General features: G+C 61.4%; 53 protein-coding genes and 2 tRNA genes (2 of these 55 only partly in view). 38 read left to right on the top strand and 17 right to left on the bottom strand.

The features are described 5' to 3' along the window. Together uvrA and G4223_RS06820 are read right to left on the bottom strand one after the other, a co-directional pair. On the bottom strand, positions 1 to 2259 hold the 5' portion of the coding sequence (uvrA, locus tag G4223_RS06815) for an excinuclease ABC subunit UvrA (RefSeq protein WP_163676914.1). Its footprint begins 585 nt before the window's first position; only the first 2259 of its 2844 coding nucleotides appear in the window; its start codon is at positions 2257 to 2259; the stop codon falls past the left edge of the window. Positions 2260 to 2486: 227 nt separating this feature from the next. Further along, a complete protein-coding gene (locus G4223_RS06820) occupies positions 2487 to 4100 on the bottom strand; it encodes an FAD-dependent oxidoreductase (protein ID WP_163676917.1) in 1614 nt (537 codons plus the stop codon). A 253-nt stretch (positions 4101 to 4353) separates the two neighbouring features. On the opposite strand from G4223_RS06820, the gene G4223_RS06825 reads away from it, so the two are divergent. Then, a complete protein-coding gene (locus G4223_RS06825) occupies positions 4354 to 5136 on the top strand; it encodes a DeoR/GlpR family DNA-binding transcription regulator (protein WP_163676920.1) in 783 nt (260 codons plus the stop codon). Between the two features lie 29 nt (positions 5137 to 5165). Here the strand turns inward: G4223_RS06825 and G4223_RS06830 are convergent, their stop codons facing one another. Further along, entirely contained in the window at positions 5166 to 5666 is a 501-nt protein-coding gene (locus G4223_RS06830) for a rubrerythrin family protein (RefSeq protein WP_163676923.1), read from the bottom strand. A gap of 105 nt (positions 5667 to 5771) precedes the next feature. After that, positions 5772 to 6329, bottom strand: a complete 558-nt coding sequence (ssb, locus tag G4223_RS06835) for a single-stranded DNA-binding protein (RefSeq protein WP_163676926.1) — start codon at positions 6327 to 6329, stop codon at positions 5772 to 5774. A gap of 194 nt (positions 6330 to 6523) precedes the next feature. Between ssb and gyrA the strand changes: the two genes are divergently transcribed. The 5 genes from gyrA to G4223_RS06860 all read left to right on the top strand — a co-directional run bounded on the left by gyrA (position 6524) and on the right by G4223_RS06860 (position 10946). Next, entirely contained in the window at positions 6524 to 9223 is a 2700-nt protein-coding gene (gene gyrA / locus G4223_RS06840) for a DNA gyrase subunit A (protein WP_163676928.1), read from the top strand. Continuing rightward, positions 9207 to 9719 (top strand): pantetheine-phosphate adenylyltransferase, encoded by a 513-nt coding sequence (coaD, locus tag G4223_RS06845; RefSeq protein ID WP_163676929.1) that lies wholly within the window; start codon positions 9207 to 9209, stop codon positions 9717 to 9719. Before gyrA ends, coaD begins: the two co-directional genes overlap by 17 nt. Positions 9720 to 9758: 39 nt before the next feature. Continuing rightward, positions 9759 to 10238: a peptidylprolyl isomerase gene (locus G4223_RS06850; RefSeq protein ID WP_163676931.1), complete on the top strand. Its 480-nt coding sequence runs from the start codon at positions 9759 to 9761 to the stop codon at positions 10236 to 10238. 44 nt (positions 10239 to 10282) lie between these two features. After that, the gene (locus G4223_RS06855) at positions 10283 to 10807 is read left to right on the top strand and encodes a peptidylprolyl isomerase (RefSeq protein WP_241004020.1); all 525 of its coding nucleotides are present in this window, start codon (positions 10283 to 10285) and stop codon (positions 10805 to 10807) included. Positions 10808 to 10870: 63 nt separating this feature from the next. Then, positions 10871 to 10946: transfer RNA gene (locus tag G4223_RS06860), tRNA-Lys, on the top strand. 63 nt (positions 10947 to 11009) lie between these two features. On the opposite strand, the gene G4223_RS06865 is transcribed toward G4223_RS06860, so the two are convergent. From G4223_RS06865 to G4223_RS06875, 3 genes are all read right to left on the bottom strand, one after another. Next, positions 11010 to 11288, bottom strand: a complete 279-nt coding sequence (locus G4223_RS06865) for a hypothetical protein (RefSeq protein ID WP_163676935.1) — start codon at positions 11286 to 11288, stop codon at positions 11010 to 11012. 331 nt (positions 11289 to 11619) lie between these two features. After that, positions 11620 to 11913 (bottom strand): HNH endonuclease, encoded by a 294-nt coding sequence (locus G4223_RS06870; RefSeq protein ID WP_241003995.1) that lies wholly within the window; start codon positions 11911 to 11913, stop codon positions 11620 to 11622. A gap of 92 nt (positions 11914 to 12005) precedes the next feature. After that, entirely contained in the window at positions 12006 to 12401 is a 396-nt protein-coding gene (locus G4223_RS06875; RefSeq protein WP_163676938.1) for a YbaN family protein, read from the bottom strand. 97 nt (positions 12402 to 12498) lie between these two features. Between G4223_RS06875 and G4223_RS06880 the strand changes: the two genes are divergently transcribed. Beyond that, positions 12499 to 13479, top strand: coding sequence for a helix-turn-helix domain-containing protein (locus G4223_RS06880; protein WP_163676940.1), 981 nt, complete (start codon positions 12499 to 12501; stop codon positions 13477 to 13479). Here the strand turns inward: G4223_RS06880 and G4223_RS06885 are convergent. Continuing rightward, complete coding sequence (locus tag G4223_RS06885) at positions 13444 to 13779, bottom strand: hypothetical protein (RefSeq protein ID WP_163676943.1); 336 nt, start codon at positions 13777 to 13779, stop codon at positions 13444 to 13446. The two genes, G4223_RS06880 and G4223_RS06885, sit on opposite strands and share 36 nt — an antisense overlap. A 115-nt stretch (positions 13780 to 13894) precedes the next feature. On the opposite strand from G4223_RS06885, the gene G4223_RS06890 reads away from it, so the two are divergent. Next, the gene (locus G4223_RS06890; protein WP_163676946.1) at positions 13895 to 14479 is read left to right on the top strand and encodes a BON domain-containing protein; all 585 of its coding nucleotides are present in this window, start codon (positions 13895 to 13897) and stop codon (positions 14477 to 14479) included. 164 nt (positions 14480 to 14643) lie between these two features. Here the strand turns inward: G4223_RS06890 and argE are convergent, their stop codons facing one another. Then, complete coding sequence (gene argE, locus G4223_RS06895; RefSeq protein ID WP_163676949.1) at positions 14644 to 15819, bottom strand: acetylornithine deacetylase; 1176 nt, start codon at positions 15817 to 15819, stop codon at positions 14644 to 14646. Positions 15820 to 15936: 117 nt separating this feature from the next. Between argE and G4223_RS06900 the strand changes: the two genes are divergently transcribed. From G4223_RS06900 to G4223_RS06915, 4 genes are all read left to right on the top strand, one after another. After that, the gene (locus G4223_RS06900; RefSeq protein ID WP_163676952.1) at positions 15937 to 17667 is read left to right on the top strand and encodes a peptidase domain-containing ABC transporter; all 1731 of its coding nucleotides are present in this window, start codon (positions 15937 to 15939) and stop codon (positions 17665 to 17667) included. Next, positions 17664 to 19832 (top strand): peptidase domain-containing ABC transporter, encoded by a 2169-nt coding sequence (locus tag G4223_RS06905; RefSeq protein WP_338086835.1) that lies wholly within the window; start codon positions 17664 to 17666, stop codon positions 19830 to 19832. The genes G4223_RS06900 and G4223_RS06905 overlap by 4 nt, the downstream gene beginning before the upstream one ends. 20 nt (positions 19833 to 19852) lie before the next feature. Further along, complete coding sequence (locus G4223_RS06910; protein WP_163676955.1) at positions 19853 to 21238, top strand: HlyD family type I secretion periplasmic adaptor subunit; 1386 nt, start codon at positions 19853 to 19855, stop codon at positions 21236 to 21238. A 101-nt stretch (positions 21239 to 21339) separates the two neighbouring features. After that, on the top strand, positions 21340 to 22035 hold the full coding sequence (locus G4223_RS06915; RefSeq protein ID WP_163676959.1) for a DUF502 domain-containing protein: 696 nt from the start codon (positions 21340 to 21342) through the stop codon (positions 22033 to 22035). On the opposite strand, the gene recG is transcribed toward G4223_RS06915, so the two are convergent. After that, on the bottom strand, positions 22013 to 24094 hold the full coding sequence (gene recG, locus G4223_RS06920; RefSeq protein ID WP_163676964.1) for an ATP-dependent DNA helicase RecG: 2082 nt from the start codon (positions 24092 to 24094) through the stop codon (positions 22013 to 22015). The two genes, G4223_RS06915 and recG, sit on opposite strands and share 23 nt — an antisense overlap. A gap of 82 nt (positions 24095 to 24176) precedes the next feature. Here recG and G4223_RS06925 point away from each other — a divergent pair, with 82 nt between their 5' ends. Genes G4223_RS06925 through G4223_RS06935 form a run of 3 tightly spaced genes read left to right on the top strand, consistent with a single transcriptional unit; the run spans position 24177 to position 28527 of the window. Next, positions 24177 to 24440, top strand: a complete 264-nt coding sequence (locus tag G4223_RS06925; RefSeq protein ID WP_241003996.1) for an FAD assembly factor SdhE — start codon at positions 24177 to 24179, stop codon at positions 24438 to 24440. Then, positions 24437 to 27913, top strand: coding sequence for a transcription-repair coupling factor (mfd, locus tag G4223_RS06930; protein ID WP_420844436.1), 3477 nt, complete (start codon positions 24437 to 24439; stop codon positions 27911 to 27913). The genes G4223_RS06925 and mfd overlap by 4 nt, the downstream gene beginning before the upstream one ends. An 11-nt stretch (positions 27914 to 27924) precedes the next feature. Next, positions 27925 to 28527 carry an SAM-dependent methyltransferase gene (locus G4223_RS06935; RefSeq protein ID WP_163676967.1) on the top strand — a complete coding sequence of 201 codons (603 nt, stop codon included), beginning with the start codon at positions 27925 to 27927 and terminating at the stop codon, positions 28525 to 28527. 19 nt (positions 28528 to 28546) lie between these two features. Here G4223_RS06935 and G4223_RS06940 read toward each other — a convergent pair whose 3' ends face one another. From G4223_RS06940 to ada, 3 genes are all read right to left on the bottom strand, one after another. After that, entirely contained in the window at positions 28547 to 29194 is a 648-nt protein-coding gene (locus tag G4223_RS06940; protein WP_163676970.1) for a DsbA family protein, read from the bottom strand. 36 nt (positions 29195 to 29230) lie between these two features. Beyond that, positions 29231 to 30535 (bottom strand): diguanylate cyclase domain-containing protein, encoded by a 1305-nt coding sequence (locus G4223_RS06945; RefSeq protein ID WP_163676973.1) that lies wholly within the window; start codon positions 30533 to 30535, stop codon positions 29231 to 29233. Between the two features lie 105 nt (positions 30536 to 30640). After that, positions 30641 to 31699 (bottom strand): bifunctional DNA-binding transcriptional regulator/O6-methylguanine-DNA methyltransferase Ada, encoded by a 1059-nt coding sequence (ada, locus tag G4223_RS06950; RefSeq protein ID WP_338086836.1) that lies wholly within the window; start codon positions 31697 to 31699, stop codon positions 30641 to 30643. A gap of 309 nt (positions 31700 to 32008) precedes the next feature. Here ada and G4223_RS06955 point away from each other — a divergent pair, with 309 nt between their 5' ends. The 10 genes from G4223_RS06955 (at position 32009) to G4223_RS07000 (ending at position 40030) form a co-directional block, all read left to right on the top strand. Further along, on the top strand, positions 32009 to 33295 hold the full coding sequence (locus G4223_RS06955; RefSeq protein ID WP_163676976.1) for a tyrosine-type recombinase/integrase: 1287 nt from the start codon (positions 32009 to 32011) through the stop codon (positions 33293 to 33295). 374 nt (positions 33296 to 33669) lie between these two features. Continuing rightward, on the top strand, positions 33670 to 33930 hold the full coding sequence (locus G4223_RS06960) for a helix-turn-helix transcriptional regulator (RefSeq protein ID WP_163676979.1): 261 nt from the start codon (positions 33670 to 33672) through the stop codon (positions 33928 to 33930). An 81-nt stretch (positions 33931 to 34011) separates the two neighbouring features. Then, positions 34012 to 35358 (top strand): AAA family ATPase, encoded by a 1347-nt coding sequence (locus G4223_RS06965; protein ID WP_163676982.1) that lies wholly within the window; start codon positions 34012 to 34014, stop codon positions 35356 to 35358. Between the two features lie 271 nt (positions 35359 to 35629). Beyond that, positions 35630 to 36340: a hypothetical protein gene (locus G4223_RS06970; protein WP_163676986.1), complete on the top strand. Its 711-nt coding sequence runs from the start codon at positions 35630 to 35632 to the stop codon at positions 36338 to 36340. Between the two features lie 43 nt (positions 36341 to 36383). Beyond that, complete coding sequence (locus tag G4223_RS06975; RefSeq protein ID WP_205762415.1) at positions 36384 to 36869, top strand: hypothetical protein; 486 nt, start codon at positions 36384 to 36386, stop codon at positions 36867 to 36869. Continuing rightward, positions 36869 to 37150, top strand: coding sequence for a hypothetical protein (locus tag G4223_RS06980; protein WP_163676989.1), 282 nt, complete (start codon positions 36869 to 36871; stop codon positions 37148 to 37150). The genes G4223_RS06975 and G4223_RS06980 overlap by 1 nt, the downstream gene beginning before the upstream one ends. Next, positions 37147 to 37329, top strand: a complete 183-nt coding sequence (locus G4223_RS06985; protein WP_163676992.1) for a hypothetical protein — start codon at positions 37147 to 37149, stop codon at positions 37327 to 37329. The genes G4223_RS06980 and G4223_RS06985 overlap by 4 nt, the downstream gene beginning before the upstream one ends. A gap of 466 nt (positions 37330 to 37795) precedes the next feature. Next, complete coding sequence (locus G4223_RS06990) at positions 37796 to 38212, top strand: hypothetical protein (protein ID WP_163676995.1); 417 nt, start codon at positions 37796 to 37798, stop codon at positions 38210 to 38212. A gap of 94 nt (positions 38213 to 38306) precedes the next feature. Beyond that, entirely contained in the window at positions 38307 to 38981 is a 675-nt protein-coding gene (locus G4223_RS06995) for a hypothetical protein (protein WP_163676998.1), read from the top strand. A gap of 251 nt (positions 38982 to 39232) precedes the next feature. After that, complete coding sequence (locus tag G4223_RS07000) at positions 39233 to 40030, top strand: PmeII family type II restriction endonuclease (protein ID WP_163677001.1); 798 nt, start codon at positions 39233 to 39235, stop codon at positions 40028 to 40030. Between the two features lie 9 nt (positions 40031 to 40039). On the opposite strand, the gene G4223_RS07005 is transcribed toward G4223_RS07000, so the two are convergent. From G4223_RS07005 to G4223_RS07015, 3 genes are all read right to left on the bottom strand, one after another. Further along, positions 40040 to 41164, bottom strand: coding sequence for a DNA cytosine methyltransferase (locus G4223_RS07005; protein ID WP_338086837.1), 1125 nt, complete (start codon positions 41162 to 41164; stop codon positions 40040 to 40042). Between the two features lie 89 nt (positions 41165 to 41253). Further along, positions 41254 to 41343 (bottom strand) — tRNA-Ser (locus G4223_RS07010). A gap of 196 nt (positions 41344 to 41539) precedes the next feature. Beyond that, on the bottom strand, positions 41540 to 42271 hold the full coding sequence (locus tag G4223_RS07015; RefSeq protein WP_163677008.1) for an OmpA family protein: 732 nt from the start codon (positions 42269 to 42271) through the stop codon (positions 41540 to 41542). 286 nt (positions 42272 to 42557) lie between these two features. Between G4223_RS07015 and G4223_RS07020 the strand changes: the two genes are divergently transcribed. Beyond that, positions 42558 to 43112: a hypothetical protein gene (locus G4223_RS07020; protein WP_241003997.1), complete on the top strand. Its 555-nt coding sequence runs from the start codon at positions 42558 to 42560 to the stop codon at positions 43110 to 43112. A gap of 31 nt (positions 43113 to 43143) precedes the next feature. On the opposite strand, the gene G4223_RS07025 is transcribed toward G4223_RS07020, so the two are convergent. Then, positions 43144 to 43773 carry a carbonic anhydrase gene (locus tag G4223_RS07025; RefSeq protein WP_163677011.1) on the bottom strand — a complete coding sequence of 210 codons (630 nt, stop codon included), beginning with the start codon at positions 43771 to 43773 and terminating at the stop codon, positions 43144 to 43146. Positions 43774 to 43884: 111 nt separating this feature from the next. Here G4223_RS07025 and G4223_RS07030 point away from each other — a divergent pair, with 111 nt between their 5' ends. The 12 genes from G4223_RS07030 to G4223_RS07085 all read left to right on the top strand — a co-directional run. After that, the gene (locus tag G4223_RS07030) at positions 43885 to 44673 is read left to right on the top strand and encodes a YdcF family protein (RefSeq protein ID WP_163677014.1); all 789 of its coding nucleotides are present in this window, start codon (positions 43885 to 43887) and stop codon (positions 44671 to 44673) included. Between the two features lie 35 nt (positions 44674 to 44708). Beyond that, the gene (locus tag G4223_RS07035) at positions 44709 to 45758 is read left to right on the top strand and encodes a lytic murein transglycosylase (protein WP_241003998.1); all 1050 of its coding nucleotides are present in this window, start codon (positions 44709 to 44711) and stop codon (positions 45756 to 45758) included. A gap of 39 nt (positions 45759 to 45797) precedes the next feature. After that, complete coding sequence (locus G4223_RS07040; RefSeq protein ID WP_241003999.1) at positions 45798 to 46769, top strand: septal ring lytic transglycosylase RlpA family protein; 972 nt, start codon at positions 45798 to 45800, stop codon at positions 46767 to 46769. Positions 46770 to 46866: 97 nt separating this feature from the next. Beyond that, positions 46867 to 48030 carry a D-alanyl-D-alanine carboxypeptidase family protein gene (locus tag G4223_RS07045; RefSeq protein WP_163677015.1) on the top strand — a complete coding sequence of 388 codons (1164 nt, stop codon included), beginning with the start codon at positions 46867 to 46869 and terminating at the stop codon, positions 48028 to 48030. 1 nt (position 48031) lies between these two features. Then, positions 48032 to 48676 carry a dTMP kinase gene (tmk, locus tag G4223_RS07050; protein WP_163677018.1) on the top strand — a complete coding sequence of 215 codons (645 nt, stop codon included), beginning with the start codon at positions 48032 to 48034 and terminating at the stop codon, positions 48674 to 48676. Beyond that, the gene (locus G4223_RS07055; protein WP_163677021.1) at positions 48673 to 49758 is read left to right on the top strand and encodes a DNA polymerase III subunit delta'; all 1086 of its coding nucleotides are present in this window, start codon (positions 48673 to 48675) and stop codon (positions 49756 to 49758) included. The genes tmk and G4223_RS07055 overlap by 4 nt, the downstream gene beginning before the upstream one ends. Positions 49759 to 49821: 63 nt before the next feature. Continuing rightward, positions 49822 to 51381 carry a methionine--tRNA ligase gene (metG, locus tag G4223_RS07060; protein WP_163677022.1) on the top strand — a complete coding sequence of 520 codons (1560 nt, stop codon included), beginning with the start codon at positions 49822 to 49824 and terminating at the stop codon, positions 51379 to 51381. After that, entirely contained in the window at positions 51381 to 52157 is a 777-nt protein-coding gene (locus G4223_RS07065; RefSeq protein ID WP_163677024.1) for a TatD family hydrolase, read from the top strand. The genes metG and G4223_RS07065 overlap by 1 nt, the downstream gene beginning before the upstream one ends. After that, the gene (locus G4223_RS07070) at positions 52154 to 52918 is read left to right on the top strand and encodes an MBL fold metallo-hydrolase (RefSeq protein WP_163677026.1); all 765 of its coding nucleotides are present in this window, start codon (positions 52154 to 52156) and stop codon (positions 52916 to 52918) included. Before G4223_RS07065 ends, G4223_RS07070 begins: the two co-directional genes overlap by 4 nt. Before the next feature lie 84 nt (positions 52919 to 53002). Beyond that, positions 53003 to 54508 carry a hybrid sensor histidine kinase/response regulator gene (locus tag G4223_RS07075; protein ID WP_163677028.1) on the top strand — a complete coding sequence of 502 codons (1506 nt, stop codon included), beginning with the start codon at positions 53003 to 53005 and terminating at the stop codon, positions 54506 to 54508. 354 nt (positions 54509 to 54862) lie between these two features. Continuing rightward, on the top strand, positions 54863 to 56110 hold the full coding sequence (locus G4223_RS07080) for a site-specific integrase (protein WP_163677030.1): 1248 nt from the start codon (positions 54863 to 54865) through the stop codon (positions 56108 to 56110). Continuing rightward, positions 56107 to 57487, top strand: partial view of a site-specific integrase gene (locus G4223_RS07085; RefSeq protein WP_163677032.1) — the 5' portion only. 167 nt of this gene lie beyond the right edge of the window; only the first 1381 of its 1548 coding nucleotides appear in the window; its start codon is at positions 56107 to 56109; its stop codon lies off the right edge, out of view. The genes G4223_RS07080 and G4223_RS07085 overlap by 4 nt, the downstream gene beginning before the upstream one ends.

The following is a 57487-nucleotide window of genomic DNA, read 5'->3' on the forward strand; positions in this document are numbered from 1 at the left end:
ATGCATTTCGATCTTGATGACGCCGTCGCCCTGGCATGCTTCGCAGCGGCCACCCTTGACGTTGAAGCTGAAGCGTCCCGCCTTGTAGCCGCGGGCCTTGGCCTCGGGTAATTCGGTGAACCAGTCGCGAATGGGGGTGAACGCCCCGGTGTAGGTGGCCGGGTTGGACCGTGGGGTGCGGCCGATGGGCGACTGGTCGATGTCGATGATCTTGTCGAGAAACTCGATCCCCTCGATGCGGTCGAAGGGGGCGGGGTGCTCGCGCGATCCCATCAGGCGCCGCGACAGCGCCTTGTAGAGGGTCTCGATAACCAAGGTGGACTTGCCGCCACCCGATACGCCGGTGACGCAGGCGAAGGTTCCCAATGGAATGTCGGCCGTTACGTCCTTGAGATTGTTGCCGTTTGCCCCGACCAATCGCAGCCGGTTGCCGTTGCCTTGTCGGCGGACGGCCGGAAGCGGGATCGCGCGCTTTCCGGTCAGGTATTGCCCGGTCAGGCTGTCGGGATGGGCCATGACCTGGTCCGGCGTACCCTCGGCGACGATCTGGCCGCCATGGATGCCGGCCCCCGGTCCCATGTCGATCAGGTAGTCGGCGGTACGGATGGCGTCTTCGTCATGCTCGACCACCACCACCGAGTTGCCGATGTCGCGCAACCGCTTCAACGTGGCCAGCAGGCGGTCGTTATCGCGCTGGTGCAGGCCGATGCTGGGCTCGTCCAGAACGTACAGCACCCCGGTAAGGCCCGAGCCGATCTGACTGGCCAAGCGGATGCGCTGGCTTTCGCCACCCGAAAGGGTGCCGGAATTGCGACTAAGGGTCAGGTAATCCAATCCCACATCCATGAGAAAGCCCAGACGGTCGTTGATCTCGCGCAGGATGCGCCGGGCGATCTCCTTGTCCTTGGGACGCAGATGCTCCTCCAACTCGCCGTACCAGCGATGCGCCTGGGCGATGGAGAATTCCGCCACCTGGGAAACATGTAGACCGCGCACCTTGACCGCCAGCGCCTCGGGTTTAAGACGGGCGCCGTTACAGGCTTCACAGCAGGTGGTGGTTTGAAACCGTGACAATTCCTCGCGGACCCAGGCCGAATCGGTCTCGCGATAGCGCCGCGCCATGTTGTTGACCACGCCTTCGAACGGCTTGGTGGTGGTATAGCTGCGGAAGCCGTCTTCGTATTTCAGTTCCACCTCTTCCGAACCGGAGCCGTACAGGATCACCTCGCGCGCCTTGACCGGCAGGCGCCGCCACGGCGTGTGCAGGTCGAAGCCGTAATGCCGCCCCAGCCCCTCCAGCGTCTGGAGATAATATTGCGACGAGGAATTGGCCCACGGCGCTACGGCGCCGTCGCGTAACGACAGGTCTTCGTCGGGAACCACCAGGGCCGGATCGAAATGCAGTTTGACCCCCAGGCCGTCGCATTCCGGGCAGGCGCCGAACGGGTTGTTGAAGGAAAACAGCCGGGGTTCGATCTCTTCGATGGTAAAGCCCGACACCGGACAGGCGAATTTTGCGGAAAAGGTGGTGCGTTCGCCGGTCTCGGCGTTTTCGGCGATGCACAGACCATCGGCCAGGGTGAGCGCCGTCTCGATGGAATCGGCCAGACGGTTTCCCAGGCCGGGGCGGACCACCAGACGGTCGACCACCACCTCGATGTCGTGTTTCTTTTTCTTGTCGAGCGCGGGAACGGAATCGATCTCGTACAGCTCGCCATCCACCTTGACGCGCTGGAAGCCCTTTTTCTGGAGTTCGGCCAATTCCTTGCGGTATTCGCCCTTGCGCCCGCGCACGAACGGCGCCAGCAGATAGAGGCGGGTGCCTTCGGTCATTTCCTCGACCCGGTCGACCATCTGGCTGACGGTCTGGCTTTCGATGGGCAGGCCGGTAGCGGGGGAATGGGGAATGCCGACCCGCGCCCACAATAGCCGCATGTAGTCGTAGATTTCGGTCACCGTACCGACGGTGGAACGCGGATTCTTGGAGGTGGTCTTCTGTTCGATCGAGATGGCCGGCGACAGGCCTTCGATGCTTTCCACGTCGGGCTTGCTCATCAGTTCCAGGAACTGGCGGGCATAGGCCGAAAGGCTTTCCACATAGCGGCGCTGCCCCTCGGCGTAGATGGTGTCGAAGGCAAGCGACGACTTGCCCGATCCCGACAACCCGGTGACCACCACCAGCTTGTCGCGGGGAATGTCCACGTCGACGTTCTTGAGATTGTGCTCACGCGCGCCACGCACACGGATAAAGCCCGACATCGCCCGTTTACCCTTGTTCCGACGAGAGGCGGCGATGGTAGAGGGATTTCAATGTGGATGGAAGCAAAAGAGAACAGAACGAGAGCAAAAACGGCATCCGGGGCGGAAGACCGCCCCGGAGCCCAAAAAAGAACCTCAAGGATCAGGCCGCCTTGGGGGGCTCGTGATCGTGCTTCCCAGGTAACCGAACAATCCGCCGCCAACATAGTGGGCTTCGGAAAACGGGGTCAAAGCGCCTCGGTCAGGCGGGTGCGCAAAAAATCCATTTCTTGTTGGCGTCGGGCGTCGGGCCATCCGGCTTCGGCGGCCATCAGGTCGATCACACGAGGTGCCGCGGCTTTCGTCGCCTCGACGTCCACCAGGGCCATGGTCAGGCGGCGGCACAGCACGTCGGTGGCGCGTTCGGCTGCCTCGTGGCGCATGACGTAAAGCACTTCCGCCTCGATGTAGGGGAGGTTCGGGTGAAGCCGGTTGCCGAAGCCATCGGCAGCGATCAGCGCGACCTGTGAGGCGCGGTCGCCATACGAGCGGTTCAGATGGCGGGCGACGTCTTCAGGAAGGCCGTAGACGCGCGACAGCCTAGTGTAATCCTCGGCGACATAGGCTTCGCCGCCCAACAAAACCATGTCGTGGGTGCGGCAGGCGGAGGCGAAGGACAACCGGGCACGGGCGATGGCGTGGTCCACCGTCTGTTCGGCCATGAACCGGTAGGTGGTCCACTTGCCGCCCGAGATGGTGATCAGTCCAGACGGATCATCAATGATGACGTGGTCGCGGGCCAGTTGGGCGGTGTCCTTGGCCTTGGGGTCAAAGACCAGCGGACGGATACCAGACCACACCGATTTGATGTCGCTTTCGCTGACATCGACGTTGAAATAGCGCCGGACATGCGACAGCAGGTAGGCGACGTCGGTGGGAGAGGGGGTGGGGTGGGCTGATATTTCAGCTTTTTCGTCGGTGGTGCCGACAATGGCGTGGCCTTGCCATGGCAGGATGAACAACACGCGTCCATCATCGGTCTGGGGGATCAGCAGGCCGGTCTCGGGGGGGACAAAACGGCGATCCAACATGATGTGGATGCCCGAGCTGACCTTGAGGATGGGCTGCGCCTGGGGATCATCCATGCGGCGCAAGGTATCGGCGAACGGACCGGTGGCATTGATCACCGCCCGTGCCCGGATGTCCCATTCCTGACCGTCGATCCCGTCGCGGACATGGGCACCGGCCACCTGTCCCGAATCGTCATGCAAAAGGCCGGTAACCTCGACGTGGTTGGCGAGGCAGGCCCCTTCGCGCCGGGCGGTCATGGCCAGGGTGGCGTTCATGCGGCTGTCCACGAATTGTCCATCGTAATAGATCACGCCGGCCTTCAATCCTTTGGCCTTGAGCATGGGGAAGCGGCGCAAGGCCTCCTTGCGGCCGACCACGGACGAATGGCCGATATTCATGTTGCCGGACAACAGGTCGTACAGCTTGAGCCCGGCATAGACATAGGGCAGTTGCCACCAGGAATAGACCGGGGTTACCAGCGGCAGACGATTGGTCAGATGCGGGGCGTTGCGCAAAAAGGCGCCGCGTTCATGCAGGGCGTGGCGGACCAGGGAATATTGGTCGCGATCCAGGCGTTTGACCGCCGCCTCAAGGTAACGCACGCCGCCATGGACCAGCTTGGTGCTGCGGCTGCTGGTGCCTTCGGCAAAGTCGAAGCGTTCCACCAGGGCGACGGACAATCCCCGTGTGGCCGCATCCAGGGCGATCCCGCACCCGGTGGCGCCGCCGCCGACGACCAACAGGTCAAAGATCTTGCCGCTTCGCAATGAGTCGAGAACCGTTTGGCGCATACTTTTGATCCTGTGCCGAAGGCTTTCGGCGTTACCTGAAAGGGGTGATGCTCGATATCGAGCGCAATATGGTTGTAACATTTTTCGATTTTGCGTTAAACGAAAATAAGCGAACATTCTGTGCGCTCGCTCTGCCTAAGGTGCATAGTGGCGAAATGCGCCGCACACAAGATATTCTGGCGTTCAATGGTGCTCCCAAATGCGCTACAATATGCGCGAATTGGAACATTGCGAACGGCGACCGAGGAAAGGCATGCGCGATTACAGCCAATCAGTCGAGTTGAACCCACGGCAGGCGCAGATCGTCGAAAAAGCCAACACCGACGGTTTCGTCACCATTGACGATCTGGTCGCAGCCTTTGGCGTGACACCGCAAACCATTCGTCGCGATATCAACATGTTGTGCGATCTGGGCATCTTGCGGCGCTATCACGGTGGCGCCAGCATGGTCACCAACACCCGCAACGCCGATTATGACGAGCGGCAGGGGGCGATGCGCAGCGAAAAGGAGCATATCGGCCAGTTGGTGGCGCGGCACATTCCCGATGGCGCCTCGCTGTTCCTCAATGTCGGCACCACCACCGAGGCGGTGGCCCGCGCCCTGGTGAACCATCGCGGTTTACGGGTCATCACCAACAACCTCAACGTGGCTGTCTTGCTGCGCAATGGTCAGGATTTCGAGATCACCGTCGCCGGTGGACGCTTGCGTCCCCATGATCTTGCGGTGGTGGGCGAGGCCACCATCGATTTCATCAACCAGTTCAAGGTGGATTTCGGGGTGATCGGTATCTCAGGGATCGATCCTGACGGCACGCTTCTCGATTTCGACTATCGCGAAGTCCGGGTGGCTCAAGCCATCGTCGAGAACGCGCGTACGGTGTTCCTTGCCACCGACCACAGCAAGTTCGGTCGCCGCGCCATGGTCAAGCTGGGGCATGTGTCCATGCTGGACGGACTGTTCGTCGACCAATTGCCGCCGCAACCTTATCTCGACGTCTTGCGCGAGTCCCAGGTGGCGGTGCATGTGGCGGAATAGGCGGGGGGAGGGTGCCCCCGCCACCGCAATCAGGATATTTCGGCGTATTTCTCGCCCTTGGCCTTGCACACCGGGCACTGATCGGGATGCTCGCCGATGACGGTGTGGCCGCAGATGGCGCAGACGTAGATGGAGGCGTCGCCCAGATCCTGCCCGGCCTTGACCGCGTCCAGCGCTTCGACGAACAGACCGTGGTGGATTTTCTCCACCGCGTTGGCGTGCTTCATGGACAGCACGGCCCGGCGGTGTCCCTCTTCCTCGGCGGTGGCGATGAATTCGGGATACATCTCCTCGAATTCGTGCGCTTCGCCGGCGATGGCGTCGGCCAGATTCTCGGCGGTGGACTTGATCCCGTCGAGCGCCCGCAAATGGGCGTGGGCGTGAATGGTCTCGGCCGCCGCCACGGCCCGGAACAACTTGGCCACCTGGCCCAGACCTTCCTTGGCCGCCGCCTCGCCATAGGCCAGATATTTGCGGTTCGCCTGGCTTTCGCCGGCAAATGCCGCGGCAAGGTTCTCGGTCGTCTTCATGCTTCTCTCCAACAGGCACATGGATGATGGCGGTGTCGGCACTGTGGCAAAAAAAATGGCCGGGAGAAACTCTCTCGGCCATCTTTTTAAGATAATTCTAAAATCCTAGAACGGGATCTCGTCGTCCAGGTCCGGCGGCGGTTCCCAGCCGGAGCCACCGCCGCGATTGCCGCCGCCGCCGCCTTGCTGCGGGGCGCCGGCCGAGCGCTGGCCGCCACCGTAACTGCCGCCGCTGCCGCCGCCATAGTTGCCACCGCCGCCATAGCCGCCGCCGAAATCGTCGCCGCCACCGCTGCCGCCACCGCCTTCGCCACGGCCGCCCAACAGCGTCAGCTCACCCTTGAAGCGGCCGATCACCACTTCGGTCGAGTACTTCTCGACACCTTGCTGATCGGTCCATTTGCGGGTTTGCAACGCGCCTTCCACATAGACGCTGCTGCCCTTGCGCAAAAAGCGCTCGGCCACGTCGGCAAGGTTGGGGTTGAAGATGACCACGCGATGCCACTCGGTCTTTTCCTTGCGTTCGCCGCTGGAGCGGTCCTTCCAGGTTTCCGAGGTGGCGATGTTGAGGTTGACGATCTTCGAGCCGTCCTGCGAGGTGCGCACCTCGGGGTCGCGCCCCAGATTGCCGACCAGGATTACCTTGTTTACCGACCCAGCCATTGTCCCGGCGCTCCTTGCATGAGATATCGAGCCGGGACAATAGCCCAAGGGCATGGGCTTGATCAATGGACCGCGCTGGAGCGGGCGCATGCCCTCGAGGTTGTCGCTATCCCCGATATCTGGTAGCGTGCGCCACCGTGGCAGCCCTGCCATCCCCTAATTCTGGTTTTCCAAAGACCAATGGGAAGATTTCGTTGACCACATCTTCTGCGACGCCTCAGTTCGACATCTCTCCGGTCACCATCGAAGAGGAGATGCGGCGCTCCTATCTCGACTACGCCATGAGCGTAATCGTGAGCCGCGCCCTTCCCGATGTGCGCGACGGACTTAAGCCGGTGCACCGGCGCATCCTTTACGCGATGAAGGAAAGCGGCTACGACTACAACAAGCCCTTCCGAAAGTCGGCGCGCATCGTCGGCGACGTCATGGGTAAGTATCACCCGCATGGCGACGCCGCCATCTATGACGCCATGGTGCGCATGGCGCAGTACTTCTCCATGCGCCTGCCGCTCATCGACGGCCAGGGCAATTTCGGGTCCATGGACGGCGACCCGGCGGCGGCCATGCGTTATACCGAGGCGCGCATGGCGCGTTCGGCGCATTTCCTGATCGAGGACATCGACAAGGAAACCGTCGACTTCCAGCCCAATTACGACGATTCCACGGTCGAGCCGTGCGTTTTGCCGGCGCGTTACCCGAACCTGCTGGTCAACGGCGCCGGCGGCATCGCGGTCGGCATGGCCACCAACATCCCGCCCCATAATCTGGGCGAGGTGATCGACGCCTGCTGCGCCTATATCGACCACCCGGACATTACCCCGGAACAGTTGATGGAACTGGTGCCGGGCCCCGATTTCCCGACCGGCGGCCTGATTCTGGGCCGGGCCGGCATCCGTTCCGCCTACACCACCGGGCGTGGTTCGGTGATCATGCGCGGCCGTTGCCATGTGGAGGAGATCCGCAAGGACCGCGAGGCCATCATCATCACCGAGGTTCCCTACCAGGTGAACAAGGCCCGCATGCTCGAACAGATCGCCGAGTTGGTGCGCGACAAGAAGATCGAGGGCGTGTCCGATCTGCGCGACGAATCGGATCGCGAAGGCGTGCGCGTGGTGGTCGAGATCAAGCGAGACGCCATCGCCGACGTGGTTCTGGCCCAGCTTTACAAGTTCACGCCGCTTCAGACGTCGTTCGGTGTCAACGCCCTGGCGTTGAATGGTGGCCGGCCGCAGATGATGCCGCTCAAGGAGATCATCACCGCCTTCGTCGCCTTCCGCGAAGAGGTGATCACCCGGCGTACCATCTACGAATTGGGCAAGGCGCGCGACCGTGCCCATGTGTTGGCCGGTCTGGCCATCGCGGTCGCCAATATCGACGAGGTCATCGCGCTGATCCGCCGCGCTCCCGATCCGCAGACCGCGCGTGAGGAATTGATGACCCGCGCTTGGCCGGCGATGGATGTCGAGCCGTTGATCCGGCTGATCGACGAGCCCGGCCGTGCCATCGTCGATGGCAAGTATCAGCTTTCCGAGGCTCAGGCCAAGGCGATCCTGGACCTGCGCCTGCATCGCCTGACCGGTCTGGAACGGGACAAGATCGGCGACGAGCTGACCGAGATCGGTGCCCAGATCAAGGAATTCCTGGAAATCCTGTCGTCGCGGCCCAGGCTGCTCGAGGTTCTGCGCGGCGAGTTGCTGGAGATCCGCAACCAGTTCGCCACGCCGCGCCGGACCACCATCGAGGACTCCGAGTTCGAAGCCGACATCGAGGACCTGATCGCTCGCGAAGACATGGTGGTGACGGTGACCAACACCGGCTACATCAAGCGCGTGCCGCTCTCGACCTATCGCGCGCAAAAGCGTGGCGGCAAGGGCCGGTCGGGCATGGCCATGAAGGAAGAGGACTTCATCAGCCAGGTGTTCGTGGCCAATACCCATACGCCCATGCTGTTCTTTTCCTCGACCGGCCAGGCCTACAAGCTCAAGGTCTACCGCTTGCCGCTGGGGACCCCCCAGGCCAAGGGCAAGGCCATGGTCAACATCCTGCCGCTGGACGAGAACGAGACCATCTCGACCGTCATGCCCATGCCCGAGGACGAGAGCACCTGGAGCGATCTGCACGTCATGTTCGCCACTTCGGTGGGCGGCGTGCGCCGCAACCTGCTGTCCGACTTCGTCGACATCCGGGCCAACGGCAAGATCGCCATGAAGCTGGGCGAGGCCGAGCGCCTGATCGCCGTGCGCACCTGTTCGGAAAACGACGACGTGTTGCTGGCGACCCGCATGGGCAAGGCCATCCGTTTCCAGGTGGGTGACGTCCGCGTGTTCAAGGGACGCGATTCGACGGGCGTGCGCGGTATCCGCCTGGACGGTGACGAGGTCATCTCCATGTCGATCCTGCACCATGTGGATTTCGACATGGAAACCCGCGACGCCTATATGCGCGGCGACCTGACCGGCCCCGAGGCGGAGCGCATGAGCGCCGACGAGGAAATCATCCTCACCGTCACCGAGAACGGCTACGGCAAGCGCACTTCGGCTTACGAATATCGCATCACCGGCCGTGGCGGCCAAGGCATCGCCAACATCGACCTGACCGAAAAGAACGGTCCGGTCGTGGCGTCGTTCCCGGTCAACCACGAGGACGAGATCATGCTGGTGTCCGATGGCGGCAAGCTGATCCGCATGCCAGTGGACGACATCCGCATCTGTGGCCGCAAGACCCAGGGCGTGATGCTGTTCAGGACCGCCGACGACGAGCGGGTGGTCTCGGTGGCGCGTCTTGGCGACATCGGCGGCAACGGTGACGAGGCCGATGACCTCGACGACACCGAGATCGAGAGCGAAGGCGACGAGGGGGAAAGCATGGGAGAGGGCAATGACGGCAACGACTGAGCGCGTCGGCCTTTATCCGGGGACCTTCGACCCGATCACCAACGGCCATCTCGACATCGTCATGCGCGCCGCCCGCGTGCTTGACCGATTGATCGTCGCGGTGGCGGCCAATGCCGGCAAGGGGCCGTTGTTCACCCTTGACGAGCGGGTCGCACTGGTCCGTGAGGATCTGGCCGAGCGGGCGCAGAAACTGGGGGTCAACATCGAGGTACGGTCGTTCGACAATTTGTTGATCGATTTCGCCCGCCAGTGCGGTGCTCACGTCATCATCCGCGGCCTGCGCGCGGTTTCGGATTTCGAATACGAATTCCAGATGGCCGGCATGAACGCCCGGCTTAGTCCCGACATCGAGACCATGTTCCTCATGGCGTCCGAACGCTGCCAGTTCATTTCCTCGCGCTTCGTCAAGGAAATCGGCCGTTTGGGTGGCGACATCACCTCTTTCGTCAGTCCGCGCGTTCGTGTCGAGCTGAACAAGAAGTTCGGGCTGCAATAATCAAGAGCAGGGGGGACCGTCCCCCTAAGGAGACCGACGGTGGACCGCGAAAACACCCTTTTTCTCGACCTCAAGGACGGCCGCGTGGTGATCGAACTGCGTCCCGACCTTGCCCCAAACCATGTGGCCCGCATCAAGGAACTGGTGCGCGAGGGCTATTATGACGGCCTTAAGTTCCATCGCGTGATCGATGGCTTCATGGCCCAGACCGGCTGTCCGCAAGGCACTGGCACCGGTGGATCAGGGCAGAAGCTGAAGGCCGAGTTCAGCCGCGAGCGCCACGTGCGCGGAACGTGTTCAATGGCCCGCGCCGCCAGCCCGGATTCGGCGGATTCCCAATTCTTCATCATGTTCGCCCCGTCGCCACACCTGGACGGAAAGTATTCCGTCTGGGGACAGGTGGTCGATGGCATGGATTTCGTGGACAACATCAAGAAGGGCAGCAGCTTGGCCAACGGCGCGGTCAAGGACCCGGACGTGATCGTCCGCCTTCAGGTCGCCGCTGACGTCGAAGAATAGAAAGGGGAAGGAGCATGCTCTCGAAATTCCTGAAAGTCCTGGCGATGTTGACCGTCGGCCTGGTGCTGGCGGGGCAGCCCGCCCGCGCAGCCGATCCCGAAAACACCTTGTTTTTGGACCTGCCCTGGGGGCGGGTGGTGATCGAGATGCGTCCCGATCTGGCGCCGCAGCACGTGGCCCGCATCAAGGAACTGGTCCGCAAGGGGTTCTATGACGGGCTTTCCTTCCACCGGGTGATCGCCGGCTTCATGGCCCAGGGCGGTGACCCGACCGGCACCGGCAGCGGGGGATCCGGCATCAAGTTGCCGGCCGAGTTCTCGGGTGAGCATTTCACCCGCGGCGTGGTCGGCATGGCCCGTTCCAGTTCGCCCAACAGTGCCGATTCGCAGTTCTTCATCATGCTCGGCACCACGCCCAGCCTTGATTACAAATACACCATCTGGGGGCGTGTGGTCGAAGGCATGGAACATGTCGACAAGATCACCAAGGGCTCGGAAGCCGACAATGGCGTGGTGTCGCGTCCCGACAAGATCGTGCGCATGCGGGTTGCCGCCGATGTTCGTGAATAGGCGTCAATAGGCGTTGACCGGCGGGTCTCATCTCCCTATGGTGTGCGCCCGTTTCAACGGTGAGAGCCCGTAGCTCAGTCGGTAGAGCACGTGACTTTTAATCATGGGGCCGTGGGTTCGAGTCCCACCGGGCTCACCAAGGAAAAAACCTGCCACGCGCACTGCATGGCAGGTTTTTTTATTCTGCGGCGTGGCTGAAAAATTATTGTCCGCGTTCCGCCGCCGCGCAATTGCCGCGGTCCAGGCTGGAACCGGCTGCCGCGCCGGCATAGGCGCCGGCGGCGGTGCCAAGGGCGGTCATGGCCAGGTTGCCGCTGCCGGCACCGAATTGGGCGCCGGCGAGGGCGCCGCCGAGGCCGCCGATGACGGCGCCGCCAATGGTGTTGGCGGTGTTGCCGCAACGGTTACCGTCAAACGGACCGTTGCCGGCACAGCCGGCCAGGGCGAGCCCGACCACCAGAATGACGATGCTTTTCTTCATCTTGATCCTCGCTTCGCAACTGTCGCGATTGCATCCGACGGATAAGATATGATGCTCCGGCATTGTGGCGACAATCCGGCACCCCGCCATGAAAAACGATAAGCCGTCGGGGTAACCCGACGGCTTTCGCTTTGTTCTTGGACGTCCTCGAATCGAGGTCTTCACCATAGCGGGATGAGCGGTGTTTCGCAACCCCTTTGGGTAGGTTTGCCGTGGCTATGCATTTACAGCAATGTGTCATGCATGCTTATGCCTTTTCGTCGGGCAGGTCAGTGCCGTAAGTTCCTCCTCGCCTAGTGCTTAGGCACTAGGCTTCTTGGACGTTTCCTCCCTAAACTTGAGCCCCTGCTTCGGCAGGGGCTTTTTTTTGTTCGCGCAGCACGGCGACGCAATCTGGCGCTGTGTCGATGTACGGCAACAGGGTTTCGCGCTTCAACCACAACAGACGCCACAATTCCACGAAACCGGGCATACGATCGGCCTTGGCCGCGTTGCAGGAACGGCATGCAGCCACTTCGTTGATCCATTCCGGCAGTCCGCCCAAAGCACGGGGAAAGACATGGTCGATGGTTGCCGAGTCAAGGCGCTTGCGATGACGTGCGCGTTGAGTGAGCGGATCGGGCATGGCGCAGCCGCAGTGAAAACACAATCCGCCCTGGTGTCGCCACAGCGCGTGACACCGTGCCCGGCGCCATGAAGAATCGCGATGATCCGCGGTCATGACGCCGAAGGTGGCCGGCTGGGCTTGGACAAGATGAACCAGGCACCATAGCTCATCACCGCCGCCATGGTTGCCAGCGCGTACCAAGGCGCAGAGGAGAAAAACAGCACCCACGTCATAGAGACCGTCATGGCTGACAGGGCGATGACCTTGGCCCTTATCGGGATGACACGGTGATGTTCCCAATCGCGCACAGGGCGCCCCAGCCATGGGTGGTGGACCAGCCAGGTGTGAAGGCGTTCGGAACTGCGGGCAAAGGCCCAGACGGCCACCAGCAGGAACGGCGTCGTCGGCAAAACCGGAAGGACCACGCCCAAAATTCCCAAGGCCACGCAGACACAGCCCAGTGCCGTCAGCGCCCAGCGCCGCCATAGATTGGTCAATCTCACCATGAGGGGGATCCTAGCACGAAAGCCCGTTTGGTCAGGTGCGTCTTGACACTCAGCACGGTTGCGAACACTGTCAACCTTCCTATTGACGGGGGCTGGGATGAACCTGCTGGACTTGATGCAAGCCGGCGAGGATTTGCGCGACAAGGCCTTGGATCGCCTTGAAAGCATTGTCGCGCAATATTCCTCCTCCGACGACGACGTGCAGGACGAGGCCCTGGCCCGTGCCATTTCCCTATGTGGCAAGGAATGGGGCAGCTACAAGGCGGGGCTGGAGGAGTTGGTTCGTCGCCGGGAGGCGCATTCCAGCTCTACCGACGACCCGCTTGCCATCGAGATGGAGGTTTTACGGCTGCGCGAGGAGGCCGAGGATCCCGGTGCCCTGATTCGCATGGCCCGTGCGAGACGCCAACTGGGTGGGCAGGAAAACACGGAGCGCGCCATGATCGTCGCCCGTTACGGCTCGTTTGAAGCCGCCGTCTCTCTTACTCCGGTGGAGACCATGTTCGTTTCGGCTGCGTGCCATCTGGCCGATTCCGATCCTTTGGCGGTGGACGGGGAGGGCATTGCCGAGGCCGACGGTCCCTGGGCGACCTTGGCCGGGTGGTCGGTGCCGTGGCACGAAATCCCAGCCGCGTTGGCGCTGGTGGTCACCGATGTCTGTCCGCTGCCGACCAGTGTCGCCGATGCGCGAGCCGAGGCACTGAGCTGGGAAGAACGCAAGCGCGAGCGTGAAATTCTGGCCGACGGTCCGGGAAAAGCCGTGTTGCCGACCGCTTGCGCCGCCCGTCACCGCATGGTCGAGGACGCTTGGCGACGTGACCTGCCAGTGCGTGACGCGGCCGAGTTCGAGGCGCGTCTGGATTATTGGGCGTCGCGAGGGGGGGATGACGGCACGGGCTATGGCGTCTTATTGCTGGATTGGCGACGTCTGGGGGGGATGGCGCTGCCGTCAAGCGGCGAACGGACCAAGGAAAAAGCCCGCCGATTGCGTGCCGAACACCCTGACTGGTCCTTGGCGCGTATCGGCAAGGAATTGGGAATCTCACGTCAGGCGGTGCACAAGCACCTCAAATTGTGACGCCTTGAGATTTCTTGTATCTGCAACCGATTCTTTCGGCGTAGCCCTTATGCCTCTGGTCAATGGAGGCGAGCCGTTTGCGCCATAGAGCGAAGCGATAACGGCCGTTACAGTCGGTTCATGGGTTTCATTGGGGTAAGGAAGAAAACCATGAGCCGGTGTCATCTGTGTGGGCATCCTTTGCCGCATCATCACCAGGATTGCCGTGCACACGATGATCTTGCCTTGTTCGCCCGTGTCTACCATCGTCTGCGTGCAGAACAGCGCAACCCGATACTCCAGGAAAATCTGGAACGGCACTTGGTCCGCCATGGCCGGTTGGATGGCGACCAGGCGGCCTGAACTCTGTCGGGCTGTTGGCTGACGACCGGGTTGGCGCTATGGTTGACGCGGTTTTCCCTGGGAGCGACATTCCATGCGCCGATTGATCGCCACGCTTGCTTTGGTTCTCTTCAGCGTTCCCGCCTCGGCCCAACTCATGGACGTCCTGACGGCTCCCAAGACCCTGATCGACCGGGCGATCGAGGCCCGTTCCGCCAGCGATATCGCCAAGGACAACGAGATCGTGGTCAAGGTCAACGCCATCATGGGCGAACTTGGCACAGTCAAGGCCTCGACCGAGATTTATGAACAGCGTCTTCTGATCACCGGAGTGTTCGACGACAAGGCACTTTACGACCGCTTCGAAAGCAAGGTTCGTATGGTCAAGGGGGTGCGCAAGCTGTATTGGCACGTCGCTTACGTGGCCAAGGACGATTCGCGACGCAAGACCATGCTGGATTGGGCTGACGCTACCGTGATGGCTGCCAAGGCGCAAGGGCGGCTGGTCGGCACCGCCGGCGTGGCCGACGTCAATTTCCGCGTCACCTCGGACGCCTTTGCCTCGGTCTATCTGCTGGGACGCGCCCGTTCGCAGGAAGAAGCGAAGAAGGCCCTGGCCCGTGCGCGCGACGGTAAGGGCGTCAAGAAGGTGGTTTCCTACGTGGATGTGCGCCCCTGATGCGGTTGGCTCGCCGTCTGGCGGTCTATATGGCCTGTGCTGTCGTCTTGGCGGCGTTCGCACCGGTCCTGCCGTTTCGTTACCTAGCGGCAGGCGGTGTCATCGTTGCTTTTCTGGCTCTGGTCGATCTGATGCAGGCGGGCCGGCATCGGCGAAAGGATTGATCAGCGCGCACTCATGCGGTCGAGCAGGCGGCGCAGGAAAGCCTCGCCCTGCGCGATCTGATCGAAGGTGATGAATTCGTCGGGCTTATGTGCCTGCAAGATGCTGCCCGGACCGCACACCACCGTCGGAATGCCGGCATCGTGGAACAGGCCGGCTTCGGTGGTGAAGCTGACTTTCTCGGTGTCGTTGTTGCCCGAGAGTTGGCGCGCCAACATCGCCGCCTCGTCGTCAGGAGCGGTGTCCAGACCGGCGGTCGTGTTGTGTTCATCGAACATGATGCCGCTGGCTTCGTCGATCTCCAGCATTTCGGGTACCAAAGCCTGGGCGAACGCCCTGAGTTCGGCCATCAGGTCCTCGACATCATGGTTGGGCAGGTTGCGGAATTCGAATTCGAAACCGCAGCGGGCCGGCACGATGTTGAGCGCCGTCCCGCCAGTAATGACGCCGGTGTGCACGGTGGTATAGGGCGGGTCGTAGCCGAAATCGAAGGGACCGTCGTCACGGATGCGGCGTTGCATCCGGCGCAGGAACGCCACCATCTCGGCGGCGATTTCAACAGCGTTGACCCCTCGATGGTTCAAGGCCGAGTGGCATTCCTTTCCATGCACCTCGCAGCGAACGCTTTTTTTACCCTTATGGCCGATGATCACCTTCATTTCCGTCGGTTCACCGACAATGCACAGGCGGGGGCGCACGGCAAGGGCGCCCAGATCGTGGATCAGGCGGCGGGCACCGATACAGCCGACCTCCTCGTCATAGGAAAAGGCGAAATGAACCGGAATCTCAAGACGTCGGGAAGCGAAATCGGGGGCCAAGGCCAGGCACAGGGCGATGAAGCTTTTCATGTCCGCCGTGCCGCGGCCGTACAGCCTGTTTTCGCCCAGCCGCGCGTGAAAGGGATCGGAACTCCAATCCTGGCCTTCGACCGGCACCACGTCGCTGTGGCCCGACAGCACTATGCCCGGCCGGTCGTCGGGGCCGATGGTGGCGAACAGGTTGGCCTTGCCCTGGCTGTCGTCGTATGTAAGCCGGATCTTGGCGCCGAGCGACCCCAAAAGGTCGGCCGCGAAGCCGATAAAGTGCAGATTGGACTTGTAGCTTGTGGTATCGAAGCCAATCAGGCGTTCGATCATGGCAAGGGCTTGTTGGGATGGCTTGACAGAAGTCTCGGTCAACGTGCGTCTCGCTGGCAATCTGCGGAAAGGCGACGCTCCATCATAGAGCCTGTGACGGGAAAGTTGCCAGTGGCCGTATCTCGGCTTAAGTGAAGGGCAGGGGACAGGAACGGGGAAATGGGTGTGGCGGATTCCGATACGGCGACAACAGGCGGAAAGACAAGGCCGGCCTTTCGGCTCAGTTCGCTTTCGACGCTGAAGTCGAATGCGTTCGACTTGGCGGTGGCGTCGTTGTTCCTGAACATTCTCGGGCTTGCCATGCCCATGTCGTTGTTGCAGGTCTACGACCGCATCCTGCCCAACAAGTCGACCGGCACCATGATTTTGTTATTGCTCAGCGTCTTGGGGGCTTTGGCGCTTGAGAGCCTTCTTAATTTCGGACGTTCCTGGGTGACCGGTTGGGTTGGTGCCCGTTTCGAGCACAAGGCCAGTTGCGAGGCGTTGCGCCGCCTGACCATGACCGGCATCGACAATTTTGAAACGGAAGGGGCGGGCGTCCATCTGGAACGCATGAACTCGTTGGCGACAGTACGCGAGTTTTATGCCGGCCAAGCGCTTCTGACCATCCTCGACCTGCCTTTCGCCCTGCTGTATCTGGGACTGGTGGCGCTGATGGGCGGCTATCTGGTGCTGGTCCCGGTGTTTCTGCTGGCGGCCTTTGGCTTCGCCGCCATGAAGGTGGGGCATTCCCTGCGTGGGGCGATCCAGAAGCGCATTTCGGCCGACGATCGGCGGTTCAACTTCATCATCGAGGTTCTGGGCGGCATTCACAGCGTCAAGGCCATGTCCATGGAGGCGCAGATGGTGCGCCGCTATGAACGCCTTCAGGAAAGCTGCGCCGAAAGCTATCACGGCGTGGCGTTGAAAAGCGCCAACGCACTTGGCGTGTCGTCGTTCTTTTCCCAGATGACCACCATTACGGTCGCCGCGTTCGGCAGTCTGGTGGTGATGGATGGCAACATGACCACTGGTGGTCTTGCCGCCTGTTCCTTGCTGGCCGGCCGCGCCATGGCCCCGCTCCAGAAGGCGCTGGGGGTGTGGACGCGGTTCCAGACGTTCCTTCTGGCGCGTGAACGGCTGGAAGAGATTTTCAAGCTTCCGGCGGAAGCTGCCGGTAACCTTCCTAAGATGGAAAGCATTCGCGGCCGTCTTGAACTGGAAGGGGTCAGTTTTCGGTTCGGGGACAAAGCTCCCGACATTATTTCTGACGCTTCCATATCCATCCAAGAAGGCGAATGCATCGCCATCCTGGGGGGCAACGGATCGGGCAAGACGACGCTTCTGACCCTGATGCAGGGGGCGATCCGGCCCAAGACCGGGCGCGTTCTGATCGACGGATTGGATGTCACCCAATACGATCCACAATCGGTACGCGACAAGATCGCCTACTTGCCGCAGATGGGCGTGTTGTTCCAGGGAACCATCTTGCAGAACATCACCATGTTCCGTCCCGAACTCGAGGATGTGGCGGTGGAAACCGCGGCTCTTCTGGGATTGGACGAGGTGGTCGCCACCATGCCCATGGGCTTCGACAGCAGTGTCGGCGATGGCGCCTACGATTCGCTGCCGCGCGGCATCAAACAGCGTATCGCTATCGCCCGTGCCCTGGTCAACAATCCGCGCATCGTCTTGTTCGACGAAGCCAACACCGCCGTCGATGGCGCGGGCGACAACTTCCTCAGGGTGTGGCTGGAACGGGCCAAGGGTAAACGCACCTTGGTTCTGGTGACCCATCGCCCGTCTTTGGTGAAACTGGCCGACCGGGTTTTCGACCTGGACCGGGGGCGTTTGACCCCGCGTCCCCATCAGGAACAGCGTCCCGCCCTGGCCACGGGAGGGCAACCGTGACTTCTGCCCCGATGATCGCCGCGCAGCCCAAGGCCAGCGCCCAGGCTATCGAGCATTATCAACAACATCTGGCGCAAAACGCGTTGGGTGGGTTCAGTGCCGCCTCCGACCTCGCCGCCTGTCTGTTGCCGTTGCTCAAATCCTTGGGATGGAAGGGCGATCCGCGCAACGTGGCCGAAGCGTTGCCTCATTTCGCCAACGATCTGGATTTGACCGGCCTGCGCAACGTCATGGCGACCCTGAATTATTCCAGCCGGCCCGAACGGGTGACGGTGGACGAGGTCGATCCACGCCTGTTGCCGTGTCTGTTCCTGCCTGACCGCGAGCATGCGCTGGTCGTCAAGTCCAACCGCGACGGCGTCATCGAGGTGTTCGACAGCGCGCAAGGCGAAAGCCGCGAGTTGGAAAACCCTCATGTCCGCGGCACAGCCTATTTCTTCACTCCCATGGCGGCCGACACCGGGCCATTGCGTGGGGGCTGGTTCCGCCATGTTCTCGACCGTTTCCGGCCATTGTTCTGGCAGGCGTTCTTCGTGACCCTGTTCCTGAACATCATGAGCCTGGGGGCGCCCATTTTCGTCATGAACGTGTACGACAAGGTGATCGGGACCGGGTCGATCCCGACGCTTCTGGCGTTTTGTATCGGTGTCGGCATCGCGTTGGTGTTCGACACCATTCTGCGTGGTGTCCGCGCGCGTATCCTGGCCTTCATCGGCGCGCGGCTTGACCACATCATGGGCAACAACATCTTCCAGCACATCCTGTCGCTGCCGCCCGGTTTCACCGAACGCGCAACCATCGGCGCCCAGGTGGCGCGCATCAAGGATTTCGAGTCGGTGCGCGAGTTCTTCACCGGACCGTTGGCGACGGTGTTCATGGAGCTTCCGTTCGCCATCTTCTATTTCGCGGTCATTTTCTGGTTGGGCGGTGTCCTGGCGCTGGTTCCGGTGATCGGAACGGCCCTTTTCATCCTTGGCGGCATCCTGGTCATGCCGATCGTTCGCAAGAACGTGGCTATCGCCGGCCGGGCCGCGTCGCGCCGCCAGGAATTCCTGGTCGAGACCCTGGGCAAGATGCGCGCGGTCAAGCTTTCGGCCGGCGAACAGAACTGGCTTAAACGCTATCGCGACATGTCGGCGCGTGCCGCCTATGGCGGGTTCAAGAACGGCGTGTTCGCCAGCATCGTGACGGGTGGTTCCAACGCGTTGATCGTCACCGCCGGCATGGCGACCATCGCCATCGGCGTCATGGGCGTCATCGAGGGGACCATGACCACCGGCGGCCTGATCGCGGCCATGATGCTGGTATGGCGGGTGCTCTCGCCGTTGCAAACCGCGTTCACCCTGATCCAGCGTATCGAGCAGGTGAGGGGGTCGATCACCCAGATCGACAGCCTGATGAATCTTAAGCCGGAACGCGATCCGCGCGCCATGGTGGCCCCCATCAAGAACCTCAAGGGACGGGTGTCGTTCTCGCGCGTTTCGTTGCGTTATTCCAACGACGCCGATCCGGCTTTGGTGGGCGTGTCGTTCGACGTCGAGCCCGGCGAGGTGGTGGCCGTCACCGGACGCAACGGTTCAGGCAAGTCGACCATCATCAAGATGATCCTGGGGCTTTATACGCCGCAAGCGGGATCGATCCGTATCGACAGTTCCGATATCCGTCAGATCGACCCGGTCGAGTTGCGTCACGCTGTCGCTTATGTGCCGCAGGTATGCAACCTGTATTTCGGCACCATCGCCCAAAATTTGCGTCTGGCGGCACCGACAGCCACCGACGCAGACATCCGCTGGGCTTGCGAGATGGCGGACGTCTGGGATGAAATCCAGGCATTGCCGCGTGGCCTCGACACCCGTGTCGGTGACGGTTCGTCCGACCACCTGCCGACCAGTTTCGTCCAGAAATTGTCGCTGACGCGGGCCTATCTCAAGCGCAGTCCGTTGATGTTGTTCGACGAGCCGGTCAACGGCCTGGATTTCGAAGGCGACCGCCAGTTCATGCAGGCGGTGGACTTCTTCCGTGGTCAGTCCACCATCTTCATGGTCACCCATCGTCCCAGCCATCTGCGGTTCGCCGACCGCATCTTGGTGTTTGACGCCGGTTATCTGCGTCTTGCCGGTCCCGCCGAAGAAGTTCGCGCCCGTATTCCTCCCGATTTGATCTAGCCCCGGGATTTGATGTCGCCATGAGCAGCCAGAGCCTCGTCCCTCGCCCCCCCGATTTGCCGGCCCCCCACGAGCAGGCCCCCCGGCCGGTGGTCAAGCAATCGAGCCGCGTTACCCGTCATCTGGCCCAGGCGGTGCAGTTGGAGGAAAGCGGCACCGCGCCACTGATCCGTTTCACCATGTTGTTGGCGTCGGTGGCGTGCATAGCCTTCGTCACCTGGGCGGCTTTCACCCATATCGACGAAGTGGCCATGGCCGAGGGCGAAGTGATCCCGGTCGGGTCGGTCAAGACGGTGCAGCACCTGGAAGGGGGACAGGTCGAAGAGATCCTGGTCAAGGAAGGCGAGTTGGTTGATGCCGACCAGCCCTTGCTTAAGTTGTCGCCGGCCGCCGCCCTGGCCGATCTGGAACAGACTCGTGCCCGCGAAATGACGCTGTTGCTGAAGTCGGAACGTATCCGGGCGTTCGTCGATGGCCGTCAGCCCGATTTTTCATTCGGCAAGGGATACGAACGGCTGATCGCCGACAATCTGGCCATCTGGCAAGGCCAGATTCAGGCTCGTGACAACTCGCGATTAGTGATCATGTCGCAGATCGACCAGAAACGCTCCGACCTGCATGTCCTGGAAAATCAGCAATCGTCGTTGCACGACCAGATTTCCTCGCTGCAACAGGTCATGTCCATGAAAGAGGAACTGGTCAACAAGGGCCTTATCAGCCGCGTCAATTATTTCGACGCCAAACGCGAACTGGCCCGTGTCCAGGGCGAATTGACCCGCACTGTTGGCCAGGCCATCACCGCCCGCGACGCCTTGCGGGAAATGGAACAGCGCCTTGACGATCAGCAATCCACCCTGGTCAAGCAAAGCATGGACGAGTTGGGCGTCACCATCGCCGAACTGGCCCAGGTTCAGGAAAGCATCGGCCGTCTTGAGGACAAGGTGAAGCGCCTGATCATTCCGTCACCGGTGCGGGGCTATGTCAAAGGGTTGACGGTGCGCAATTCCGGCGCGGTGATCCAGCCGGGCGGCGTGGTGTGCGACGTGGTGCCCGTCGACCGCGAAATGAAGGTCGAGGCCAAGGTGCAGCCGCGCGATGTCGGCCATCTCAAGGTCGGGCAAAAGGTCAAGGTCAAGGTCACCACCTACGACTTCGCGCGTTATGGCGCGATCTTCGGAGAATTGCAGGCGGTGTCGGCCACCAGCTTCCTGAATGAAAAGAACGAGCCCTATTTCAAGGCCCAGGTCAAGTTGGACCGGAACTTTGTTGGCCGTGATCCGGGAATGCATGTGGTGACCCCCGGCATGACGGTTCAGACGGAAATCATCACCGGCAACAAGACGTTGTTGCAATACATGCTGAAACCCATCTTCACCCAGATGGAGCAAAGCTTCCACGAGCGGTGACAGGGGCGGGACCACATTCCCGCATGAGGGAAAACGCTAGGTTGCGCCGGGGCTCCGCCTCGGCCATCCTGTCGTGACCCATTCCCTGCCCCCTCCCGGACATGACCAGCCAGACTCCAGAAATTTCCCCGCCGCCCCCGGAACCCGAAAAGCTACCCTGGCACCTCACTTTGCTGGGGCGCCTCAGGGCCTATTTTTTCGCCGGCATCTTGGTTACCGCTCCGGTTTCCATCACCTTCTATCTGGCTTGGAAGTTCATCTTGTTCATGGACGACCAAGTGTCGCCACTGATTCCCCCGGCTTTCAATCCCAAGAACTGGGGCATTCCCGGTTTCGGTCTGGTGGCGGTGGTGGTGTCGCTGACCCTTGTCGGAGCGTTGACCGCCGGATTCTTCGGCCGCGTTCTGGTGCGGCTGTACGATACGGTGCTGGAACGCATGCCGGTGTTGCGCGGCATCTATTCCGCGGTGAAGCAGATTTTCGAAACCATGCTGGCGCAAAAGGCCAACGCCTTTCGCGAAGTGGCGTTGATCGAATATCCGCGCAAGGGAATCTGGACGCTGGCTTTCATTACGGGAACGCCAAAGGGACAATTGCGGTCCTGTTTCGATGATGAAATGGTCAACGTCTTCGTGCCGACCACGCCCAATCCCACGTCTGGATTTCTGTTGTTTCTGCCGAAACGTGATGTCCGCATTCTGGACATGAGTGTCGAGGACGGCATCAAGATGGTGGTTTCCACCGGCATCATCACGCCGTCGGAAAAGCCGCAGGTCAGCCCGAACGCAAGGTCCTGACCGCCGCGTCGCGGTCGAACAGGTAAAGCAATACCCGCAACGCCTGACCTCTGGGGCTGGACAGGTCGGGATCCCGTCCGAGGATCAACCCGGCATCGTCCCGCGCCGCCGCCAACAGGTCACCATGGACGGAAAGGTCGGCCAGGGCGAATTCCGGCAGGCCGCTCTGCTTGGTTCCCAAAACTTCGCCGCCGCCACGCAGCCGCAAATCTTCCTCGGCGATCAGAAAACCGTCTTCGGTGGCGCGCATGATCTCAAGCCGCGCCTTGGCGTTTTCCGACAACGGCGAATCATAGAGCAACAGGCAGGTGGAAGCCCCGGTGCCTCGCCCGACACGGCCACGCAACTGGTGCAATTGGGCCAGACCGAAGCGTTCGGCGTGCTCGATGACCATGATGGTCGCCTCGGGTACGTTGACCCCCACTTCGATGACCGTGGTGGCGACCAGGATTTCAAGCGCGCCTTCGGCGAACTCGGCCATCACCTTGTCCTTGGCCGGGCCCTTCATCTTACCATGCACCAATCCCACCCGGTCACCGAACAACTGGCTCAGGTGGCGGTGGCGGTCCTCGGCCGCCGCCAGATCGGAGTTTTCCGATTCCTCGACCAAAGGGCAAACCCAATAGACCCGAGCCCCCGCCCGAATGGCGCGGGCGACACCGCCGATGACGTCTTCCATGCGCGCCAATGGCAAGACACGCGTGTCAACAGGTTGACGTCCCGGAGGCTTTTCATCCAGGCGCGAACCATCCATGTCGCCATAGGCGGTCAACAGCAAGGTGCGGGGAATAGGGGTGGCGGTCATCACCAGCACGTCCACCGCGCTTCCCTTGGCCGCCAGTTCCAGGCGCTGGTGAACGCCAAAGCGATGCTGTTCGTCGATGACCGCCAGGGCGAGGTCACGAAAGACGACGTCTTCCTGGAACAGGGCATGGGTGCCGACAAGAATATCGATTTCACCATCCGCCAAGGCCGCAAGAATGCGGTCGCGCGCTTTTCCCTTGTCGCGCCCGGTCAATAGCCCGATCCGAACCCCGGCGCTGGCGGCCAAGGGCTCGATGGTGGCAAGGTGCTGGCGAGCCAGGATTTCCGTCGGCGCCATGATCGCCGCCTGTGCGCCGGTTTCCACGGCACTGAGCGCCGCCAACAGCGCCACGATCGTCTTGCCGCTGCCGACATCACCCTGAAGCAGCCTCAGCATGCGGATCGGTTCTGCCATGTCGGCGTCGATTTCGGCCAAGGCACGGGTCTGGGCCCTCGTCAACGACCACGGCAGAGCTGCCAGAACCTGGGTGCGCAGACGGCCGTCCCCCTTGACCGGGCGTCCCTTCAGTTTCCGCATGCTGGCACGCACCATGGCCAAGGCCAGTTGGTTGGCCAACAATTCGTCATAGGCCAGCCGTCGGCGAGACGGGGAATCCTCGATCACCGCACGTTCGCTGTCGGGACGATGCAGGTTTTCAAGCGCGGCCCGCCAACCAGGGCTTTTTTGTCGGGCCAGCCAGGACTCGTCCTGCCATTCCGGCAAATCCGGGGCGCGGTCCAGTGCCGCGCGCACGGTCTTCGCCACCATGCGCGCCGAAAGCCCGGCAGTCAGCGGATAAACCGGCTCAACCGTCATGACGGCATCTTGTTCCGATGGCGGAACCATGTGGTCGGGATGGGTGATCTGGATTTCGTTATTGAAGTGCTCGACCACGCCGCTGACGACCCGCCACTCGCCCTCGGGCAATTGCCGGCGCAGCCAGTCCTCGCGGCCGTGGAAAAACACCAGGTGCAGGAAGCCGGTGTCGTCTGAACAGCGCACCCGATAAGGTCGTTTGGCACTGGACGAGGGGAAATGGGTGTCCACATGCACCAACATCGTCGCCACCTTGCCCGACGGCGCCTCGGCGATTTTTGGATTGAAACGGCGGTCGACCACTCCCGACGGCAGATGCCACAACAGATCCACCACCCGTTCGCCACATAATTTGGCGTAAAGAGGCGCCATCTTGGCCCCGATTCCGGGCAAGGTGGTGATTGACGCGAACAAGGGGTTCAACAGGGATGGGCGCATGAAAAGGTGTGCTTGGTGGCTGACAGGCGGGCGGGAACGCTCTATATCCTAGGCTCCCTTGTTATTGAAGCATGCCAACGCGATGGACGCACGACTGAAACGACTGATGTTCCGGGCCCACCACATGGGGTCCAATGAAAACGACATCCTGTTTGGTGGGTTCGCCGACAAATATCTGGCGGGGCTGAACGCCGAACAGGTGGACCGGTTCGAGGCGTTGCTGGCTGAAACCGACACCGACCTGTTCAACTGGGTCACCGCCAAGGAACCGGCGCCAGAGCGGCTGGATCACGATGTGATGCGCATGCTCGTGGCTTATGTCCAGAACGAAGCGGCTCCCATTTGAAACGGCTCGAGGAATTCCTGGAGGGGGTGGCGCGCGTCGCCGTGGGCGGCGCCCCCGAAGGGGTTGACGCCTTGGCTGTCGCCCGGATGGCCCAAGCGCAGGGTGGTCGCGAGGTTCTGCATGTCGCCCGCGACGAGGGGCGCATGGCCCGCATGGCGGAATGCCTGGCTTTTTTCGCTCCCGATGTGGAGGTCCTGGAATTTCCCGGCTGGGATTGCGTGCCCTATGACCGGGTGTCACCCAATGTTGACATCGTCGCCCGGCGTGTCGATTGCCTGGTTCGGCTGGCCGCCGGCACCGTAAAGGGGGCGCGGGTGGTGCTGACCACGGTGTCGGCCCTGTTGCAGCGGGTTCCGCCGCGCCAGATTCTGGCCGGAGCCAGCTTTTCCGCCCGCGTCGGCAACCGCATGGACGTGGATGGGGTGGTTTCGTTTCTGAATCGCAACGGGTATACCCGTGCCGATACGGTGATGGAACCGGGCGAATACGCGGTGCGGGGCGGCATCGTTGACCTGTTTCCTCCGGGAACGCCCGAGCCGGTTCGTTTGGACTTCTTCGGCGACGAGTTGGAAAGCATCCGCGCCTTCGACCCCATGAGTCAGCGCACCACCGGCAAGATGGACAGCTTTTCGCTGGCCCCGGTCAGCGAGGTCATTCTGGACGAAGCGTCGATTGCCCGGTTCCGCTCGGGTTATCGCGAGTTGTTCGGCAATCCCTCGGGGGCGGACCCGCTGTACGAGGCCATTTCCGGCGGCATCAAATTCACCGGAATGGAGCATTGGTTGCCGCTGTTCCATGACGGCCTGGACACCTTGTTCGCTTATGTGCCGGATGCCGTGGTGTCCCTTGACCATCAGGTCGAAGAAGCACGCGACGCCCGCCAGTCCCTGATCTTGGAATATTACGAGGCCCGGCGGACCATCAGTGGTGCCGGTCTGGCGGAATCGGGCATGGTTTACCACCCCTTGCCACCCCCCAGGCTTTACCTGGAAAAAGACGAATGGGACCGCTTGTTGGCGGCCCGGCCCGGCTTCACCCTGTCTCCCTTTGCCATGCCAGAAAACGTCAACCATGCAGTTGACATTGACGGCCGTTCCGGCCACGACTTCGCCGACGTGCGGGCGCGGCCCGGCGCCAACGTCTACGAGGCTGTGCGGGATTATGTTGAAGGCGAAATGAACTCCGGCCGCCGGGCCGTGATCGCCGCCTGGACCGCTGGCTCGCGGGATCGCCTGGGCCACCTTCTGGCTGACCACGGCATCAAGGTTGACGCGGTTGACAACTGGACCGAAGCCCAGGCCTTGGACAAGGGGCGGGTGCCGCTGGTGGTGCTGGGGCTGGATCACGGCTTTCTGTTGCCTGACCTTGCCCTGATCACGGAACAGGACATTCTGGGCGACCGTCTGGCGCGGCCGGCCCGCAAGAAGAAAAAAGGCTCGCAGTTCATCGCCGAAGCCTCGGCTCTGGCCGAAGGCGATCTGGTGGTCCATGTCGAGCACGGTATCGGTCGCTATGACGGGCTCGAAACGCTTCAGGTGGGGGGGGCTCCCCACGATTGCCTGAGGGTTCTTTACGACGGCGGCGACAAGCTGTTCGTCCCGGTCGAGAACATCGACGTCCTGACCCGCTATGGCTCGGAAGACGCCGCCACCCAGCTCGACAAGCTGGGGGGAGCGGCGTGGCAGGCCCGCAAGGCCAAGCTGAAAAAGCGTATCCGCGACATGGCCGACCAGTTGATCGCCATCGCCGCCCAACGCCAGATGCGCAAGGCAGACGCCCTTAGTCCGCCCGAGGGATTGTGGGACGAGTTCTGCGCCCGTTTCCCCTATGCCGAGACCGAGGACCAAAGCCGCGCCATCGAAGACGCCATCGCCGACTTGCAATCCGGGCGGCCCATGGACCGGCTGGTATGCGGCGACGTCGGGTTCGGCAAGACCGAGGTGGCCATGCGTGCCGCCTTCGTCGCCGCCATGGCCGGCATGCAGGTTGCCATCGTGGTGCCGACCACCTTGCTGGCCCGCCAGCACTACCGCAATTTCGCCGAGCGTTTCAAAGGGCTGCCGATCAACGTCGAGCAATTGTCGCGTCTGGTGACCGCCAAGCATGCGTCCGAGGTCAAGAAGGGGATCGCCGATGGCTCCATCGACATCGTCGTCGGAACCCACGCTCTGTTGGCGAAGAACATCACCTTCAAGCGTCTAGGCCTGTTGATCGTCGACGAGGAACAGCATTTCGGCGTGGCCCACAAGGAACGCCTGAAACAGCTCAAGACCGACGTGCATGTGCTGACGCTGACCGCGACGCCCATTCCGCGCACCTTGCAACTGGCGTTGACCGGCGTGAAGGAAATGAGCGTCATCGCCACACCGCCGGTGGACCGTCTGGCGGTGCGCACTTTCGTCCTGCCATTCGATCCGGTGGTGGTGCGCGAGGCCATCTTGCGCGAACGCTATCGCGGCGGTCAGGTGTTTTATGTCTGTCCGCGTCTGGCCGATATCGACCGCGTCGCCGACCGCATCAACAAGCTGGTGCCCGAAGTCAAATGCGCGGTGGCCCATGGCCGGTTGACGCCGACCGAGTTGGAAGAGGTGATGACCGCGTTCGGCGACAAGCAATATGACGTGCTGTTGTCCACCAACATCATCGAATCCGGCATCGATATGCCCAGCGTCAACACCTTGATCATTCACCGTGCCGACATGTTCGGCCTGGGCCAGCTTTACCAACTGCGCGGCCGTGTCGGACGCGGCAAGACCCGTGGTTACGCCTATTTCACCTTGCCCACCGACAAGGTGCTGTCAAAGACCGCGGAAAAGCGCCTTCAGGTCATGCAGGCTTTGGACACTCTGGGGGCCGGCTTCCAATTGGCCAGCCATGACCTGGACATCCGCGGTGCCGGCAATCTGTTGGGCGAGGAACAATCGGGCCATATCCGTGAAGTCGGTATCGAGCTTTACCAGCAACTGATCGAGGAGGCGGTCGCCGCCGCCAAGGGTGGCGAGGGGAGCGTCGCGATCGAGGATTGGTCGCCGCAGATCACCATCGGCACTCCGGTCCTGATCCCGGATTCCTATGTTCACGACCTGTCGGTGCGGTTGTCGCTTTATCGTCGCATCGCCACCTTGGCCGACACCGCCGAGATCGACGCCTTGGCCGCCGAATTGGTCGACCGCTTCGGCAAGTTGCCGCCCGAGGTGGACAATTTGTTGCAGGTGGTGGCGATCAAGGCCGCCTGTAAGCAAGCCAATGTCGAGAAAGTGGACGCCGGCCCCAAGGGGGCGGTTATCACCTTCCGCAATAATTCCTTCCCGAACCCGGCGGGTCTTGTCCAATTGATCAGCCAGCAATTGGGCACCGCCAAATTGCGGCCCGACCACAAATTGGTGTTCATCCGCACCTGGGAGGAACCGAAAGCACGGGTCAAGGCATTGCAGAAGCTGATGACCCGTCTGGTGGAAATCGCCAAAGGCTGAACGGGTGAAGCATGTCGCAATTCTGGGACGGAAAATTCGCGGCCGAGGAATACGTCTACGGCCATGAGCCCAACGCCCATCTGGTGGCGCAGGCCACCCGCATCCCCCTGGGCGCGCGGGTGCTGGTCCCCGGAGACGGCGAAGGACGCAATGGCGTCTGGCTGGCCGAACAGGGTTTCAAGGTGCTGTCGGTGGACGCTTCCGTCGTCGGCCTGGACAAGGCCCGCAAACTGGCAGCACAACGCGGCGTCGCCATCGCCACCCAACAGGCGAATTTGCTGACTTGGGACTGGCCGGTCGCGGCCTTCGACGCGGTGGTGTCGATCTTTCTGCATTTTCCGTCGAAGGAAAGAAGGATCGCTCATGCGGCCATGGCGGCGGCGCTTCGTCCCGGCGGCGTGCTGATCCTTGAAGCCTTCCGTCCCGAGCAGTTGGACTTTGCCAGCGGCGGCCCCAAGGACCCGGATTTGCTGTACCGGGCCGACGATCTACGGGCCGATTTCGCCATGCTGAACGTTGTCGTGCTCGAAGAGACCCTGGGCACGCTTGACGAAGGCCCGTTTCACCAAGGCCCCGGTGCCGTGGTCCGTCTGGTGGCGGTCAAGGACGCCTGATAAAGGGGTGGGGCAGGGGTCAGGACAGCGCCGCTTCGGCCTCGGCTTCGCGGGCGATGTCGATCAAACGCAACAGCACGTCCGGTTCCTGGGCCCCGGCCACCGCGTAAACACCATCCAACACCAAGCATGGCACGCCGTTGACGCCCAGGCGATGGGCTCGGGCGTTGTCGTTCAACACGGCCGCGATGTCGCTGTCGGATCGCAGATAGCTTTGCAACGCCGCGACCGGCAATCCCACGCTTTCTCCGATCGCCAGCAACTCGGTGACCGAACCGATATCCCGGCCTTCGCAGAAATAGGCTCGATACAGGGCCTCGACCGTGTCGGCCTCGCGCCCCTGACCGCCGGCGAAACGGATCATACGATGGGAGTTCATGGTGTTGGGCGCGCGTTGAATGCGCTCGAAGTCGAAAGCGATTCCCTCGGCCTCGCCAGCGGCCGCCACGGCGCTGTGGACCCGCTGCACACGGGCGGGACCGCCGAACTTGCGGTCAAGATAGGCGCGCCGGTCGATGCCTTCGGGCGGGATGTCGGGATTGAGCAGAAACGGGCGCCATTGGATGGCGGCACGGGTATCCGGCCGTTGGGCCAGCGCCCTTTCCAATCGGCGTTTCCCCACGTAGCACCAGGGACATACGGTGTCGAAGATGTATTCGATTTTCACGTCGCGCCCCTGCGATTCCCGGTGTCCCCCGACGTGTCAGTCGATGTTGCCACGCGCACGCGCCAGCAGCGAGGTCACCGTGTCGCCATCGCGCACGTCGGTACAGCCGACCTGTACCCAGACCTTGACCGGCTGGTAGACCTCGCGGACGGCGAAATCCGTGTAGGCCAGCACGCCGGCGATGCGATGCATCACCACTTCGGCCTCGCTCAACGGCGTGTCGGGCAGCACCACGCAAAATTCATTGGGCGCATAGGCCGTCGTCAAATCTTCGGCACGCAACAACCCGGTGATCCATTGCCCGACCTGTTGGGTCAGGTGCAAGGCCGCGTCGTCGCCGAACTGGTGCCGGACACCGTCGATGTTGGGGGCGGCGAAGAAGACCACCGCCATGTGGCGATCCTGAAGTTTGGCCCGTTCCAGACGCGCCGCCACATAGGCGTCGAAGAAAGCGCGGCCATAGGCCCCGGTGACGGGATCACGGGTGGCTGGCGTCAGGCTGTCAGCCAAGGCGGCACGGATGCTCCAACGCAATTGCTGGCGCCGAACCAGGGACAGGACCACCGAATGCAGAACATGCGGATCGACGGAGCGGCCAAGAACGCGGCTGGCGCCACGGCGATAGGCGTCGCCCGCCGAAACATCGCTCAACAACACCATGGGTAGGTTGAACAGGCGCGGATTGTTGCGCACCTGGGAACAGAAGCCCAGAACCCCCTCGGGGTCCTCGGCGAAGGCGACAAGTGCCGCGTCGAAATTACGACGCCCCAGAACTTCCTCGGCCTCGAACAAGGACGGGACCTGCTCGATCGAGCCGATATCCTTGAGCAAAGCCCGGAAATCGGCGGCCACGTCGCCAATCAACAACAGGGCAGGAGGGGCGTCGAACGGACCGCCGACCCGTTCGCGGGCCTCGATGCCGAAGCCGCGGGCGATCTGTGCGCGCTGCCGCAGTTCAGCATGCATGATTTCAAGACGGACCAGCGGCCGCAGGCGGGCCTGGAGTTCGCCATCGTCGCAGCCCACGGCCATCACGTCGTCAAGGCCGGCATCCAAGGCACGGCGGCACAGGCCGGCAGTGACGGTTTCGGCGAACAACAGGACCGGAATGTCGCCTGTCGCGGTATCGGCCTTGACCGTCGTCCCGAAGGCGACAGCTTCGCCGCTGTCGGGTTCGCCGACCAAGATCAGGTCGGGATGCTCGGACCGCGCCTGGACCAGCCCGGCCTCCGCTTGGGCCTGAACGGTGGCGTGGTAGCCGCCATCGGCCAGCCGCTGTCGCAGCCCCTGGGCGCGTTGGGCGTTTCCGTCGACAATCAGGACGTTGGCGAGGCGAATCATTGAAGGGGTCCGTTCCCAAGGCTGTCTTCTGAAACCGCAGGATAATACGGCCACGCGACCTTGTCTTGTCTTGTCGCAGCGAACAGGGAATACAGGAGGGGCGTCTCAAACGTTCTTTTTCTCGCGCTTCTGCAATGCCCGTTTGCGTTCCACGCCCCAACGGTATCCCGACAGCCCCCCGTCAGTCCTGACCACCCTGTGGCAAGGAATGGCGACAGCCGCCGGGTTGGCCGCACAGGCTCCGGCCACGGCGCGTACCGCACGGGGCATGCCGATCCGCCTGGCGATTTCGGCATAGGTTGCGGTTTCCCCTGGGGGAATGGCGCGCAAGGCCTGCCAGACCTTTTGCTGAAACGCAGTTCCCCGCACGTCGAGCGGCAGATCAAGCCCTTGGCCGGGGTCTTCGACCAATCCGACAACGCTTGCCACCCATTGTTCGAAAGCGGCGTCACCGCCAACCAAGCCGGCATGGGGAAAGCGGTCTTCAAGGTCCATGACCAGCTTGGCCGGATCGTCGCCCAGCAAGATCGCGCAGATGCCGCGCACTGTCGCCGCCACCAACACAGCCCCCAGCCAGCATTGTCCGACGGCAAAACGGATTTCTTCGTGAGCGCCGCCCCGACGAAACGCCGTCGGTGTCATTCCCAGGCGGCCCGGCGCTTCCGCATAAAAGCGTCCCGAGGAATTGAAGCCGGCATCATAGATGGCTTCGGTGATCGTACCGGTGCCGGCCAGTCTTTCACGAATGCGCCTTGCGCGGGCGGCGGCGGCATAGGCCTTGGGCGTGACGCCGGCCACCGCTTTGAAAAGACGATGGAAATGAAAACGGCTGAGCCCCGCCGCCGCCGCCAGGTCATCAAGACTTGGCGGTTCTTGCGCGTCCTCGATGTGCCGGCAGGCTTCCGTAATCAGTGCGGTGCGTCGATCCGTGTCACCATGTTCGTTCGGTCGGCAACGGCGGCAAGGGCGGAAGCCGGCCCGCTCCGCAAGGGTGGCTTCGCTGAAGAACGCAACGTTGGCGCGCAGCGGCCGCCGTGACGGGCAGGATGGCCGGCAATAGATTCCGGTCGTCCTCACCGCATAGACGAAACGCCCGTCCGCGCCTCGGTCGCGCTGTACGACCTGGGCCCAGCATTCGTTCTCGTTCAGGGGCACCGCCGTCATTTTCATCTCCACGGAGACCATGATGGAAGGATGATGCCCGGACGCTGGTGTCACGTCGCCTCGGTTCTTGCGCTCGAATTCGTAATTCAACGAGCGGGGAAACTGGCGGAAGGGGTGGGATTCGAACCCACGGTAGGCTTGCACCTACGGCGGTTTTCAAGTTTGTCGGGACCGAGCTTTACGCAGCTTGTTTCTCCTTGGCGTAGCCATATTATGTAATGAAATCAGTTGCTTGGCTCTCGCGATAAGCCGTAAGCAAATTGCCGCAGCTTTACCGCTGCCGCTTATGAGCTGCTTATGGAGACCAAGATGACCAACCAGCCGAACCGGGCGAAATTGACCAAGGGGTATGTGGACAGGATCAAGCCGGGACCGAAGGACGAATTTCATTGGGATACCGAGGTGAAAGGGTTTGGGGTCCGCATAACGCCGACCGGCAAGCTCACCTTCATCGTTCAGGGGCGCGTCGAGGCGGTCAGCGCTCCGGCCGCCCGCATCACCATCGGCGCCTATGGTGTCTTCACCGTCGATCAGGCGCGGGACGTTGCCCGCGAGCATCTGCGGTCCATGCGCCTGGGCGTTGATCCCCGGCAGGTGAAGAAGGCGGAGGAGGTCGCCCGGGTGTCGCTCCAGCAGGTTTGCGATGCCTACGTCTCCCGTCCGGGGAAGCTGAAGGCCAGCAGCCGGGAAGCCATTGAGCGCCATGTTCGGACCACATTCGATGCCTGGAAGGACAAGCCCGTTGCCTCCATCACCGAGGAAATGTGCAAGAAACGCTACCGGGAGATGCTGACGAAGGGCCTGCGTGGTGATCGCAAGCAAGGCTCCCCAGGGCAAGCCAATCAGGCGTTTTCGGTCCTGGGTGCGCTTCTGGCGTATGCGGGTCGCCAGTATCGCCGCGCTGACGGTTCACCCCTTTGCACTCGGGGGCCGGTTGATGCCCTCAAGGATGACCGAGTGCGGTTGAAGCCGCGCACCAGCCGGATTCTTGACCACAAGGTCGGCGCGGTATGGCTGGCGCTGGGGCAGTGGCGGGCCGAGGCGTACAACCGCGACACCATGTCGAGCATCGACCTTGTGCGCTTTCTCCTGCTCACTGGCCTGCGGATCAGCGAGGCTTCCTCGTTGACGTGGGATCAAGTGAACTTGGAGGACGGTTATTTCCATCTGCCGAACCCCAAAAACTCAAACCCCGTTTCCATGCCCCTGGCCACGCAGGCGATCGAAATGCTCAAAGTGCGGCCTAGGGTGGAAGGCAACCCGTATGTGTTCCCTTCCTGGGGCAAGGCAGGCCACATAAAAGACCCGCGCGACCTGATGAAGAAAGTCAGTGGGGTGGCAGGAACGCCAATTTCACCGCATGATTTGAGGCGTACATTCACAAATATTGCTCTGCGCTCATGCAGAATTGAGAAATTCAGGACAGACTTGCTCACCAACCATCTTACCCGAGATGTTACCGCCGAGCATTACTTCGACACGACGAACCTGCAATGGCTGGCTCCCGAGGCACAGAAGATTGCCGACTGGCTGGACCAACAGGCGACCATCGCCGCGAGCGAGAACGTGACGCGGTTGCGGGCAGAGGCGGCGTAGCCGCCGCGTACAGCCGTGTTTCCCCCGTCGCCGCCACTACCCCGGCGGCGGAGGCTGGTCGCGGCTGTAGCCGCCCCCAACGCCGCGCAGCACCCTTCGATAGGCGACGGCCACTATCCCCGAAAAATCGGGCTAGCCCGGAAAATGTAAGCAAATTAATGGCTTGTGGAGCAGGGGCGGTCTCTATAAAGTTGCCCCAGGTCCTCGCCTCCCAGTTCAAGCATGAGGCATCCCGCTCGCAGAAGCGGTTGAACTGGTAACGAGAAGCATCGCATGGGTGGTGCGGCGGGCATCAGGCATCTGGAAACGGGTGCTGATTGCCCACCGTAGCGTCCATTTTCGTTTGCGCGCGGTGGGTCCGTCAGGACGGACCAATGCTGAAGCTTTACACCAATGCCGAAACCGCCGCGCGGCTCAACATCAAACCCAACACCCTCGAAATTTGGCGGCACTACGGGAAGGGGCCGCGCTTCCTCAAGCTGGGACCGGGCAAGCAAGCACCCATCCGGTACGCCGAGGCCGACATTGTTGCATGGCTGGAGGAATGCGCCTTCTCCAGCACCAGCGCCTACAGCCCGCACGGGCAAGCCTCCAGCAAACACGATAACCGCTCGTCGTCGGGCGCATCCGAATGAATACGCGGACCTATTCGCGCGCCCGCGTTGATCGGCAAGCCCAGCATAAGCCCGCAGCCGAGAAAGTAACGGGGGTGGACAGTGTCTGACACAGACTACGCGAACTCCCCCGACTGGATCACGGTGCGGCAGCAGCAGGCCGAAAACCAACCCTCCGAGCTTGCCAAGCTGGACCTGGAATACAGGCGCGCCGTCGCCGTCCGCGACATTCAGCTTGAAGGGACAAAACAGGAGGAATTGAGGCTGAAGCAGGAGGAGGTGCGAACCGAGCGCGAGAAGCTGAAACGGGGAGTCGTGTCGAACGCTCCTACCGGGCCTCGTCAGCTCGTTGGTCGGCCGCTTGGCAACGTCCAGCCGCGCAGCATCGACTGGCTTTGGACCGGCTGGATTCCGAAGGGGTACATCACCCTTTTGGCGGGCGAGACCGGCGCGGGCAAGTCAACTGTGCTGGCCGACATCATGGCGAGAATGACCACGGGTGCGGCGTGGCCGGGCGAACCAACCGATCTGCGCCGCCAGCCGGAACGGGTGCTGTGGCTGGGTAGCGAAGACAGCGTTGAAGAAATGCTGGTCCCGAGGCTCATGGCTTCGGGAGCCAACCTCGAAAATGTCGTGGAGATCCAAGGCGTCATTCAGCAGGGCCAGCGGAACACGTTCTCGATGCAGGACGACCTTGAGGCAGTCAGCGGGTGGCTCGCCTATGCGCGAGATTCGGACGCACGACCCTTTGCAATGCTGGTCATCGACCCGGTTACGAGCTACCTGCCGGGGCAGAAGTTGCGGAAGGTCGATCTGAACGATGCCGGGCAGCTACGGACCGTTCTGGAACCGTGGCTTGTCCTGGCCCAGGAGCATCGTATTGCCATTGTCTGCGTGACGCACTTCGCCAAGGACACCTCTCGCGCCATGCTCCACAGGGTTCTTGGTTCCGCCGCGTTCGCGCAGACATGCCGGAGCCTGCTCGCGGTGGTCGAGCGCCCCACGGCGGAGGGCGCTGAACCGGAACCCCATGCGAAGGCAATGATTCAGGTGAAGGTAAACCTTCCTGAGCACCCCGGCGGGGCGTGGAAGTTCAGCACCGTGAAGGTCGAGGTGACCACGGACACGGCAACCGGCAAGCCGATCTACGCCACCCGCCCGGAGTGGGAAGAACTGGACGCCGCGCTCACCCCGCAAAGTGCCGTTGGGAAGGCGCGCGGGCCGGTAAGTAAGTACGAGATGCCCTTCGGCATGTGGGTCAAAGCATATTTCGCCCACCACCCCGCCGAAGAGTGGCTTCGCGTCGATATGGTGAAGTCGGCGGCGCTCGCGGAACGGGTCGTGTCCGAAAGCTGGTGGGAGAAGCATAGCCACAGCTTCTTGGACAAGCGTAACGATCAGGGATTTTGGTTTTGCCGCCCCAAGGCTTCCCCATTTGAAGCCCGGTAGGGTGGTGGTGGGTGGGGGCAGGGCGGTAGGGTGGGGAAACTGGGGGCAGTGAAGAAACTCAATGCGTTCACCACCACTGCCACCACCACCCCACCGCCACCACCCTGCGGGGTTTCATTAAGCGCGACCAGGGAGGTGGAGCAACAAATATACAAACTGCGGCAATAAACAGTGTGGTTAGAGCTAATTATTTGTTTTTGTTGCGGACTTATTTTGATCTTTCTTAGCTTGTAAGCAGATCATAACAATCCTGCTGAAAGTCGAGACAGCTATGGCCGACAATATCGACCACCGTATCACTCCCGCCCTCCATCCTGACAATGTGCGGCAGATCGAGGGCTATGACGAAGACACCGCGCCGGTCCTCGCGCCGACCATGACCGCGTTCAGCGCGGCCTACGAGGGCGTCCGTGCCGTCTATGCCGCCCGCGAGGCCGCGGATCGGAACCCTGCCTGGACCGACGAAGCCCGTATCATCCAGGTTGACGCATTCGCGAAGAAGCACCTCGACAAGATCACCTCCACCTTCGACGCCATTCGCTCGAACCTGGGGAAGGGAATTGCCGCGCTGGAACAACAGCTTTCGCAGCCCCTTGAGGCCAAGGCGGCGGCGTCAATCGCGGCGGAAATTCGCGCCCATGTGAAGAACCTGCCCAACGAGAAGCGCCACGCCTTTGTGCAGGAGGCATTGGACAGCGGAGACGTGGTTACCGTTTCGAGCGTCCTTGGCGCACCGCCGTACCTGTCTGGCCTCGATGGGCAGTTCCAGCAGATTTACACCCGCCGCTGGCATGAACGAAACAGCCCCGATGCGACGAAGCGCCTGCGGGCGATGCTGGGGGCCAAGGCAATGATTGAGGAGAGGGCGGGGTTGGTGTTCTCCGCGATGGAGAAGGCGGTGGGAGGAACGTCCGCAAAGGCGAAAGAGCTTCGTGACGCCCAGGCCGTCGCCGAAAGGGCATTCGTCCTTGCTGCCACATGAACCTTTGTTCTTCCAATGATTTATCAAATGAAGGTGACGTGAGGTGTCAGACACTCAGACCGAAAAGCCGGAATGGCTGACGACATGGGAGCAGGGCCGGAATCCGCTTCTCCCGAAGCCGGTGGGCAACCCCAACTGGCACAAAGGGATGCGGTCGCCCAATCCAAACGGCAGGCCGCGAGGACAAACGAAGCAATCCAAGCTGATACAGCGAATGCTTGAGGACGCGGGCGATGTCGTGGACGCCGTGATCGCCAGGGCGAAGGAAGGGGACAGCGCCAGCGCTGGGCTGGTCCTCTCCCGTATCCTGCCCGCTCTCCGCAGCCAGTCGGAAAAGGTGTCGTTCGACTTCGACGCCTCTCTTCCGGTCAGCCAGCAAGTCGAGCAGGTGTTGCAGGCGATCAGCGAAGGTGTGGTTGCGCCCGACACCGGCAAGCTCATCATTGAGGCTATCCAGTCCCTCAGTTCCATCCGCGCCGTGGAGCAGTTGGAGGAGCGGATCATCATCTTGGAAGCGAGGCAAATCTGATGTCGGTCATTCACACCAAGCGAAATTTCGTCTGCGCATATGAACCGCTCCCCGAGGACAGGTACGCCGACATCGTGCTCGTGGGCGAGGACATGGACGGGAAGCCAAAGCGCCACCGGCTGCTGACGCAGCCTATCGACCAGTATCAGGAGGCGGTGAGCTGGGCACTCGGTATGGCCAACGTGATGGCCTCACCAATCGAGGTCATGCCGATCACGGCAGAGGAATACGAGCGCCGCAGTCACCTTGAATCTCTGGCGACAAGGGAGGGGGCGCGATGAAGAACGACCGCCTAGATTACCACAATCGTCCCATCAAGTACGGTGTGACGACCGCCGACATGGAAGCCCTTTGGCAACGCCATTTCGAGAAGGCGCAGGACCGGCAGAACGCTAGCGACTTGAACCTGCTCCGCGCCATCGCCCTCGGGCAAGCCCTGAAACAGGCCGGGGAGGGGTAATGGCATGTCGGGGGTGCGGTCTATGCTTGCGCGGGTTCGCCGACTCGAAACTGCCCGGACAGTGATTTCGCCGTTCGTCCGGGCGTTCGGTTCCCTCGATGCCTTCGAGAATGCCGCCCAGGCTGGTGTTGAAGCCGGAACACTGGACCGCCGCGACATGGCCGATGTGGTCGCCTGCGTCCAGCGGTGGCACCGCGATGAGGTTTGGTCGATTTGGGCGTGATAGCCCAGTAATCGGATTGCGCCATTCTCGATAAGTATGGCAATGAGATAGCGCGGTGCAGCCAATTCTGCCCGTGGGGCGTGGAAACCCCATGACACACAGGCCGGTCAAGAGATTCTTGGCCGGGTGGCTGTCACGCATGTCCAGGGTTCGCCTAAAGGTGGCGGCGCCCTGACTGTGTGCAGGGTTTCCAACACCCGGCTTTGACCGGGCAGCCTCTCCACATGGTCAGAGGCTGCGGGCATGGTCGAACAGGGCAAGGCGCCGATTCGGCATCAGGTAACAGGCAATTCCGGGCTGAACTATGCTGCATGGCAGCTTTCCCGGCGCGGCTGGCACGTCATGCCGACCATCCGCAATGCGCGTGGGTCCGACCTGATTGTCACAGATGTCGACGAAACCGTGTTCTTCGGCATCCAGTCCAAGGCCCTCAGTAAGCGCCAGGCGGTCCCTCTGGGGAAGGGAATTGACGACCTGCGTTCGGAATGGTGGGTCATCACCATCCACGCCAATTCAGACCAGCCAGCATGCTTCATACTGCGGAACACCGAGGTCCGCGCGCTCGCGTCCCAGGACAGGAACGGCGGCGCATACTGGCTGGAACCATCCGCCTACGACCGCGATGAGTTTCGAGAGGCCTGGGACCGTCTCAGCCCATGAACACGGATACTCGCTTACCAACGGTGGCAATGCGTCATAATGTGCTTCTGGTTGAAAAACTAAACGCCGATTCGTCTTTGAAGGGGAGGGGATAATGAAGCACGCAGCTACCTCGGCACATGCGGTACTCGCGGGAATAGCTATCGCACTCCTGTCGGGCTGTGCCACCCCTGTACCGCCAGCGCCGCCGTGGTCATCAACCGTCACCACCGACCCCATTACCGGCACCAAGCGCTGCGTGGTGGCGGCGTATGACCGCGTGGCAGGGGCAAGCTATTCGCGAACGGGCTACCTCTACCCGGTTGTCGAGTTCAACTCGGAATTTGGTCTGCTGGTCGGCGTCAGTTCGGGCGGACCGATCCGCTTCCCCGTTGGGGATATTGTCTGGCGCGTGGATGACCGGCCTTACCGGGAATTGCGCGCGTTTAACAACCCCACCCAGGGCAGCCCACCCTCTGGCGAAGCCGCCGCAGATATGACGAGCGCGCGGATTGCCGAAACCATCAAGTACGCTCAGAAGCTCGCGGCCACGGCCGGGGCGGCGGCAACCGTCGCCAGCGGCGAGGAAGCTGCTGCCATGCTGGACGAGATGCTCGCTGGCAGCACGCTGATCTACCGAGCCAACAGGCCAAACGCACAATTCGGCTTGCCGACCGGCCATGAGCAGCGGGTAGGGCAGTGGACTTCAGAGGGACTTCGTCCGATCCCCCTTGATGCGACCCTCCGGCAAGGCATCGAGCAATGCCGAATGGCCATGGACCCGAAGTAGAGCCGCGATTGGGCAGGGGGGCTATGAAGGGCAAACCCTGAATTTTTTGGGGTGAGCCGTACTCGTTGGTTTCACGCCCGCTTCGCTGAGCGGGAGCAAGCGCCACCTAAGCCGCTGGTGCTGGACAACAGACGTCGCACCGAAGCCTTCAATTCCTCGGGCAGCCGGGAACGTTGTCCCCACGCCTGAAAGTTGATCAAGGCCTTCGATTTTGGTGGCGAAAAACTGTCCGCCGAGCTATGCCTCTTGGCATGAGCATCGTTGACGCAGAACGCCAGATTGAAGCAGTAGCCGAGGGACTAGCTGGGCAAGTCGCGGAGCTATTGGGAATCTCGCCAGAGGATGCCGACAAACTCATTGAGCGCGTCGGCCACTTGTATATGGACCGGATGAAAGACCGTTTCACGGATCTTCGGTTCAACAACCGGCTGAAGCGGACAAATCCCTTTTTGCTCCAGGTTCGCGGCGCTCGAACGGTCCGGCAGTGGGCCGAGAACCAAGTGATGAGCGCTCTCTTTGCCTCGGAAGAGGAAGCAATCGGTCACGTCCTTGAAACGATAGCCAAGGTATGCCACCCCACGGCTCGAGAGCCGCTGATCACGGATGACCTCGATTTTGAGGTGGAAGATGGTGACCGGGTTACTGGCTACCAGATCAAGATGAGCTGGGATTGCATGCCTATGAGTTCGAGAAAAAACCTCTCGAACACTGTTCGCAACTTGAGGGAACACTACCAGAAGCAGGGAAAAGAATTTGTAGGCGTATTCGCTCCTTGTTACGGCAGATCAGCCACCAATAAGACGAATAGTCAAGAATATGTCTCCATGCGGAGTCGTGAATTCTGGACTGATGTCGGCAATGGTGATCAGGAATACGATATCAAAGTTGGCGAGGTATGCCGCCTGCTTTGTTCGGAATTTCGATCTGAACTGTCTGAGGAAGTTGTTCCTGAGCTTATAGATCGTCTGACAGCGGAGGGGGTGGCCGTTTTTGGAACTCCCGAGGGAGATATCGATTTCCGAAAGCTATTTCGAAAGATAAACCCCTAGTCAGGCAGCCTAATCTACGACGCACTTGAGCAATTTCCTCGCTACGGAGGTTGCTATTGCTTGCGCCAGCATCACCGGAACAGCATTGCCAATCTGCCGATACTGAGCAGAAGTTTTCCCAACGAATTTCCAGTCGTCGGGGAATGTCTGCAGGCGTGCCGCCTCCCTCACGCTTATAGGGCGGTCTTCCGTCGGGTGGCACAGCGAAGTGCTAGCGTTCTGTGGCTCTGTTAGAACAGTCGGCGCAGTTTCAAACCTGGAAAGCCTCCTCCAATACCCAGTCCGCCCCCCTTTTGCATAGAAGGCTCGCCCCATCGACTCCATCTGCAAGTCAACGGGCAAGCTGCGCCAGTTCGAGCCTTCTGGGATCATGCGGAGGTAGTGCATTTTGCGCTCGCTGAACTTCGCACATGCCTCCACTTCCGTCGGAAGATTCTTCCAGGCGTCGCCAACTGTTCTCCAAGGCTTGTATAGCAGATTGGGGAAGCGAGAATGCGTTTGCTCGGGACCAACTGGCTCACTTCCATCACGGAAGCCAACTATAAAAACGCGCTCTCGGGACTGGGGTACACCGAAGTCGGCTGCATTCAGTAGCATCGCTTTGCTGCTGTAACCAATGTCCGTAATTTCCGCTAATACGGCCCGCATTAGTGCGCCATATTGGTCGTCGATGCGCTTACCATTATTGTTATAGGGTAACTCACGCCATTTGAGAGGCGCTGACAACAGCCCCTTTACATTCTCAAGAATAAACGCTCGCGGCTGTATTTCGCTTAGCAGGCGAATGAACTCGAAGATCAGCGAGCCATTCTTCTCGCAGTCAACGCTCAATCGGCGACCAGCCGTACTAAACGCTTGGCATGGTGGCCCGCCAGCTAAGAGGTCAATGCGATCAAGACCGGCGAGCCCAAGTGCGTCTTTTCCAGTGAGTTCCCGTACATCTCCCGTAAACAGAGGGAGGTGAGGTCGGTTGACCTTGATCGTCTCTACGGCAGCCGGATCTAGATCCCCGGCCATGCGAACTTCAAACCCCGCAGCTTCAAGGCCCAGGTCCAGACCCATCGCTCCAGAGAAGACTGACAAGCATGTCAACGGAGGCGAGTCAGATACGGGCATTTCGCAGGAATCGAGCATCTACGGATGATTTCTCTAGCAAGGCTGATGAGCAAGGGTACTTTGTTTGTTCACACCTGGGGAGAGGGTATTTGCGGTGTGTGAGAGGATGGCGGAAGCGGTGGGATTCGAACCCACGAACGGCTTGCACCGTTGCTGGTTTTCAAGACCAGTGCCATCAACCACTCGGCCACGCTTCCCTGCTGATCTGGGCGCTGGTGCTTACGACCAGCTTATGGGCGGTTTTTGCTCTCGCCCCTGCTTGCCGCAGGCGCCCCCAGAACCCCTTGTAACCACATTCCTATTTCTCGGTCCAGCACGGTGGGCGGCACGAGCCTCCAATAGCTTTCAAGACCGCTGCCTTAAACCACTCGGCCACCCTTCCATCGACGCGGGTCAGGCTGGGGGCGGGAGCCAGGTTGTGCCTGTAGCGTCGAGGTTTCGCTTGATAGCCGGTTTGTCCGTCTGGCGCAACTGCCCGGCATCTGACCTCGAAAGTAACGCCGGGGCAGGGGCGAAGGAAGGGGCCGGAGGCGAGGCGAGGGCGAGGCTGGGCGTTTGTCGATCGGAATGGGTGAATACGGCCGCGTGCCCTTGGGAAGGGGAAAGCGGCGCGAGGGTTGTGTCTTCCACACTTTCGATAATGATCTCGACCTTGCGGTCGGCAGCGGATTTGACGCCTGTGCGGCGCTTGCCGGTACTCGGCGCCTCGCCAAGGCCGATGACGTCAAACCGTTCTCCGTGCAGGCCCAGTTTGTTCAACTGGTCCGCCACCGCGTGGGCGCGCTTTTCGGACAGGCGCTGGTTGTACGACAGCCGGCCACTGGAATCGGCATGGCCGATCACACGGATGGACCGCAATCGTGTTCCACGCGTTTCCTGGGCGATCCCATAGAGGACCTGCATGGCCGAGGCCCGAATCTCGGCGTTGTCCGAATCGAAATACACCACGACTGAATGCGTGGTCGACAATGGAAGCGCTGGCGGCGCCGTAACTGGTGCGGCCTGTGTTTCCACGGAGATTGGTTCGGCAACAGCGTGTGCCGCCACCGTCCCCTGGGACGACGCGCAAGCGGGCAGGGTGGCGAGCCCCGCCAGAAACAGCACTGAGCGAACAAGCTTCTTCACGGGATGCGCGTTTGTCGATTGAAGGAACGGGAAAAGTTAAAATCGAAAGATCGGACAATGTCCACAGAATTGTTCTGGCGGTCGTCCGCCTACTTCTCGCCAATGCTTGGTGGTCGCGTCGGATATGCCAGGGAAAACAATCTTCAACTTAATAAAAAACATCATGTTCAGTGATAAAAATGAGTACTATCAATTAGTTGTGTGCATTTCATAAACCATCGCCTTCTTAATCCAATATAGAAGGGAACGAAGCGGGATATGGAACGGACGGGTGGTTTGGGCTAGAATGCCCAACATCATGGTCAGCCTTCCTCAGCAACCGGAATCCAACTTCTCGCGCGCCGTCTTCAAGGTGATCCGCCCCCACATTCCCCGTGAGCGGTGGCCGGTGGATGCGGTGTTGGCGCGGTTCGAGGGGGGGGGGGACGGTTTATGGCTGAATGCGGATTTTGACAGCTTTTCCGGCCCTTACGCGGCCGTTGCTCGTCAATTGGTCCGTGAGGCGGGGGTCGATCTGGTATTGAAATCGCCGCTGGCTTCGGCCGCCGCCGCCGTGGTTCGGACGAAGCGATGGCGTGACGTGGGGCTTTACGCTTTCTTGCCGCTGATGTTCGCCATACCGTTGATGGCTGTGCTGAGCGACACCGCCATGCGTTTCGCGGTGTTTTTCTTTTGTTTGGACACGGCGTCGCTGATCGCCTTTCAAGCGATTTTAGTGCGGAAACGGGCTCTTTTGGCCACAGAGCGCTTTATTGCCTACATCCCCGCCCCAGGATTGAAGATCCACCTGGGGGGAAAGTCCGACCGGTCGTCCTCGATCGACCTGATGCCCGAGGTCTGAGGGAGGCCCCTCGGACCTCGGGGAAACTCGCTCAGACAGATTGGAATGTGTTGGTGATGGGATCAAGGCGGAACAATTCGCCGGATTCCAGGTCGAAGAACCAGCCGTGCAACATCAGTCGCCCCTGTTCGACCCGTTCACGCACCCACGGGAAGGTCATCAGGTTGGCCAGGGAAATGGCCACCGTTTCCTGTTCGCACATGCGCCGGGCCGCGTCGATGGGCTGTCCGGCCGAAAGCGTCAGGGCCAGGGCACGGTCGCGCGCCGAGCGGGCGATATGCATCCATCCTTGGATGAAGTCCGTGTTGTCGGTTTCCCCGTTGCCTTCGATCAGCGCACGCACGCCGCCGCAACGGGCATGGCCCAACACCACGACATGTTCGACGTCAAGGCCACGGATGGCGAATTCCACAGCCGCCGAGGTACCGTGGTGGCCGGCATCCGGGGCGTAAGGGGGAACAAGGTTGGCGACGTTGCGCAGGACGAACATCTCGCCTGGCTGAGCGTCGAAAATGATGGCCGGATCGACACGCGAGTCGCAGCAACCAATCAACAATACTTTTGGTGTCTGTCCGCGCGAGGCCAGAGCCTCGAACAGGCGGCGATGCTCCTCGAAGAACCGCGAACGAAAACGCTTGAACCCATCGATGAGCGTATCCATCGTGCCTCCGTCTTACGTAAGATCGCAGCCCCTTTATCACGAACCGGGCCGGTACGCACTAGGCAACACGGGACGACACCCGCCATTCCGGCACCGAGGAACACAAGATCCATGTTCACCGTCATGAAAATCGCCGAGATGGCGCTGGCGCCATTTAACATGGTGCTTTTCCTGGTCTTGTTGGCCTTGTTGGCCCTTTGGTTGCGGCGCTGGCGGTTGGGGCGGAGGCTACTTGGGGCGGCGTTGGCGCTGGTCCTTATCATTTGGTTGCCGCCATGGACGGTTTGGTTCCTGGCGCCCCTGGAAAACCGCTTTCCGGCACCGGACCCGTTGCCTGACCATGTGGACGGTGTGGTTGTCCTGGGGGGCGCCATCGACCCTATGTTGTCGGTGGAACGAGGCCAGCCGAACCTTAACGGCGCGGCGGAACGGGTTTTGGCGATGGCCGAATTGGCACGCCGCTTCCCCGACGCCAAGATCGTGTTCTCCGGCGGCTCGGGCAGCATTTCCCGCCAAGACATCAAGGAAGCGCCGGTGGTGCGCGCGGTCATGGCAAGCCTGGGGATCGGCGGCCCCCGGATCGTGTACGAGGAACAGTCGCGGAACACTTGGGAAAACGCTGTTTTTTCGCGCGCCGTGGCTTTCCCCAATGCCGGCGAAACCTGGTTGTTGGTTACGTCGGCTTTGCACATGCCCCGTTCTGTCGGTGCTTTTCGGGCGGCCGGCTGGCGGGTCGTTCCTTATCCGGTGGATTATCTGACCTCGCCGCATGATGGCGATGGATGGGGCGGCGACTTTGGCACCAAGGCCGGTGCCCTGCGGACGGCGATGCATGAATGGGGGGGGCTGGCCTACTACCATTTGCGCGGTTGGAGCGAGAATTGGTATCCCGCCCCCTGACGCCATCCCGCATATGGTTGCCCAGGGCGCCTGGGATGTGGCAGGGTGCGGCCATCCGGCTGTTCTGGACGACGGGAGAAAACATGCTCAAGGCACGCACGATCCGCGGAATTTTGGTGGGCGGGGCAGCCTTCGCCATGCAGGCCTCGGCAGGCCTTGCCCATGCCCAGGACGCGACGCCGAAACCTGATTTCCAGACGTTCCTGCGCGGGGTCGAAGCCGACGCCGTGGCGCGCGGCATTCGCCCGCAAACCGCCGCCGAGGCGCTAACCGGCGTCGAGCACATCGACCGGGTCATCGAACTGGACCGCAAGCAGCCCGAGTTCACCTTCACCCTTCAGGATTATCTGGCACGGGTGGTGAGCAAGCAGAAAGTCGAGAAAGGCCGCCGGATGATGGCGGAAAACCGGGCGCTGCTGACCGCGATCGGCAAGAAGTACGGCGTCCAGCCCAAATACGTGGTGGCCCTTTGGGGGATCGAAACCGATTACGGTCGGGTTACCGGCGGTTATTCGGTGGTGTCGGCACTGGCGACTTTGGCCTATGACGGTCGTCGCTCGTCCTATTTTCGGGGTGAGTTGATGAACGCTCTCAGCGTCATCGACGGAGGGCACATCACCGCCCAATCCATGCGCGGATCGTGGGCCGGCGCCATGGGGCAATGCCAGTTCATGCCATCTTCTTTTCTCAAGTTCGCCGAGGATTGGGACGGCGACGGCCGCCGCGACATTTGGGGCACACGGGCCGACGTCCTGGCCTCGGCCGCCAACTATTTGGCTCAAAGCGGCTGGAAGGGGAACGAGACCTGGGGGCGGCCGGTCAAGCTTCCCGGCAATTTTTCGCCCCGTCTGATTGGGTTGGACCAGAAACAGGCGGTGACGGAATGGGGTAGGCTGGGCGTCAGGGCCATCAACGGCAAGCCGTTGCCGAAAAGCTCTGTGGAGGGATCGATTATTCGTCCCGACAACGGCGGTGGCGCTGCGTTCCTGGTTTACGACAATTTCCGCACCACCATGAAATGGAACCGTTCGACCTCTTTCGCCTTGGCCGTCGGCCATCTTGCAGAGAAGATCGGCGGCAAGTAATCTACAAAATATCTGGCTGAAGACCGAGGGGGACACCACATGATGCGGAGCTTTCCGCGCGGCGGCCGCGTTGCGGCGCTATTGCTGACGACGGCGCTGCTGTCGGGCTGCGCCGAGGTCAACCTGTTCGGTCACATGGCCAAGACCGCAACCTCAGGCGATGAGCCGCCGGCCGCCACTGGCGCCGCGCCCACATACAAGGTCGGCAAGCCCTATCAGGTGCGAGGGGTGTGGTACTATCCCCGTGAGGATTTCGACTACGACGAAACGGGCATCGCCTCATGGTACGGTCCCAATTTTCACGCCAAGATGACCGCCAACGGCGAAACCTTCGACCAGGAAGCGGTGAGCGCCGCGCACAAGACCTTGCCCATGCCGTCGGTGGTGCGGGTGACCAATCTTGAAAATGGTCGTTCGCTGATCGTCAGGGTCAACGACCGCGGGCCCTTCGTCAACGGCCGCATCATCGACCTGTCGCGCCGCGCCGCCGAATTGCTGGGCATGGAAGGCCAGGGGACGGCGAAGGTCCGCGTGCAGATCATGACAGAGGAAAGCCGGGTTCTGGCCGGCAAGGTGCGCCCCAGCAGCAACGAACCGCAGGTTGCCGCCGCCCCGCGTGAGGCGGTTACCGCCGAAACCTTGCCGCCGTTGGGCAGTGCCGAGCCATCCCGGCCTGTTCAAACCGCCTCCAAACAAGGAGCCGCTCCGCGCGCCACCACCGCTGCCGAAGCGGTCGAACGCGAACTGGCTGCCCAGCAGGTGGAGAACCAACCGGTTCGATCAACCGGTATCTTCGTTCAGGTGGGCGCCTTCAGCCGACACGATAACGCGCTTCGTCTCCAAGCGCGGATGTCGGCGGTGGGGCACCCGCAAATTCAGCCGGCCACCGTTCGCGGGCAAACCGTCTACCGTGTCCGTTTTGGCCCCATCGCAAGTGTCGAGGAAGCGGATCGCCTGTTGGATTCGGTGATCGCGGCCGGACAACAGGACGCCAAGGTGGTGGTGGACTGATCCTGGCCGAATGGGCGGCTTGCCCTCTTTCCGACGCATTTGCGGCTTAGGGCTGTACCCTTCCGTTCGAGTGTCCTGTTTCGAGGTATCCGTGGCGATGACGCATATTTCTTTCCGCCGGCCGCTGTTGGCGGCCTTCGCTCTTCTGACTTTGGGCGCGGGGCACCCCGCCCTGGCCGATTCCATCGAAACTTCGGCCCGTCAGGCCATCATGGTGGATTACAAGACCGGAACGGTCCTGATGGAGAAGAGCGCGGACGAGCTGATGGTGCCCTCGTCCATGACCAAGCTGATGACCGCCTATATGGTGTTCGAAAAGCTGAAGGAAGGGAGTTGGAAGCTCTCGGATCGCCTTCCGGTGTCCGAGACGGTTTGGCGCAAGCACGTCAAATCGGGGGGATCGCTGATGTTCCTGCCGGTCAACGCCACGCCGACCGTCGAGGAACTGATCCACGGCGTCATCATTCAATCGGGTAACGACGCCTGTTCTGTGCTGGCCGAAGCTTATGCCGGCAGCGAGGAGGCCTTCGCCGAGGAGGAAACCCGCCGCGCACACCAGTTCGGCATGAAGAACACCACCTTCCGTAATGCCTCTGGCTTGCCCGAACCGGATCATCTGACCACCGCCCGCGACCTGTCCATTCTGGCGCGCCATCTGATCAACGATTTTCCCGAATATTTCCCCATCTATTCCAAGCGCGAGTTCACCTATAACGGCATCCGCCAGGGCAACCGCAACCCGTTGCTTTATGCGGTCTCCGGCGCCGACGGCCTTAAGACCGGGCATACCGAGGCGGCAGGTTACGGCTTGGTCGGCACCGTCAAACGCGGCGAACGCCGGGTGATCATGGTCATCAACGGCCTGAAAAGCATCAAGGAGCGCGCCGAGGAAAGCGCCCGGCTGATCGAATGGGCGTTCCGCGAGTTCGACAATTACACCTTGTTCAAGAGCGGCGACATGGTTTCCGACGCCGAGGTGTGGCTGGGGTCCGCGGCCAGCGTGCCGCTGGTCGCCGGTGAAACACTGGAAGTCACCATGCCGCGCAAGGCGCGCCGCGACATGAAGGTGACCGCCGTCTACACCGGCCCCATTCCGGCTCCGATCAAGAAGGGACAGCAGGTCGGCAAGCTGGTGATCACCGCTCCCAACGTCCAGACGGTGGAATTGCCGCTGCTGGCGGGTACCGACGTGGAAAAGCTGGGCTTCGTCGGACGCATCACCGCCGCCCTCAAGGCCATCTTGTGGGGGGCGAAGGGCTGACATGACGCAGGGCGGCCAGTTCATCACCTTCGAAGGCGGCGAAGGCGCAGGCAAGTCGACCCAGGTGAGGTTGCTGGCCGACGCCTTGGAACGCGCCGGAATCGAAGTGGTGAGCACCCGCGAACCGGGCGGGTCGGCAGGAGCGGAGGCGATCCGCTCCTTGTTGGTGACCGGTGCCGTGGACCGTTGGGACGCCCATACCGAGGCGTTGCTGCATACCGCCGCCCGCCGCGATCATCTGGCCCGCACTGTCTGGCCGGCGCTTGACCGCGGGGCATGGGTGGTTTGCGACCGCTTCGCCGATTCGACCTTGGCCTATCAGGGCTATGGCCACGGCCTGTCCAAGGATTTCATCACCGGTTTGACCCGACTGGCCGTCGGGGACTTCAAGCCCGACCTGACCTTCGTCCTTGACCTGACGGTGGAGGAGGGGCTTCGGCGGGCCGGTGGCCGGGGTGGGGCCGAGGACCGTTACGAACGCATGGGCACCGCCTTCCATGAACGCCTGCGTCAGGGCTTCTTGGAAATCGCCCGCAACGAACCGGACCGCTGTGCGGTGATTGACGCCAGCCTTGCCCCCGAGGAGGTGCACCAGACGGTGATGCGGGCGGTCAAGGGCCGTTTGCTTGGTTTCTGCGTTCCATGACGCAAGCCCTTGATCCGCGAGACAATCCTGACCTGATCGGCCATGCCGAGGCTGAGCGCGCGTTCCTGGATGCCTGGAAGTCCGGTCGCTTGGCCCATGCCTGGCTGTTGTCGGGACCGAAAGGCATCGGCAAGGCGACCTTGGCCTATCGCATCGCCCGCTTCGTGCTGAGTGGCGGTGGCGAGGGGGGCGGCGGTCTGTTCGGCGGCGGACCGGAGAGTCTGGCGCTATCGCCCGACCATCCGGTATTTCGTCGGGTTTCGGCGAGCGGTCACGCCGACCTCAAGGTGGTGGAGCGCGGCTGGTCCGACGACAAGAAAACCAAGCTGCGAACCGAGATCGTCATCGACGATGTGCGTGGCATCGGCGGTTTCATGGCCCTGACCCCGGCCGAAGGTGGCTGGCGGGTGGTGATCATCGACGCCGCCGACGACATGAACCGCAACGCGGCCAACGCAGTTCTAAAAGTGCTTGAGGAACCGCCGCGTAACGCTTTGATGTTGCTTGTTTCACATAGTCCTGGCCGGTTGCTTCCAACGATTCGGTCGCGTTGTCGCCGGCTGGCGCTCAAACCCTTGCCGGAACCCAGTGTGGTGCAATTGCTGGCCAGCCACCGACCGGACCTCGGTCCCGAAGACGTGGCTGCCCTGGCCCACCTGGGCGAAGGCAGTATCGGCAAAGCCGCGAACCTGGCGGCCGAGGGTGGGCTGGACCTGTACCGCGAACTGGTCGGCCTGTTGTCGGCGTTGCCCCGTCTCGACGTACCGGCCTTGCATGCCTTCGCTGATCGTGTCGCACGCCCCGACGCCGAGGCGGCATGGCGCACGGTGACCGAGTTGCTGGGCTGGTGGCTGGCTCGCCTGATCAGGGCCGGCGGCCGCCAGGGCCGGGGGATGAGCGAGGTGGTGGCAGGCGAGAGCGCCCTGATGGGGCGTCTGTTGTCCGCCGCCGACCTTGAACGCTGGCTTGAGGTGTGGGAAAAGGTCACCGCCCTTTTTGCCCGCACCGACGCGGTCAATCTGGACCGCAAGCAAGCCATGCTGACGGCCTTTCTGGCCATCGAGCGGTTGGCGCGAGGCTGAAACGGCACGCGGCTGGCGCGGGCCTGAGCCCAAAGCCGCCACAGAGCACACGTTTTCGAGGAGATGACCATGAGCGCGGCCAAGACCTTCTACGTCACCACGCCCATCTATTACGTCAACGACAAGCCGCACATCGGTCATGCCTATACCACCCTGGCCTGTGACGTGCTGGCCCGTTTCAAGCGGCTGGACGGCTACGACGTCAAGTTTCTGACCGGCACCGACGAACACGGCCAGAAGGTGGAAAAGTCGGCGGAAACCTTCGGTATGACGCCGCAAGCGCTGGCCGACATGAATTCGGCCAATTTTCGCGATCTGGCCGTGCGCATGAACACCTCCAACGACGACTTCATCCGCACCACTGAACCGCGCCACGTGGCCGCCGTCCAGGCGCTGTGGACCAAGCTGGTGGAAGCGGGCGACATCTATCTGGGCCATTACGAGGGCTGGTATTCGGTCCGCGACGAAGCCTTCTATGGCGAGGACGAACTGAAGTCCGGTCCCAATGGCACCAAACTGGCTCCGACCGGCGCGCCGGTGGAATGGGTCAAGGAACCCAGCTACTTTTTCCGCCTGTCGGCATGGCAGGACCGGCTTTTGGCTTTTTACGACGCCAACCCAGACTGCATCGCCCCACAGTCGCGCCGCAACGAGGTGATCAGCTTCGTCAAGGGCGGCCTGCAAGATTTGTCTGTGTCGCGCACCAGTTTCAAATGGGGGGTTCCGGTACCGGGCGACGACGCTCACGTCATGTATGTTTGGCTGGACGCGCTGACCAACTACATCACCGCCGCGGGCTATCCCGATCTGGGTGGCGAGTACGCCAAGTACTGGCCCGCCGACCTGCACATGGTGGGCAAGGATATCCTGCGCTTCCATGCGGTCTATTGGCCGGCTTTCCTGATGGCCGCCGATCTTCAGCCGCCCAAGCGGGTGTTCGCCCATGGCTGGTGGACCAACGAAGGCCAGAAAATCTCGAAGTCGCTGGGCAACGTCATTGATCCCATCCAGTTGATCGAGCGGTACGGCCTGGATCAGGTGCGTTATTTCCTGCTGCGCGAGGTGCCGTTCGGCAACGACGGCGATTTCAGCCATCGTGCCATGGTCACCCGCATGAACTCCGAATTGGCCAACGATTACGGCAATCTGGCCCAGCGCGCCTTGTCGATGATCGGCAAGAATTGCGGCAACACCGTGCCCCAGCATGGCGAACTGAGCGAAGATGACCGCGAGATGCTGGACGCCGCCCACGGATTGCTGGCCAAGGTCCGCGACGCCATGGACCGCCAGATGTTCCACGAAGCGCTGGAAACCATCTGGGTGGTCATCCGCGCCGCCAACGGCTACGTGGACCGCCAGGCGCCGTGGGCTCTGCGCAAGACGGACCCGGCCCGCATGGGCACCGTGCTGTGGGTTTTGGCCGAAACCATCCGCAATCTTGCCTTGATGACGCAACCATTCATGCCCGATGCTTCGGCCCGCTTGCTGGATCTGGTGGCCGTGCCGGAAGAACGCCGGAATTTCACCTTCTGCGGCTCGCACCATGCGCTGAAGCCCGGCACCGCGCTGCCGGTGCCTCAGGGCGTGTTCCCGCGCTTCGTGGACGAGGAGGGGGCCGCCTGATGCTGGTGGACAGCCACTGCCATCTGGATTTCCCGGATTTCGCCGAGGAATTGGATGCGGTCGTACAGCGCGGCCGCGACCACGGGGTGGGACTGTTCCTGACCATCAACACCCATTTGACCCGGTTCGAACGGGTGTTGGCGGTGGCCGAACGTTTTCCCGACGTCTATTGCACGGTCGGCATCCATCCGCACGAGGCGGGAAGCGAACCACACGCCGAGATCGAGCGGCTGGTCGAACTGGCCGCCCATCCCAAGGTGGTCGGCTTTGGCGAAACCGGTCTGGATTATTACTACGACAAGAGCCCACGCGACCGGCAGCGCGTATCCTTTCGTGCCCATATCGCCGCCGCCCGCGAAGTCGGCCTGCCGGTGATCGTTCACACCCGCGACGCCGATGCCGACACCATGGATATTTTGTCTGAGGAAATGAAAAACGGCGCCTTCACCGGTCTCATTCATTGCTTCAGCTCTGGACAGGAACTCGCTGAAAAAGCTCTTGAAATTGGACTCTACATCTCCATCTCAGGCATCGTCACCTTCAAGAAGGCCGAAGCGTTGCAGGAAACGGTGAAGGGCATCCCGCTGGACCGGCTGCTGGTGGAGACCGACTGTCCCTATCTGGCGCCGATCCCGTTTCGCGGCAAGCGCAACGAGCCGGCCTATGTCGCCCACACCGCCGCGAAGGTGGCGGAATTGAAAGGCGTGTCTTCGGCCGAACTGGCCCAGGCGACCACCGCTAATTTCCGGCGTCTGTTCACGAAGGTTCCGGGATGAAGGTAACCATTCTGGGCAGCGGCGCGGCCGGGGGCGTTCCCAGCATCTCGCGGGGGTGGGGCTCTTGTGATCCAGCCGAACCCAGGAACCGCCGTCGCCGGCCGTCGATCCTGGTAGAGGAGGGGGGAAGCCGCATCCTGGTTGACACCTCGCCCGATTGCCGCGAGCAATTGCTGGACGCTGGTGTCCAACGCCTGAGCGGAGTGCTTTACACCCACGAACATGCCGACCATCTGCACGGCATCGACGATTTGCGCGAGGTCAATCGCGCCATGGGCGGACCATTGCCCATCCATGGCGCGCCCGAGGTGATCGACAGCATCCGAACCCGCTTCCCCTATGTTTTGGGCTGCGTCGAGGAAGGGCAGAGCATCTACAAGCCCATGTTGGAGCCGCACGTCATCGACGGCCCCTTCGAACTGGGCGGCCTGTCCATCCATCCCATCGAACAGGATCATGGTTTTTGCCGAACCTTGGGTTTCCGGTTCGGTGACTTCGCCTATTCCACCGATGTGGTGAACATGCCGCCGGAATCGTTCGAAATCCTGGCCAGCGTCAAGGTCTGGGTGATTGGTTGCCTGACCATGCACCCCCATCCCACCCACGCTCATCTGGAGCGCGTTCTGGAATGGATCGCCCGCATCCACCCGGAAAGGGCGTTCCTGACCCACATGACGCCGTCTTTGGATTACAAGACATTGCAAGGATGCTTACCGCAAGGGGTGGAGCCGGCCTATGACGGCATGGTCATCCACATTTAGCACCGCAACGTCGATTGACCCGCTAGTATTACGCCGTTAGTATAATTTCGCTCAATTGAGCTCGGATGGCGGCGGAGCGCGTTCATGCCCCCCAAGGCACTGGTGGTGGAAGATAGCCGGTTTTACCAGCAACTGATCCGCAAGGGGCTCGAAGAGCGTCTAGGGTTCGAAGTGGTTGCCGCGCAAACCCTGGCAGAGGCCAGCGCCATCCTGACGGCGCAATCAAGCGAAATCCTGGTGGCCTTGCTTGATCTGCATCTTCCCGACGCTCCTCACGGCGAGGTGGTGGACGAAGTCGCGCGCTACAAGATTCCCTCGATCGTCTTCACCGCCAGTTTCAGCGACGAAATTCGCGAATTCGTGCTGTCGCGCCATGCGGTCGATTACGTACCCAAAGATGGTCCCGGCAATTTGGACACGGTGTTCGATCTGGTGCGCCGGATCAGCCGCAACACCGCCGACCGTATTTTGGTGGTGGACGATTCCCGTGTGTCGCGCCGTCACATCAGCGACCTTTTGCAATTGCATCGCTTTTCCGTGGTCGAGGCCGGCGGCGCCGAGGAAGCCTTGGCCGCCATTGCCGCCGACCCGGATTTCTGTCTGGCGATCATCGACTACAACATGCCCGGTACCGACGGGGTCGAGTTGACCCGCAAGATACGCGCCAAGATCGGGCGCGACCGGTTGGTGATCATCGGTCTCTCGGCTTATGGCAACAACGTGGTGTCGGCACGCTTCATGAAAGCTGGCGCCAACGACTATCTGAACAAGCCATTCGTGCCGGAAGAATTCTTCTGCCGGGTCTACCACAACCTGGACCTGATGGAGCAGATCGCCTCGTTGCGCAAGGCGAAGGGAGAGCTAAGGTCCGCCCTGGCCACGGTCGCACAGGCCAGCGAGGAGAAAACCCGTTTCCTTGGTCATCTCAACCATGAAATGGGAGCGCCGCTGAACGCCATCATCGGCTTTTCCGAACTTGTCCTGGCGGACACGGGCACATTGCCAGCCACCACCACGCGCTATCTGCAAAACGTGTACGATTGCGGCCTGCACCTGAAGGATTTGGTTTCCGACGCGCTCGACATGGCGCGGGTCGAGGCCGGGCACCTGGAATTGATGGAAAGCGACGTCGATCTGGGCGGATTGTGCCTGGACGTGGTCGACGTCCTGACGCCCCAGACCGAAGCCGCCGAGTTACGGATCGAAGGAAACTTCGTTCCAGGCCAGCCCAAAGTCCGTGCCGACCGTCGCCGGCTCAAGCAGGTGTTGCTCAATCTGGTGGGCAACGCGATCAAGTTCACCCCCAAAGGGGGGCGCATTCGGATCAGCGCCGGCGTGGAGGAGGGGGCACCTTTCCTGGCGGTCGAAGACAGCGGGTGCGGTATGGACGAAGCCGGAATCGCCACCGCGCTCACTCCGTTCGGCCAAGTCGGAGATGCCGAGAGCCGTTCCAAAGGCACCGGCCTTGGACTGCCGCTCAGCAAAACCTTGATGGAACGCCATGGCGGCGAGTTGGTTATAACCAGCACGTTGGGCATTGGTACCCAAATAATGGCGCGTCTGCCATCGGGGCGACTTTTGGACGCCTGATCCACGGCTTCGAGCGACACGCCAAATCCGAAAAAATAAGCGCTTTCCCAACATCGGCTTTTCGCACGTTTCATTCTGACCCATAATATGCATTATGCGACTTCCGGGCATATTGGGATATGTTGCCCTACTGAAAACGTTCGTGACTGAACCACAGCAACAGGTTTGTGCCTAAAGGGCATTTTCCGCGTTGCCTTCGCCGAACTGCCCATAGCGGCATCATCGCCGGCGCGCGAACCATCGGCCGGCCCCTAGTGGTGCCGAATATCACCAATTGGGGACATGTTGTACGCGAGAACCTAGTGATAACGTTTTCTTGGCCCCTCATTCGGGACATACCCAGGACCAAGAGATATGATCGCCAACCTGCGTTCCATGTCGCTCCCAGCAAGCCTGCGTGGCTATGTCTGCACTGACTCGCGCGGATTGCCCCGCTACTGGTCAACAGTATGGGACACACTACACGGCGCTGACGTGGCGCCGTCCACATCAGCAGGAAAACTCGCTGCTATCGACCGCTTCTACCGCCATGTCGAGGAAGTGACAGGCAAAGACTGTCTGGACGCGATGCTGGCTGAGGGAGACTTCGAACGTATCGAGGCGATGCTGGAGTCCTTCTTCATTGCGCTGAGGAACGTCGCGACGCTGGTGCGTACGGACAACTCCAAGCACTGGACTGCAGTGTTTGCCTTTGTCCAGGACATCCTCGACCGGCAAGGGCGCGTGCGAAACATGGATGCTCTGGCGCTGATCCAGGCGCGACTTAATCGATTGGACCGGCTCTACGGCACTCTGGTGCCCCTGCGAAAGCCAAAGAGAAAGGTGATCCGCGCATTGCCGTCCAGTGTGGTCGAGGATTTATATGAGGTATTCTCCCCCGATTCGCAGAGGAACCCCTACCGAACCGATGTCGAGCGGTGGAGGAATTTTTGCTTGTTCCTCCTCTATCTTCACCAGGGACTTCGCCGCGGAGAAGCGCTGATTTTACCGGTGAATGCGATTAGAGAAGGTGTCGATCCCGAGACGGGAGAAATCGTCCAGTGGATAAACGTCGTGGAGACAAAGGACGACGATCTCGATCCCAGAATCGACCGCCCGCAAATTAAGACCGCGCAGTCACGCCGACAGATACCGATAGCCACTGATCTTGCTGCGGCGGTCGAACATTACGCCATGAACTTCCGTGGCAAGATGAACCACCCGTTTATGTTCCCATCTAATCGCGGCATGCCGCTAAGCAAACGGGCCGTGAACCTTGTTTTCGAGGCAGCCTCGCGAAGGTTGTCCTCAACTGCCAGGAAGGACTTGATGGAGCGTACGGGCACGGAAACGATCTCCCCTCACCCGCTACGCCATACCTGTGCTGTCTATCGTCTCTCGGAATTCATCAATGACGGCATGGAGATGCCCCTCGCCCTTCAGCTTCTCCGCTCCTTTTTCGGATGGTCTCGCACATCGGCAATGCCACAGCATTACGCCGGCGCGTATTTCGAGAACCGCTTGCTCACGGTCTGGCGACACCGGTTCGATGGGCGCGTCTCCATGCTTCGTGCGCTCGATGCACTTGATGGGGATTATCCGATAATGGGAGCGAGGATATGAACAAGCAGAGGTTCCTCCCGAGCCCCCCATCGGGCAGCTTCGAAGAAGCCAGAAATCTCATCCGCGGTCTCCCTGCCCTGCCATCGATCGTCCGTTACCTGGACGAGTACGATGATACGATCAGGTCGGTGCGAACAGCTGACGCGCAATGGTCTATAAAGTCCGACACTGCGTCGTTGAAGATCGATTTTCGCCGCTTTGAAACAGACGAACTTATCCTCTTCAGCAAGCACTTCTTCGCATTCGCACTTTCACGCGCATCCTGCAGCACAGTGCGACAGTTATATTACGGCCTTAACCACTGGTTGGATGAAAATGAGCAAATATATGACGCACTATGTTTGCGGCCATATGATCTTGCGGAATACTGGAATAGACACGTTGTTGCAGCCAACCGGCCCCAGGAACAAGCAATCGCTGTGAAATGGCTGCTCTACTTCATGTGTGACATGGCAGTTGGGCACTTCAATTCATTGTACAAGGATGTCGTCAAATCACTCCCGTTCACGTGGATTGCCCCCTATAAGGGTATTGCCAATGGTGAGGACATACTAACTGTCGCCCAAGAGTGCGACATCGTCCGTCACCTCGATGCCGTCACCGAGGCGGCAGTCCGCAATCCTGCGGATGTCGCCGACGAGACGCTGACCAAGGCATGCTTACTGTGCATCAGCTACCAGCACGCGCTTCGGCCCGTGCAGATTTGTCGCATCAATGTCGAGGACCTACGCTTCCACGAGGACAACGATGGCGAGATGGTGGTCCATCTGATTGCTTACAGAGCAAAAAAACGAGATGCGAACGAAAAGTCTCCGTTTGTCGTAAAGATCAAGGCCGACTGGACGCCATTGTTCGCTGAGTACCTCCATCGTCGGAAACTAGGGCCAGTCTGGCAAAAATGCGGCGACGCAGGTGGAAAGCTGTTCTCGCTATCCAGAATGGTCATCATCAATGTGATAGGGGACGTCGTCGAAGAGATTACGGGGGAACGGCGCACAGCAACAATCCTAAGGCACACTGCCGCCCAGCGTATGGCGGATGGAGGGGCAAGCGTTGAGGAGGTTGCCGAATTCCTCGGGCATTCCGACCTCGACACCTGCCTAACCTACTTCGAGGCGTCACCCACCCAGGCCGAACTGGTTAACAGGGCTATGGCGCTCTCCCCTATCTACAGCAAAATCGCGGAAGTAATCGCCACTGGTGTGATCGATAAGGCAGCACTAATTGGCTTGCCGGCCGACCAGCAAATCGGCGGCATACCGCATGGCGTTCCTATTGCCGGCATCGGCGCCTGTAGCCTGGGGCAGGCTCTGTGTACGAAGAACCCTGTTTTGTCCTGCTACGGCTGTCGCAAATTCGTTCCAGTTAGCGACGAGG

The sequence above is a fragment of the Magnetospirillum aberrantis SpK genome (assembly GCF_011022235.1).
GTDB classification, from domain to species: domain Bacteria; phylum Pseudomonadota; class Alphaproteobacteria; order Rhodospirillales; family Magnetospirillaceae; genus Magnetospirillum; species Magnetospirillum aberrantis.

Excerpts from the sequence above, each read along its gene's own strand:
- G4223_RS06890 (WP_163676946.1), top strand. The coding sequence starts at position 13,895 with ATGCGCCGATTGATCGCCACGCTTGCTTTGGTTCTCTTCAGCGTTCCC.
- tmk (WP_163677018.1), top strand. The coding sequence starts at position 48,032 with ATGACGCAGGGCGGCCAGTTCATCACCTTCGAAGGCGGCGAAGGCGCA.
- G4223_RS07030 (WP_163677014.1), top strand. The coding sequence starts at position 43,885 with ATGTTCACCGTCATGAAAATCGCCGAGATGGCGCTGGCGCCATTTAAC.
- coaD (WP_163676929.1), top strand. The coding sequence starts at position 9,207 with ATGACGGCAACGACTGAGCGCGTCGGCCTTTATCCGGGGACCTTCGAC.
- metG (WP_163677022.1), top strand. The coding sequence starts at position 49,822 with ATGACCATGAGCGCGGCCAAGACCTTCTACGTCACCACGCCCATCTAT.
- G4223_RS06875 (WP_163676938.1), bottom strand. The coding sequence starts at position 12,401 with ATGGTGAGATTGACCAATCTATGGCGGCGCTGGGCGCTGACGGCACTG.
- G4223_RS06990 (WP_163676995.1), top strand. The coding sequence starts at position 37,796 with ATGGTCGAACAGGGCAAGGCGCCGATTCGGCATCAGGTAACAGGCAAT.
- G4223_RS07025 (WP_163677011.1), bottom strand. The coding sequence starts at position 43,773 with ATGGATACGCTCATCGATGGGTTCAAGCGTTTTCGTTCGCGGTTCTTC.
- G4223_RS06970 (WP_163676986.1), top strand. The coding sequence starts at position 35,630 with ATGGCCGACAATATCGACCACCGTATCACTCCCGCCCTCCATCCTGAC.
- G4223_RS07045 (WP_163677015.1), top strand. The coding sequence starts at position 46,867 with ATGACGCATATTTCTTTCCGCCGGCCGCTGTTGGCGGCCTTCGCTCTT.
- G4223_RS06945 (WP_163676973.1), bottom strand. The coding sequence starts at position 30,535 with ATGATTCGCCTCGCCAACGTCCTGATTGTCGACGGAAACGCCCAACGC.
- G4223_RS06925 (WP_241003996.1), top strand. The coding sequence starts at position 24,177 with ATGGACGCACGACTGAAACGACTGATGTTCCGGGCCCACCACATGGGG.
- G4223_RS06935 (WP_163676967.1), top strand. The coding sequence starts at position 27,925 with ATGTCGCAATTCTGGGACGGAAAATTCGCGGCCGAGGAATACGTCTAC.
- ssb (WP_163676926.1), bottom strand. The coding sequence starts at position 6,329 with ATGGCTGGGTCGGTAAACAAGGTAATCCTGGTCGGCAATCTGGGGCGC.
- G4223_RS06960 (WP_163676979.1), top strand. The coding sequence starts at position 33,670 with ATGCTGAAGCTTTACACCAATGCCGAAACCGCCGCGCGGCTCAACATC.
- G4223_RS06880 (WP_163676940.1), top strand. The coding sequence starts at position 12,499 with ATGAACCTGCTGGACTTGATGCAAGCCGGCGAGGATTTGCGCGACAAG.
- G4223_RS06910 (WP_163676955.1), top strand. The coding sequence starts at position 19,853 with ATGAGCAGCCAGAGCCTCGTCCCTCGCCCCCCCGATTTGCCGGCCCCC.
- G4223_RS06870 (WP_241003995.1), bottom strand. The coding sequence starts at position 11,913 with ATGCCCGATCCGCTCACTCAACGCGCACGTCATCGCAAGCGCCTTGAC.
- G4223_RS07080 (WP_163677030.1), top strand. The coding sequence starts at position 54,863 with ATGATCGCCAACCTGCGTTCCATGTCGCTCCCAGCAAGCCTGCGTGGC.
- G4223_RS06825 (WP_163676920.1), top strand. The coding sequence starts at position 4,354 with ATGCGCGATTACAGCCAATCAGTCGAGTTGAACCCACGGCAGGCGCAG.
- G4223_RS06980 (WP_163676989.1), top strand. The coding sequence starts at position 36,869 with ATGTCGGTCATTCACACCAAGCGAAATTTCGTCTGCGCATATGAACCG.
- G4223_RS07040 (WP_241003999.1), top strand. The coding sequence starts at position 45,798 with ATGATGCGGAGCTTTCCGCGCGGCGGCCGCGTTGCGGCGCTATTGCTG.
- G4223_RS07075 (WP_163677028.1), top strand. The coding sequence starts at position 53,003 with ATGCCCCCCAAGGCACTGGTGGTGGAAGATAGCCGGTTTTACCAGCAA.
- recG (WP_163676964.1), bottom strand. The coding sequence starts at position 24,094 with ATGCGCCCATCCCTGTTGAACCCCTTGTTCGCGTCAATCACCACCTTG.
- G4223_RS06995 (WP_163676998.1), top strand. The coding sequence starts at position 38,307 with ATGAAGCACGCAGCTACCTCGGCACATGCGGTACTCGCGGGAATAGCT.
- G4223_RS06915 (WP_163676959.1), top strand. The coding sequence starts at position 21,340 with ATGACCAGCCAGACTCCAGAAATTTCCCCGCCGCCCCCGGAACCCGAA.
- G4223_RS06820 (WP_163676917.1), bottom strand. The coding sequence starts at position 4,100 with ATGCGCCAAACGGTTCTCGACTCATTGCGAAGCGGCAAGATCTTTGAC.
- G4223_RS07070 (WP_163677026.1), top strand. The coding sequence starts at position 52,154 with ATGAAGGTAACCATTCTGGGCAGCGGCGCGGCCGGGGGCGTTCCCAGC.
- G4223_RS06955 (WP_163676976.1), top strand. The coding sequence starts at position 32,009 with ATGACCAACCAGCCGAACCGGGCGAAATTGACCAAGGGGTATGTGGAC.
- G4223_RS07000 (WP_163677001.1), top strand. The coding sequence starts at position 39,233 with ATGAGCATCGTTGACGCAGAACGCCAGATTGAAGCAGTAGCCGAGGGA.
- G4223_RS06830 (WP_163676923.1), bottom strand. The coding sequence starts at position 5,666 with ATGAAGACGACCGAGAACCTTGCCGCGGCATTTGCCGGCGAAAGCCAG.
- G4223_RS06900 (WP_163676952.1), top strand. The coding sequence starts at position 15,937 with ATGGGTGTGGCGGATTCCGATACGGCGACAACAGGCGGAAAGACAAGG.
- G4223_RS06855 (WP_241004020.1), top strand. The coding sequence starts at position 10,283 with ATGTTGACCGTCGGCCTGGTGCTGGCGGGGCAGCCCGCCCGCGCAGCC.
- G4223_RS07020 (WP_241003997.1), top strand. The coding sequence starts at position 42,558 with ATGCCCAACATCATGGTCAGCCTTCCTCAGCAACCGGAATCCAACTTC.
- ada (WP_338086836.1), bottom strand. The coding sequence starts at position 31,699 with ATGACGGCGGTGCCCCTGAACGAGAACGAATGCTGGGCCCAGGTCGTA.
- G4223_RS07055 (WP_163677021.1), top strand. The coding sequence starts at position 48,673 with ATGACGCAAGCCCTTGATCCGCGAGACAATCCTGACCTGATCGGCCAT.
- G4223_RS07005 (WP_338086837.1), bottom strand. The coding sequence starts at position 41,164 with ATGCTCGATTCCTGCGAAATGCCCGTATCTGACTCGCCTCCGTTGACA.
- G4223_RS06865 (WP_163676935.1), bottom strand. The coding sequence starts at position 11,288 with ATGAAGAAAAGCATCGTCATTCTGGTGGTCGGGCTCGCCCTGGCCGGC.
- G4223_RS07035 (WP_241003998.1), top strand. The coding sequence starts at position 44,709 with ATGTGGCAGGGTGCGGCCATCCGGCTGTTCTGGACGACGGGAGAAAAC.
- G4223_RS06985 (WP_163676992.1), top strand. The coding sequence starts at position 37,147 with ATGAAGAACGACCGCCTAGATTACCACAATCGTCCCATCAAGTACGGT.
- G4223_RS07065 (WP_163677024.1), top strand. The coding sequence starts at position 51,381 with ATGCTGGTGGACAGCCACTGCCATCTGGATTTCCCGGATTTCGCCGAG.